Origin of the sequence: Pararhodobacter zhoushanensis, from assembly GCF_025949695.1 — a bacterium.
GTDB classification, from domain to species: domain Bacteria; phylum Pseudomonadota; class Alphaproteobacteria; order Rhodobacterales; family Rhodobacteraceae; genus Pararhodobacter; species Pararhodobacter zhoushanensis_A.
On record NZ_JAPDFL010000001.1, the window covers coordinates 336,040 to 390,000 of the forward strand.

Annotated in this window: 57 protein-coding genes, 1 tRNA gene, 2 rRNA genes and 1 pseudogene (2 of these 61 cut by a window edge); 29 read left to right on the forward strand and 32 right to left on the reverse strand. The window is 63.5% G+C overall.

Annotated elements, in window-relative coordinates; translation table 11 throughout:
- The 10 genes from OKW52_RS01640 to OKW52_RS01685 all read right to left on the reverse strand — a co-directional run.
- Positions 1 to 74, reverse strand: partial view of a branched-chain amino acid ABC transporter permease gene (locus tag OKW52_RS01640; protein WP_264504164.1) — the beginning only. Its footprint begins 850 nt before the window's first position; 74 of the gene's 924 nt are visible here — the first part of the coding sequence; the start codon lies at positions 72 to 74; the stop codon falls past the left edge of the window.
- Complete coding sequence (locus tag OKW52_RS01645; RefSeq protein WP_264504165.1) at positions 71 to 955, reverse strand: branched-chain amino acid ABC transporter permease; 885 nt, start codon at positions 953 to 955, stop codon at positions 71 to 73. Before OKW52_RS01645 ends, OKW52_RS01640 begins: the two co-directional genes overlap by 4 nt.
- Before the next feature lie 4 nt (positions 956 to 959).
- Entirely contained in the window at positions 960 to 1,667 is a 708-nt protein-coding gene (locus OKW52_RS01650; protein WP_264504166.1) for an ABC transporter ATP-binding protein, read from the reverse strand.
- Positions 1,657 to 2,421 carry an ABC transporter ATP-binding protein gene (locus OKW52_RS01655; RefSeq protein WP_264504167.1) on the reverse strand — a complete coding sequence of 255 codons (765 nt, stop codon included), beginning with the start codon at positions 2,419 to 2,421 and terminating at the stop codon, positions 1,657 to 1,659. Before OKW52_RS01655 ends, OKW52_RS01650 begins: the two co-directional genes overlap by 11 nt.
- A 7-nt stretch (positions 2,422 to 2,428) precedes the next feature.
- A complete protein-coding gene (locus tag OKW52_RS01660; protein WP_264504168.1) occupies positions 2,429 to 3,598 on the reverse strand; it encodes an acyl-CoA dehydrogenase family protein in 1,170 nt (389 codons plus the stop codon).
- Positions 3,598 to 4,377, reverse strand: a complete 780-nt coding sequence (locus tag OKW52_RS01665) for an enoyl-CoA hydratase/isomerase family protein (RefSeq protein ID WP_127107970.1) — start codon at positions 4,375 to 4,377, stop codon at positions 3,598 to 3,600. The genes OKW52_RS01660 and OKW52_RS01665 overlap by 1 nt, the downstream gene beginning before the upstream one ends.
- A gap of 12 nt (positions 4,378 to 4,389) precedes the next feature.
- Positions 4,390 to 5,493 (reverse strand): acyl-CoA dehydrogenase family protein, encoded by a 1,104-nt coding sequence (locus OKW52_RS01670; protein WP_264504169.1) that lies wholly within the window; start codon positions 5,491 to 5,493, stop codon positions 4,390 to 4,392.
- A 308-nt stretch (positions 5,494 to 5,801) separates the two neighbouring features.
- Positions 5,802 to 6,584 (reverse strand): ATP-binding cassette domain-containing protein, encoded by a 783-nt coding sequence (locus tag OKW52_RS01675; protein ID WP_264504170.1) that lies wholly within the window; start codon positions 6,582 to 6,584, stop codon positions 5,802 to 5,804.
- The gene (locus OKW52_RS01680; protein WP_264504171.1) at positions 6,584 to 7,660 is read right to left on the reverse strand and encodes an ABC transporter permease; all 1,077 of its coding nucleotides are present in this window, start codon (positions 7,658 to 7,660) and stop codon (positions 6,584 to 6,586) included. The genes OKW52_RS01675 and OKW52_RS01680 overlap by 1 nt, the downstream gene beginning before the upstream one ends.
- A gap of 111 nt (positions 7,661 to 7,771) precedes the next feature.
- Positions 7,772 to 8,782 carry a sugar ABC transporter substrate-binding protein gene (locus OKW52_RS01685; RefSeq protein WP_264504172.1) on the reverse strand — a complete coding sequence of 337 codons (1,011 nt, stop codon included), beginning with the start codon at positions 8,780 to 8,782 and terminating at the stop codon, positions 7,772 to 7,774.
- 186 nt (positions 8,783 to 8,968) lie between these two features.
- Here OKW52_RS01685 and OKW52_RS01690 point away from each other — a divergent pair, with 186 nt between their 5' ends.
- Positions 8,969 to 10,168 carry an ROK family transcriptional regulator gene (locus tag OKW52_RS01690; protein WP_264507631.1) on the forward strand — a complete coding sequence of 400 codons (1,200 nt, stop codon included), beginning with the start codon at positions 8,969 to 8,971 and terminating at the stop codon, positions 10,166 to 10,168.
- Between the two features lie 2 nt (positions 10,169 to 10,170).
- Here OKW52_RS01690 and OKW52_RS01695 read toward each other — a convergent pair whose 3' ends face one another.
- Both OKW52_RS01695 and OKW52_RS01700 read right to left on the reverse strand, forming a co-directional pair.
- A complete protein-coding gene (locus OKW52_RS01695; RefSeq protein WP_264504173.1) occupies positions 10,171 to 10,530 on the reverse strand; it encodes a hypothetical protein in 360 nt (119 codons plus the stop codon).
- Between the two features lie 8 nt (positions 10,531 to 10,538).
- Positions 10,539 to 10,961, reverse strand: coding sequence for a hypothetical protein (locus OKW52_RS01700; RefSeq protein ID WP_264504174.1), 423 nt, complete (start codon positions 10,959 to 10,961; stop codon positions 10,539 to 10,541).
- A 336-nt stretch (positions 10,962 to 11,297) separates the two neighbouring features.
- Between OKW52_RS01700 and OKW52_RS01705 the strand changes: the two genes are divergently transcribed.
- The 6 genes from OKW52_RS01705 to OKW52_RS01730 all read left to right on the forward strand — a co-directional run bounded on the left by OKW52_RS01705 (position 11,298) and on the right by OKW52_RS01730 (position 14,735).
- Positions 11,298 to 11,591, forward strand: a complete 294-nt coding sequence (locus OKW52_RS01705; protein WP_264504175.1) for a hypothetical protein — start codon at positions 11,298 to 11,300, stop codon at positions 11,589 to 11,591.
- On the forward strand, positions 11,588 to 11,941 hold the full coding sequence (locus tag OKW52_RS01710) for a hypothetical protein (RefSeq protein ID WP_264504176.1): 354 nt from the start codon (positions 11,588 to 11,590) through the stop codon (positions 11,939 to 11,941). Before OKW52_RS01705 ends, OKW52_RS01710 begins: the two co-directional genes overlap by 4 nt.
- 45 nt (positions 11,942 to 11,986) lie before the next feature.
- A complete protein-coding gene (locus tag OKW52_RS01715; RefSeq protein WP_264504177.1) occupies positions 11,987 to 12,805 on the forward strand; it encodes a transglutaminase-like domain-containing protein in 819 nt (272 codons plus the stop codon).
- A 253-nt stretch (positions 12,806 to 13,058) separates the two neighbouring features.
- A complete protein-coding gene (locus tag OKW52_RS01720; protein WP_264504178.1) occupies positions 13,059 to 13,532 on the forward strand; it encodes a hypothetical protein in 474 nt (157 codons plus the stop codon).
- Positions 13,533 to 13,620: 88 nt separating this feature from the next.
- Complete coding sequence (locus OKW52_RS01725; RefSeq protein ID WP_264504179.1) at positions 13,621 to 13,809, forward strand: hypothetical protein; 189 nt, start codon at positions 13,621 to 13,623, stop codon at positions 13,807 to 13,809.
- A gap of 50 nt (positions 13,810 to 13,859) precedes the next feature.
- The gene (locus OKW52_RS01730) at positions 13,860 to 14,735 is read left to right on the forward strand and encodes a transglutaminase family protein (RefSeq protein WP_264504180.1); all 876 of its coding nucleotides are present in this window, start codon (positions 13,860 to 13,862) and stop codon (positions 14,733 to 14,735) included.
- Positions 14,736 to 14,740: 5 nt separating this feature from the next.
- Here the strand turns inward: OKW52_RS01730 and OKW52_RS01735 are convergent, their stop codons facing one another.
- Positions 14,741 to 14,977 (reverse strand): hypothetical protein, encoded by a 237-nt coding sequence (locus OKW52_RS01735; RefSeq protein ID WP_264504181.1) that lies wholly within the window; start codon positions 14,975 to 14,977, stop codon positions 14,741 to 14,743.
- A 165-nt stretch (positions 14,978 to 15,142) separates the two neighbouring features.
- On the opposite strand from OKW52_RS01735, the gene OKW52_RS01740 reads away from it, so the two are divergent.
- Positions 15,143 to 15,859, forward strand: a complete 717-nt coding sequence (locus OKW52_RS01740) for a Crp/Fnr family transcriptional regulator (protein ID WP_264504182.1) — start codon at positions 15,143 to 15,145, stop codon at positions 15,857 to 15,859.
- A gap of 6 nt (positions 15,860 to 15,865) precedes the next feature.
- On the opposite strand, the gene OKW52_RS01745 is transcribed toward OKW52_RS01740, so the two are convergent.
- The 5 genes from OKW52_RS01745 to OKW52_RS01765 all read right to left on the reverse strand — a co-directional run bounded on the left by OKW52_RS01745 (position 15,866) and on the right by OKW52_RS01765 (position 19,951).
- Positions 15,866 to 16,030 (reverse strand): DUF3309 family protein, encoded by a 165-nt coding sequence (locus OKW52_RS01745; protein WP_264504183.1) that lies wholly within the window; start codon positions 16,028 to 16,030, stop codon positions 15,866 to 15,868.
- A 64-nt stretch (positions 16,031 to 16,094) separates the two neighbouring features.
- On the reverse strand, positions 16,095 to 16,235 hold the full coding sequence (locus tag OKW52_RS01750) for a hypothetical protein (RefSeq protein ID WP_264504184.1): 141 nt from the start codon (positions 16,233 to 16,235) through the stop codon (positions 16,095 to 16,097).
- A 270-nt stretch (positions 16,236 to 16,505) separates the two neighbouring features.
- Positions 16,506 to 17,402 carry an SDR family NAD(P)-dependent oxidoreductase gene (locus OKW52_RS01755; RefSeq protein ID WP_264504185.1) on the reverse strand — a complete coding sequence of 299 codons (897 nt, stop codon included), beginning with the start codon at positions 17,400 to 17,402 and terminating at the stop codon, positions 16,506 to 16,508.
- Positions 17,403 to 17,417: 15 nt separating this feature from the next.
- Positions 17,418 to 18,230, reverse strand: coding sequence for an enoyl-CoA hydratase/isomerase family protein (locus tag OKW52_RS01760; RefSeq protein ID WP_264504186.1), 813 nt, complete (start codon positions 18,228 to 18,230; stop codon positions 17,418 to 17,420).
- Entirely contained in the window at positions 18,227 to 19,951 is a 1,725-nt protein-coding gene (locus OKW52_RS01765; protein ID WP_264504187.1) for an AMP-binding protein, read from the reverse strand. The genes OKW52_RS01760 and OKW52_RS01765 overlap by 4 nt, the downstream gene beginning before the upstream one ends.
- A gap of 106 nt (positions 19,952 to 20,057) precedes the next feature.
- Here OKW52_RS01765 and OKW52_RS01770 point away from each other — a divergent pair, with 106 nt between their 5' ends.
- The 4 genes from OKW52_RS01770 (at position 20,058) to OKW52_RS01785 (ending at position 23,544) form a co-directional block, all read left to right on the forward strand.
- Positions 20,058 to 20,543 carry a MarR family winged helix-turn-helix transcriptional regulator gene (locus tag OKW52_RS01770; RefSeq protein ID WP_264504188.1) on the forward strand — a complete coding sequence of 162 codons (486 nt, stop codon included), beginning with the start codon at positions 20,058 to 20,060 and terminating at the stop codon, positions 20,541 to 20,543.
- Positions 20,544 to 20,629: 86 nt separating this feature from the next.
- Positions 20,630 to 21,658 carry a TRAP transporter substrate-binding protein gene (locus tag OKW52_RS01775; RefSeq protein WP_264504189.1) on the forward strand — a complete coding sequence of 343 codons (1,029 nt, stop codon included), beginning with the start codon at positions 20,630 to 20,632 and terminating at the stop codon, positions 21,656 to 21,658.
- 79 nt (positions 21,659 to 21,737) lie between these two features.
- Complete coding sequence (locus tag OKW52_RS01780) at positions 21,738 to 22,265, forward strand: TRAP transporter small permease (RefSeq protein ID WP_264504190.1); 528 nt, start codon at positions 21,738 to 21,740, stop codon at positions 22,263 to 22,265.
- Complete coding sequence (locus tag OKW52_RS01785; protein WP_264504191.1) at positions 22,252 to 23,544, forward strand: TRAP transporter large permease; 1,293 nt, start codon at positions 22,252 to 22,254, stop codon at positions 23,542 to 23,544. The genes OKW52_RS01780 and OKW52_RS01785 overlap by 14 nt, the downstream gene beginning before the upstream one ends.
- Before the next feature lie 54 nt (positions 23,545 to 23,598).
- On the opposite strand, the gene OKW52_RS01790 is transcribed toward OKW52_RS01785, so the two are convergent.
- Positions 23,599 to 25,338 (reverse strand): ATP-binding protein, encoded by a 1,740-nt coding sequence (locus tag OKW52_RS01790; protein ID WP_264504192.1) that lies wholly within the window; start codon positions 25,336 to 25,338, stop codon positions 23,599 to 23,601.
- A gap of 490 nt (positions 25,339 to 25,828) precedes the next feature.
- Positions 25,829 to 26,890 carry a YeiH family protein gene (locus tag OKW52_RS01795; protein ID WP_264504193.1) on the reverse strand — a complete coding sequence of 354 codons (1,062 nt, stop codon included), beginning with the start codon at positions 26,888 to 26,890 and terminating at the stop codon, positions 25,829 to 25,831.
- 131 nt (positions 26,891 to 27,021) lie between these two features.
- Here OKW52_RS01795 and OKW52_RS01800 point away from each other — a divergent pair, with 131 nt between their 5' ends.
- From OKW52_RS01800 to OKW52_RS01810, 3 genes are all read left to right on the forward strand, one after another.
- Positions 27,022 to 27,894 (forward strand): LysR substrate-binding domain-containing protein, encoded by an 873-nt coding sequence (locus OKW52_RS01800; RefSeq protein WP_264504194.1) that lies wholly within the window; start codon positions 27,022 to 27,024, stop codon positions 27,892 to 27,894.
- A gap of 277 nt (positions 27,895 to 28,171) precedes the next feature.
- Positions 28,172 to 28,941 (forward strand): IS5 family transposase gene (locus OKW52_RS01805; protein WP_264507632.1). Its coding sequence is split into 2 segments (ribosomal slippage): positions 28,172 to 28,508 and positions 28,508 to 28,941, totalling 771 coding nucleotides; the frame shifts between segments, so codons are not numbered across the junction.
- 321 nt (positions 28,942 to 29,262) lie between these two features.
- The gene (locus tag OKW52_RS01810) at positions 29,263 to 29,943 is read left to right on the forward strand and encodes a DUF6998 domain-containing protein (protein ID WP_264504195.1); all 681 of its coding nucleotides are present in this window, start codon (positions 29,263 to 29,265) and stop codon (positions 29,941 to 29,943) included.
- 66 nt (positions 29,944 to 30,009) lie between these two features.
- Here the strand turns inward: OKW52_RS01810 and istB are convergent.
- Positions 30,010 to 30,851: pseudogene (istB, locus tag OKW52_RS01815) on the reverse strand (IS21-like element helper ATPase IstB).
- Complete coding sequence (gene istA / locus OKW52_RS01820) at positions 30,841 to 32,373, reverse strand: IS21 family transposase (protein ID WP_264504196.1); 1,533 nt, start codon at positions 32,371 to 32,373, stop codon at positions 30,841 to 30,843. The pseudogene istB and the gene istA overlap by 11 nt, the downstream one beginning before the upstream one ends.
- Positions 32,374 to 32,472: 99 nt before the next feature.
- Between istA and OKW52_RS01825 the strand changes: the two genes are divergently transcribed.
- From OKW52_RS01825 to OKW52_RS01855, 6 genes are all read left to right on the forward strand, one after another.
- The gene (locus tag OKW52_RS01825) at positions 32,473 to 33,120 is read left to right on the forward strand and encodes a hypothetical protein (protein ID WP_264504197.1); all 648 of its coding nucleotides are present in this window, start codon (positions 32,473 to 32,475) and stop codon (positions 33,118 to 33,120) included.
- 61 nt (positions 33,121 to 33,181) lie between these two features.
- A complete protein-coding gene (locus OKW52_RS01830; protein ID WP_127110264.1) occupies positions 33,182 to 33,472 on the forward strand; it encodes a DUF6127 family protein in 291 nt (96 codons plus the stop codon).
- A gap of 76 nt (positions 33,473 to 33,548) precedes the next feature.
- Positions 33,549 to 34,223: a YcbK family protein gene (locus tag OKW52_RS01835; protein ID WP_264504198.1), complete on the forward strand. Its 675-nt coding sequence runs from the start codon at positions 33,549 to 33,551 to the stop codon at positions 34,221 to 34,223.
- A gap of 159 nt (positions 34,224 to 34,382) precedes the next feature.
- On the forward strand, positions 34,383 to 34,628 hold the full coding sequence (locus OKW52_RS01845; protein WP_264504199.1) for a hypothetical protein: 246 nt from the start codon (positions 34,383 to 34,385) through the stop codon (positions 34,626 to 34,628).
- 434 nt (positions 34,629 to 35,062) lie between these two features.
- Positions 35,063 to 36,085: a TRAP transporter substrate-binding protein gene (locus OKW52_RS01850; protein ID WP_264504200.1), complete on the forward strand. Its 1,023-nt coding sequence runs from the start codon at positions 35,063 to 35,065 to the stop codon at positions 36,083 to 36,085.
- An 81-nt stretch (positions 36,086 to 36,166) separates the two neighbouring features.
- Entirely contained in the window at positions 36,167 to 36,703 is a 537-nt protein-coding gene (locus tag OKW52_RS01855) for a MarR family winged helix-turn-helix transcriptional regulator (RefSeq protein ID WP_264504201.1), read from the forward strand.
- A 9-nt stretch (positions 36,704 to 36,712) separates the two neighbouring features.
- Here OKW52_RS01855 and rraA read toward each other — a convergent pair whose 3' ends face one another.
- The 3 genes from rraA to OKW52_RS01870 are packed head-to-tail and all read right to left on the reverse strand — an operon-like array spanning position 36,713 to position 39,951.
- Positions 36,713 to 37,240 carry a ribonuclease E activity regulator RraA gene (gene rraA / locus OKW52_RS01860; RefSeq protein WP_264504202.1) on the reverse strand — a complete coding sequence of 176 codons (528 nt, stop codon included), beginning with the start codon at positions 37,238 to 37,240 and terminating at the stop codon, positions 36,713 to 36,715.
- Positions 37,237 to 38,871, reverse strand: coding sequence for an FAD-dependent monooxygenase (locus OKW52_RS01865; protein WP_264504203.1), 1,635 nt, complete (start codon positions 38,869 to 38,871; stop codon positions 37,237 to 37,239). The genes rraA and OKW52_RS01865 overlap by 4 nt, the downstream gene beginning before the upstream one ends.
- Positions 38,872 to 38,874: 3 nt before the next feature.
- Positions 38,875 to 39,951: a cupin domain-containing protein gene (locus OKW52_RS01870; RefSeq protein WP_264504204.1), complete on the reverse strand. Its 1,077-nt coding sequence runs from the start codon at positions 39,949 to 39,951 to the stop codon at positions 38,875 to 38,877.
- A 196-nt stretch (positions 39,952 to 40,147) separates the two neighbouring features.
- Between OKW52_RS01870 and OKW52_RS01875 the strand changes: the two genes are divergently transcribed.
- The gene (locus OKW52_RS01875) at positions 40,148 to 41,020 is read left to right on the forward strand and encodes a BKACE family enzyme (protein WP_264504205.1); all 873 of its coding nucleotides are present in this window, start codon (positions 40,148 to 40,150) and stop codon (positions 41,018 to 41,020) included.
- Positions 41,021 to 41,069: 49 nt separating this feature from the next.
- Here OKW52_RS01875 and OKW52_RS01880 read toward each other — a convergent pair whose 3' ends face one another.
- The 3 genes from OKW52_RS01880 to OKW52_RS01890 all read right to left on the reverse strand — a co-directional run bounded on the left by OKW52_RS01880 (position 41,070) and on the right by OKW52_RS01890 (position 43,854).
- Positions 41,070 to 42,371, reverse strand: coding sequence for a TRAP transporter large permease (locus OKW52_RS01880; protein WP_264504206.1), 1,302 nt, complete (start codon positions 42,369 to 42,371; stop codon positions 41,070 to 41,072).
- Positions 42,368 to 42,904: a TRAP transporter small permease gene (locus tag OKW52_RS01885; protein WP_264504207.1), complete on the reverse strand. Its 537-nt coding sequence runs from the start codon at positions 42,902 to 42,904 to the stop codon at positions 42,368 to 42,370. Before OKW52_RS01885 ends, OKW52_RS01880 begins: the two co-directional genes overlap by 4 nt.
- A 116-nt stretch (positions 42,905 to 43,020) precedes the next feature.
- On the reverse strand, positions 43,021 to 43,854 hold the full coding sequence (locus OKW52_RS01890) for a helix-turn-helix domain-containing protein (RefSeq protein ID WP_319800493.1): 834 nt from the start codon (positions 43,852 to 43,854) through the stop codon (positions 43,021 to 43,023).
- 311 nt (positions 43,855 to 44,165) lie between these two features.
- Between OKW52_RS01890 and OKW52_RS01895 the strand changes: the two genes are divergently transcribed.
- From OKW52_RS01895 to OKW52_RS01920, 6 genes are read left to right on the forward strand one after another with little or no spacing between them, the layout of a single operon-like run.
- Positions 44,166 to 45,146: a VOC family protein gene (locus tag OKW52_RS01895; RefSeq protein WP_264504208.1), complete on the forward strand. Its 981-nt coding sequence runs from the start codon at positions 44,166 to 44,168 to the stop codon at positions 45,144 to 45,146.
- 45 nt (positions 45,147 to 45,191) lie between these two features.
- On the forward strand, positions 45,192 to 46,037 hold the full coding sequence (locus OKW52_RS01900) for a fumarylacetoacetate hydrolase family protein (protein WP_264504209.1): 846 nt from the start codon (positions 45,192 to 45,194) through the stop codon (positions 46,035 to 46,037).
- Positions 46,038 to 46,064: 27 nt separating this feature from the next.
- Entirely contained in the window at positions 46,065 to 47,795 is a 1,731-nt protein-coding gene (locus OKW52_RS01905) for an FAD-dependent monooxygenase (protein ID WP_264504210.1), read from the forward strand.
- Positions 47,782 to 48,627 carry a zinc-binding dehydrogenase gene (locus OKW52_RS01910; protein ID WP_264504211.1) on the forward strand — a complete coding sequence of 282 codons (846 nt, stop codon included), beginning with the start codon at positions 47,782 to 47,784 and terminating at the stop codon, positions 48,625 to 48,627. Before OKW52_RS01905 ends, OKW52_RS01910 begins: the two co-directional genes overlap by 14 nt.
- Positions 48,624 to 48,776 carry a zinc-binding dehydrogenase gene (locus OKW52_RS01915; RefSeq protein WP_264504212.1) on the forward strand — a complete coding sequence of 51 codons (153 nt, stop codon included), beginning with the start codon at positions 48,624 to 48,626 and terminating at the stop codon, positions 48,774 to 48,776. Before OKW52_RS01910 ends, OKW52_RS01915 begins: the two co-directional genes overlap by 4 nt.
- 18 nt (positions 48,777 to 48,794) lie before the next feature.
- On the forward strand, positions 48,795 to 49,415 hold the full coding sequence (locus OKW52_RS01920; protein ID WP_264504213.1) for a glutathione S-transferase family protein: 621 nt from the start codon (positions 48,795 to 48,797) through the stop codon (positions 49,413 to 49,415).
- A 31-nt stretch (positions 49,416 to 49,446) separates the two neighbouring features.
- On the opposite strand, the gene OKW52_RS01925 is transcribed toward OKW52_RS01920, so the two are convergent.
- Positions 49,447 to 49,911: an Lrp/AsnC family transcriptional regulator gene (locus tag OKW52_RS01925; protein ID WP_264504214.1), complete on the reverse strand. Its 465-nt coding sequence runs from the start codon at positions 49,909 to 49,911 to the stop codon at positions 49,447 to 49,449.
- A gap of 128 nt (positions 49,912 to 50,039) precedes the next feature.
- On the opposite strand from OKW52_RS01925, the gene OKW52_RS01930 reads away from it, so the two are divergent.
- Positions 50,040 to 52,415: a 1-deoxy-D-xylulose-5-phosphate synthase N-terminal domain-containing protein gene (locus tag OKW52_RS01930; RefSeq protein ID WP_264504215.1), complete on the forward strand. Its 2,376-nt coding sequence runs from the start codon at positions 50,040 to 50,042 to the stop codon at positions 52,413 to 52,415.
- A 191-nt stretch (positions 52,416 to 52,606) separates the two neighbouring features.
- Here OKW52_RS01930 and OKW52_RS01935 read toward each other — a convergent pair.
- From OKW52_RS01935 to OKW52_RS01945, 3 genes are all read right to left on the reverse strand, one after another.
- Positions 52,607 to 52,683, reverse strand: a tRNA-Met gene (locus OKW52_RS01935).
- Positions 52,684 to 52,750: 67 nt separating this feature from the next.
- A 5S ribosomal RNA gene (gene rrf, locus OKW52_RS01940) occupies positions 52,751 to 52,865 on the reverse strand.
- A gap of 84 nt (positions 52,866 to 52,949) precedes the next feature.
- Positions 52,950 to 53,961, reverse strand: a 23S ribosomal RNA gene (locus tag OKW52_RS01945) (it continues 1,819 nt past the right edge of the window).

Below are 53,961 nucleotides of genomic sequence, written 5' to 3' on the forward strand. Positions count from 1 at the left end.
AGGATCGGATAGATCTGGAACGGCGCGAGCACCGCCAGAACAGCGAACAGCGCGAAAAGGGCGTAGCGGGTCATCGGGATTTCTCCGGGGCGGAAAACAGGCCGTTGGGCCGCAGGATCAGGGCAAGGATCATGATGACGAAGATCGCAAGGTTCGAGCCTTCGGGGTAGAAGACCTTGGTCAGCCCCTCGACGATGCCGATCAGATAGCCGGTCAGGATCGCCCCAAGGATCGAGCCCATGCCGCCGATCACCACCACGGCGAAGATGACGATCATCAGGTTCGACCCCATCGAGGGCGACACCTGATAGATCGGCGCGGCCAGCACCCCACCCAGCCCCGCCAGACCGACGCCAAAGGCATAGGTCAGGCTCATCATCCGGGGCACGTTGATGCCAAAGGATTCCACGATCTCAGGCCGCTCGTTCGCCGCACGCAGATAGGCGCCCAGCTTGGTCTTTTCGATCAGCAGCCATGTCCCAAGGCAAACCGCCAGCGAGAACACCACGACCCAGCCGCGATACCAGGGCAGGAACATGAACCCCAGATTGACGCCGCCGGGAATCGGCGAGCGGTAGGGCAAGCCGCTGGACCCGAATTCGAGCCGCATCAGCCCCTCGATGATCAGCACCGAGGCAAAGGTGGCCAGCAGGCTGTAGAGCGGATCAAGCCCGCGCAGGGGGCGCAGGATCGTTCGCTCCATCAACAGCCCGAAAGCGCCCACAATCACCGGCGCGATGAACAGCGCACCCCAGTAGGGAATGCCCAGCGTGTTAAGCAGCAAGAGCGCCACAAAGGCCCCCAGCATGTACTGCGCGCCATGGGCAAAGTTCACCACATGGATCAGGCCAAAGATGATCGCCAGCCCGAGGCTGAGCATGGCATAGAACGACCCGTTGATCAGGCCGATCAGCAACTGGCCTGCCAGCAGCTGGATCGAGATATGGTCGAACATCGGCTCAGACCCCCAGGTAATGTTTGACGCGGTCCATGTCGGTCCGCAGGGTTTCGGCATCCAGCGTGTCCACCACCACGCCGTTCTCAACGACGACATGGCGATCGGCCACACGGCGGGCGAATTGCAGGTTCTGCTCGACCAGCAGGATGGTGAATCCCTGCGCCTTCAGCCGCAGGATCTGCTCGCCGATTTCCTTGACCACCACCGGGGCCAGCCCCTCGCTGGGTTCGTCCAGCAACAGGAACCGCGCGCCGGTGCGCAGGATGCGGGCGATGGCCAGCATCTGCTGCTCGCCGCCCGACAGCTTGGTGCCGGGGCTTTTCAGCCGGCGCTGCAGGTTGGGAAACTGCGCCAGCAGATCACTGTCCGAAATCCCGCCGGGTTTCAGCACCGGCGGCAGGGTCAGGTTTTCCGACACGTTCAGCGACGAGAAGATCGCGCGCTCTTCCGGGCAATAGGCGATCCCGGCGCGGGCGATCTGATAGGTCCGCTTGCCGATCAGTTCTTGCCCGTCAAAGCGGATCGCCCCGGTGCGCTTGCCCACGATGCCCATGATCGAGCGCAGCGTGGTGGATTTGCCCGCCCCGTTGCGACCGATCAGCGTGACCAGTTCGCCGGGGCGGACAGTGAAATTCATCCCGTGCAGCGCCTTGGACTCGCCGTACCAGGCGTGCAGGTTTTCGACCGAAAGCAGCGCGTCACTCGTCATCGACGCCTCCCATATAGGCGGTGATGACCTCGGGGTCGTTGGAGACCTCGTCATAGGTTCCCTCGGTCAGCACCTCGCCGTGTTGCAGCACGGTGATGCGCTCGCACAGGCTGGAAACGACCGAGAGGTTATGCTCGACGATCAGGATCGTGCGCCCGGCCGACACGGTGCGGATCAGGTCGGTGATCGGCGCGATGTCTTCGTGGCCCATGCCTGCCGTCGGCTCATCCAGCAGCATCACCTTGGGGTCCAGCGCCAGCGTCGTGGCAATCTCGAGCGCGCGTTTCTTTCCGTAGGACAGCTCGGTCGCCGGCGTATCTTCCTGCCCGGACAGGCCCACCTGTGCCAGCAGCGCGCGCGCCGGGTCGTTCAGCGCCTTGATCGAGTTCAGCGAGCGCCAGAACCGGAACGCCGTGCCCTGACTGGATTGCAGCGCGACGCGCACGTTTTCCAGACAGGTCAGATGCGGAAACGTCGCCGAAATCTGGAACGAGCGCACCAGCCCCAGCCGCGCCACCTGCGCCGAGCGCAGGCCGGTGATGTCCTGCCCGTCCAGCAGCACCTGTCCGCTGGTCGGCGTCAAGGTCTTGGTCAGCAGGTTGAAGCAGGTGGTCTTGCCCGCCCCGTTCGGCCCGATCAGCGCGTGGATCGACCCGCGCCTGACCTTCAGGGTCACATCCTTGACCGCGTGGAACCCGCCAAAGGATTTGGTCAGGCCGCGCGCTTCAAGGGCGTAGTCGGTCGGTGTGCTCATGGGGCCCTCACCGTGACGGCAGGCCAAGGACAGCCTTGGCCAGAATGTTACGCTGAATCTCGTTCGAGCCGCCGAAAATCGCCGGGGCCCGCGCGTCAAGGAACAGGTTCATCGCGTCGACATGGCCGTCTGCGATGTCCAGATCATCGTAGAACCGCGCCTCTTCGCCCGCGACGTCGAGGGTTTCTTCGGTGATGCGCTGATAGAGCTCGGTGCAGAACAGCTTGAGCACCGACACATCCGCGCCCAGCGTGCCGCCTTCGCGCAGCACCTTGGCGAAGCGCTCGAACGCCGAGCCGAGATCATACAGATCCAGCCGCAGTCTGGCATAGCGCGAGCGGAACGCCGCATCGTCAAACGCCCCGCGGTCGCGCGCCAGCAGCTCCAGCCGCTTGAGCGCGTATTCGGGCCGCGAGGGCGCGCCCAGAAAGATCCGCTCATGCCCCAGAACCGCCTTGGCCAGCGCCCAGCCGCCGTTGATCTCGCCCACGACGTTCTTGACGGGCACCCGCACGTCATCAAAGAACACTTCGCAGAAATCGGCCTCTTCGCGCAGGTTGGGGATCGGACGCACGACGACGCCGGGTGAGGTCAGATCGACCAGCAACACGGTGATGCCGCCCTGCGGTTTGGGCGTGTCCTTGTCGGTGCGCGCCAGCAGCAGGATCCAGTTCGCGCAATGCGCCAGCGTGGTCCAGATCTTCTGGCCGTTGATCACGAATTCATCGCCATCGCGCACCGCCGAGGTGCGCAAGGACGCCAGATCGGACCCGGCGCCCGGTTCGGAATAGCCCTGACACCAGACGTGTTCGCCGGTCAGGATCTTGGGCAGGAAGAACTCTTTCTGCGCCTCGGTGCCGAATTCGATCAGCAAGGGGCCGGTCAGGCCGATGCCGTGATCGGGGATGCGCGGACAGCCAAGCCGCGCCCATTCCTCTACGTAAACAATATGCTTGGCGGCATTCAGCCCCATGCCGCCATGTTCCTGCGGCCAGATCGGCGACAGCCAGCCCTTGGCCGACAGCGCCAGATACCAGTCGGCGACCTCGTCGAACACCGGGCGCTGCTTGCGCATGAAGCGCAGATGCGCCGGGCAATGGGCATCGACCCAGTCGCGGAAGATCGCGCGAAACGCCTCGTCGCTCAGCGCGTTCCAGTCTTGTTGCGCGGGCAGCATCACAGTTCATCCTTGAACACGGCCGGGCGTTTTTCGATGAAGGCGCGCATGGCTTCCTTGCTGTCGTCATGGCGCGTCATCTCGACCGTCAGGTTCTGCTCGAAGCGGTAGCCGTCCTTCAGGCCCATCGTCTCGACCGTGTTGAGCGCGCGCTTGGCCAGACGGATGCCCGCCGGGCTTTTCGAGGCGATCTGCCGCGCCAGACCCATCGCGGTTTCCATCAACTCCTCAGGCTCGACGCAGGCTTCGATCAGGCCGCGGCGATACAGCTCGCCCGCCGGAACGCGCCAGCCGGTCAGCACCATGCGGCGGGTCAGCGACAGCGGGAAGACCCGCATCGTGTGGCGCACACCGCCCATCAGGCCGATGTCGATCTCGGGCAGGCCGAACACCGCATTGGTCGAGGCGACGATCATGTCCGAACAGATTGCCAGACCCATGCCCGCGCCCAGCGCCGGGCCGTTCACAGCGGCGATGACGGGGATGTTCATTTCGGTGATGACAAAGCCCACCTCTCGCGCACGGCGCAGATGGCGATAGGTGTCGCCGGGCGCGCCGTCGGCGACCTTGGCGCGCGACTTGATGTCGGCCCCGGCGGAAAAGCATTTGCCCGCGCCGGTCAGCACGACACAGCGCACGCCGGGGGTCTCATTCAGTTCGTCGAACACCTCGATCAGCTCTTCCATGAATTCGCGCGATTGCGCGTTCACCGGCGGGGCATCCATGGTGACCACGGCAATGTGGTCGGCAATCTCGGTCTTGATCAAGTCGTTACGCATGGAGTGGTCCTTTCAGGCAGCGAGATCGGCATCGAGAAACGCAAGGCGCAGCGCCTCGGGTTGGCCCAGCGTCGCGTTCAGGCTGATCGCGCGTTTCAGGTACAGGCCGATGTCGCATTGGTCGGTGAAACCCATCGCGCCATGCAGCTGGATGGCTTTGCGGGTGATCGCGGTGGCGGCATCGCCGGCCCGCGCCTTGGCGGCCAGAACGGCCTGGGCGCGGTCTTCGGCGGTGGTGGTGGCGGCGTGGGCGACGGCGGCGCAGGCGAATTCGGCCTCGGCCCACATGTCGACCAAGCGGTGCTGGATGGCTTGAAAGCTGGCGATGGTCTTGCCGAACTGCACGCGGTTGCTGGTGTACTCGACGGTGATCTCCAGCGCGCGTGAGGCAAGGCCTGCCAGCTCGGCGGCCAGCGCAAGACGGCTGATTTCGATGGCGGCGGTGAGGGCGGCCTCGACGGCCTCGCCCCGGCCCAGAACCTGCGACGCGGTGACCGGCACCGCATGCAGCGTCACCCGCGCCAGTGTCGCACCATCAACACCGGGGCGCTGGTGGAGGCGCAGCCCTTCGGCCCCGGCGTCCAGATGGACCAGCGCCAACCCGTCGGCATCCTGCGCCAGCACCAGAAAGCCGGTGGCGGCGCTGGCCCCCGAAACCAGATGCGCCTCGCCGGTCAGCGTAGCGTCTGCGGTCAGGGACAGGGGCGCACGGCAACCGCGCGCGTCCTGCCACAGCACCGGCAGGATCTGTGCGCCCGCAATCAGCCCCTCGGCCATCGGCAGAATGGCGGCGCTGCGCGTCAACCCGGCCAGCAGCGCGCCGGGGAACACGGCCAGCGGCGTGTAGGCTTCGGTCAGCAGCGCGCGGCCCAGCGCCTCGGCCAGCACGACCAGTTCGGCACTGCCCAGCCCCATGCCGCCCAGATCCTCGGGCAGGGTCAGGCCCAGAAACCCGGCCTCGGCCATGGCGCTCCAGACACCGGCGTCCAGATCGGCGCCCTCGGCACGACGGCGGCGCATCGTGGCCGGGCCATCGGCGCGGGCGGCCAGCCCGGCCACACTGTCGCGCAGCATGGACAGGGTGGAGTCAGGGTCATCGAGTAGGATCAGGGGCATGTCGCCTCCGGCTGTTGCACATGGGGCGCGCGTCGCACCCGATCTGTCAGCGGAGCAGCCCGAAACACCCCGTCGCCGCAGGCTGTGCGGCCGGTTTTGTGGTGTTGTGAGAGCCTCCCTGACGGATCGAAATCCACGCCCTTCCGTGTTCTAGGAGCCGGGCTTTTGGCCAACTTGTCAAAACCTATCGCATGGAGAGCAAACAGTTTCACAAGTATGAAAACCGCGCGCGGCCAGACACACCGCACACAGCGAAAAGCGCCACCGGACGGCTTGTCCGATGGCGCCCGGTAGCGGTGCTGTCCGGTTCAGGCTGCGGTCAGCGCGGGGGCTTCTTTCGCGCCGGTCATGAAGGCGACGGCATCGGACATGGTATAGTCCTTGGGGTCGATCACACACAGCCGTTTGCCCAACCGGTGAATATGGATGCGGTCGGCGACCTCGAACACATGCGGCATGTTGTGGCTGATCAGCACAATCGGGATGCCCCTGTCGCGCACGTCCTTGATCAGCTCCAGCACTCGGCGGCTTTCCTTGACGCCCAGCGCGGCAGTCGGTTCGTCCATGATGATGAACTTGGTCGCGAAGGCCGCAGCGCGCGCCACGGCGACGCCCTGACGCTGCCCGCCCGAAAGCGTCTCGATGGTCTGGTTGATCGACTGGACGGTCATCAGCCCCAGCTCGGTCAGCTTTTCACGGGCGAATTTCTCCATCGCCTTCTTGTCCAGCAGGCCCAGATACTTGCCGAAGACGTCGTTGCGACGGATCTCACGCCCGGTGAACATGTTGTCGGCAATCGACAGGGCCGGCGACAGGGCGAGGGTCTGGTAGACGATCTCGATCCCCATGGCGCGGGAGTCGATGGGGGACGAGAAGTTGACCGGCTTGCCCTCGATCAGGATCTCGCCCGCATCGGGCTGGATCGCGCCGCAGATCGCCTTGACGATCGACGATTTCCCCGCCCCGTTGTCGCCAATGACGGCAAGGATCTCTCCGGGCATGAGGTCGAAATCGGCGTTGTCGATGGCCGTGACATGGCCGTAGCGTTTGACGATCCCGGTGGCTTTGACGACAGGGGTGATCCCAGACATTATGCCGATACCTTTCTGATCCACTGGTCGATGGCGACCGCGATGATGATAAGCCAGCCGGTGGCGAAGACCTGCCAGAGCACGTCGACCCCAGCCAGACGCAGCCCCGATTCAAAGACGCCGACGATCAGCGCCCCGAACAGCGCGCCCAGGATCGAGCCCCGTCCGCCGAACAGCGAGATCCCCCCGATCACCACAGCGGTGATGCTGGACAGGTTGCCCTCATAGAAGCTCTGCGGCGAGATCGCACCGACCCGGCCGATCGAGGCCCAGGCAGCAATCGCGCAGATGAACCCGGCAACCATATAGACCTGCACCAGCGTGCGGTTGGTGCGGATACCGGCCATTTCGGCGGCCTCCTTGTCGTCGCCGATCATATAGACATGGCGGCCCCAGGCGGTCTTGTTGAGCACATACCAGAGCACCACAAAGATCGCGACCATCAACAAGGAGCCATAGGTCAGCCGCGCCGATCCCAGAATGATGTTGGTGCCGAAGAACTTCAGGAAGCTGGCATTCGCATCGATATCCTGACTGCGGATCGACTGCGCGCCTGACAACCACAGGTTCAGCGCAAAGAAGATGTTCCAGGTGCCCAGCGTGACAATGAAGGGCGGAAGTTTGATCTTGGTGACCAACAGCCCGTTCAGCAACCCCGCCGCCGCCCCGGCAACAAAGCCAAGCAGCAGTGCCAGCACGGTGGGCACGCCCAGATTGACACCCAGATTGCCCATGATCACGCTGATCAGCACCATGATCGCGGCGACGGACAGGTCGATACCGGCGGTGATGATCACCAGACTCTGCGCGGCGGCCAGAATACCGATGATCGACACCTGCTGCATGATCAGGGTCAGGTTGAAGGGGGTGAAGAACCGCTCGCCCGCGATCAGACCAAAGGCCACAATGGCGACGGCCAGCACGATGATCGGCACCAACGTCGGGTTGGCATGCAATGTGTGCTGCACCCGCTGCAAGGGCGCGCGACGCTTGTTGGCGAAGTCAGCGACAGAGGTGTCACTTTGGTTCAGAGTCTGTTCGAACTCTTGCCCCGATGCGGTGGATCGCTCTGCCATCTTTTCCTCCAACAGAGAAGTTTCGGGCCGTTGTGTCACGCACCCCAAGAGCCGTGGCTCGCGTCACCTGCGGCCGGGCGCTGACCGCCCGGCCGTCGGTCGTTCAGGGGATCAGCCCCAGCAGAGCGACAGCGCTTCCTGCGAGGTGATCGAGTCGATGCCTTCCACCGGGTGATCGGTGACCAGCGTAACCCCGGTGTTGAAGAAATCCAGCCCGGGGGTGTTCTCGGGCCGCGTGCCATCTGCCGCAAAGGCGATGATCGCGTCGATACCCATGGCCGCCATGCGCAGCGGGAACTGCATCGAGGTCGCGCCGATGATGCCTTCCGAGACGTTCTGCACGCCCGGGCAACCGCCATCGACCGAAACGATGATCGCCTGTTCTTCCAGACCAAAGGCGCGCAGGGCTTCATAGGCACCGGCGGCGGCGGGCTCGTTGATCGTGTAGACCACGTTGACGCCCGGATCGAGCTGGAGAAGGTTCTCCATCGCCGTGCGGCCACCCTCTTCGTTGCCGTTGGTCACGTCGTTGCCGACGATGCGCTCATCGGTTTCGTCGCCGATGTCGGTCGGGTCCATGATGTCGACGCCAAAGCCCTGCAGGAACCCGTTGTTGCGCAGATAGTCGACCGAGATTTCCGAGGCGTTGAGGTCCAGCAACGCGATGCGCGCGCCCGAGGTGTCGCCCATGGTCGATGCGGCCCATTGGCCGATCAGTTGACCGGCAACGAAGTTGTCGGTGGCGAAGGTCGCGTCGGCGGTATCGGCAGGCTCGAACGGGGTATCCAGCGCGATGACCAGAATGCCGGCTTCACGGGCCTGCGTCACGACCGGTGCCAGCGCCCGGGAATCCGACGGCGTGATCAGGATGCCGGCCGCGCCCGCCGCGATGCAGGTTTCAACGGCGGCAACTTGCGCTTCGACATCACCGTCGATGGCACCGGCATAGGTCAGCAGGTTGATGCCTGCGGCGTTCGCGGCTTCGGTCGCGCCTTCGCGCATTTTCACAAAGAACGGGTTGGTGTCGGTCTTGGTGATCAGGCAGGCGGTGGCGTCCTGAGCCATCGCACCCGTGGTCATCGCGGCCAGAGCAAGCGCCGAGCTGGTGAGCAGTAGTTTCATGGTGTCCTCCCTTTGATCCCTTGGTGTCCGGTGCGGCTGCCCCGATACCCCCTGCCGCATCCTCAAGGGCAGGTGACGCTCAAATGACCTGATTCCCTTGAGTCTGTCAATTAATAAATCAAGTTGATTTACTAATTCATCCATGCGACCTTTCCTTGGGTCAGAGAGGCGACTATGGTCCGCAGCATGGATGGCGATCACGTCAGAGAACTGTCAGGGGGCGTCAGCCAAAGCGGGGTTCGTGATCACAACGAACGCCTGATCCTGTCTGTCATCCATCGCTATGGTGCCATGCCCGGCATCGACGTGGCCCGGCGCACGGGCCTGTCGACACAGACCGCCTCGATCATCACGCGCAAGCTGGAAGGCGACGGCATCCTGCGGCGCGGCGCACCCAATCGCGGCAAGGTCGGCAAGCCGTCGATCCCAATGGAGCTGAACCCCGACGGCGTGCTGGCCTTCGGTCTCAAGATCGGTCGGCGCAGCGCGGATCTGTTGCTGCTGGATTTCGCGGGCACCGTGCGCGCGCAGATCCACACCACCTATCCCTACCCGCTGCCCGAGAACGTCTTTCGCTTCCTCAAGGACGGGCTGGAAACGATGCTGGGGCACCTGCCGCCTGCCCTGCTGCCGCGCATCTGCGGCATCGGCATCGCAACGCCGTTCGAGCTGTGGAAATGGCACAACATCGTCGGCCTTGCCGCTGACAAGTTCCGCTCGTGGAAGGATGTGGATTTCGCCCATGAGGTCGCGCAGTTCAGCGACCTGCCCGCCTTTGTCGTCAACGACGGCACCGCCGCCTGCCACGCCGAACACCTCTACGGGCGTGGCAGACAGTTCCGCGACTACGCGTATTTCTTCATCGGCTCGTTCATCGGCGGCGGCGTGGCGCTCAATGGCACGGTGTTCGAGGGCAATCAGGGCAACGCGGGTGCGTTGGGGTCCATGCGCAGCACCGGGCCACTGGGCGAAAGCCAGCAGCTGATCGACGTGGCTTCCCTGCATCTGCTCGAGGCGCGTCTGATCGAAGCCGGGATCAACCCGCAGATCCTGTGGCAAACGCCGCAGGACTGGACCGGGCTGGCGCGCTATGTCGATCCGTGGATCGGCGAAACGGCGCAGGAACTGGCCAAGGCCTCGCTGTCGATCTGCTCGGTGATTGATTTCGAGGCCATCGTCATCGACGGGGCCTTCCCGCCCGATGTCCGCAGCGAACTGGTCGAGCGGGTGCGGCGCTATCTGGTCAATCAGGACAAGCGCGGGCTGATCGAACCCCGGATCGAGGCGGGCAGCGTGGGCGAGAACGCCCGCGCCGTGGGTGCCGCCAGCAGCCCGATCTTTTCGCAATATCTGCTCAACACCAACGCGGGTCTGTCAGCCTACTGACCTCAGGCGACCGGCGTTTCCTGATGCGACAGGCGCACCCATCGGCCGTCGTCGCGCAGATAGGTCGAGACGCAAAGCGCCTCGTAGATCGGTGCATCCTCTCGCTCGGCCGAGGCGCGGTAAGCCAGCACGGCGACGTCTTTCTGGCGGCTATAGGTCTTCTCGGTCATCGTGATCGAGCGCCAGAGCGGCTGGTCTTTCAGGTGCTGCCAGATGGTCTGACCCTGCAGGATTCCCGGCGCATAGGGCAGGATCATCACCGCACCCGTCGCCGAGGTGCCCCGTGCCGCATCCAGTCCGGCGGTCCAGAAATGCTCTTCCATCTCCCACAGATCGGGCTCGTGGTGGCGACTCAGGGTCACGGCGCGCATCATCCGCCCGCCCCCAACGGCGCAAAGAAGAAGAGCTGCGCCAGGATCAGCAGCACCACCGACACCGCGATGATCGCGCCGAGCGGCAGCGCCTGCGTCGCCGCGCCCAATGTGCCCGGCAGCTTGGGCGTCTGGCGCATGCGTTCGGGCAGCAAACGGGTCAGCCGGTCCGAGGTTGCCGCGTGTTCGCGCACCATGGCCGGAACATCGCGAAAACTGGCCAGCAAAGCGCCCAACCGGCTGCGCGCCGCCTCGCGCGGCAGCGCGCCCAGCTCGGACGCTTCTTTCCACGGATCGAGACCGAGACGGGCCAGCGCAGACAGAACGGTCACCACAAAGCCGTTCTGGTCATCGCCCACCGGCGCATACAGAAACGCATCGAATTGCGTGCCGTGCGGGTGTTCAATCGAGGGTCCGCTCATGGTGATCTCCTGCGTTCGCACAGCGCCGGGCGTGGCGCAACGGCGTCTTCTGTCCTGTGTCGTCCCCAGAAGCGATCAACACGCAGACAGGATCCGCCCATAGTACAGGCCATGCGTCGCCCCGTGCTGATCCAGATCAGCACGGATACGGGCTAAGCCCTCCGGTTCCGCCCATAGATCACGCGATGCGCCGACACGGCACTAACCTCGATCAGTCTGACCTTGCTGCGCGCGCGGTATCGTGCGTGTGTGTGGTGATGACGCCCCAGGCGCCGGACACGACGCCGTGCAGGGGCGCAGCCCGCCCGACGCAGCGACCTCAGCCAAGGAAACCGGATGAACACGCGGTCAACCCGTTCGACCCTGACGTTTGCCCGACCGTTCCGATTGAGGGGATACCCCGACAAGCTACCGGCGGGCGATTACGAGATCATCACCGAAACCGACGCGTCCCCGCCAGGCTCGGCGCGCTATTTGAGCGTACCCGGAACCGGCTTTCTCAACGGCGTGACCGAATTGCGCCAGACCACCGGACGCGATCTTGAGGCGGCCCTCTGCCGTGCTCAGGAGGGCCGCAATGGCCCAGGCTTAAGCGATGCGGCGCTATCTCCGCAGGAGGACTTGATTTGACCACTCCCGATTGGCTGAAACCCGGTATCTATGGCGCCGTTGGCGGCGCCGTTCTTGTTGCGATCATTGGCTTTAGCTGGGGTGGCTGGATGACCGGCAGCAGCGCAGACACGATGGCAAGCGAAAGGGCGCATAACGACGTGATCACGGCGATGATCCCGGTCTGTGTCGGCCTGTCGCGCGCTGATCCGGCGCGCGAAGCTCAACTGGCCAGCATCCGCGACGTTGCCGCCTATCGCCAGCGCGATGCGGTGATGGCGACCGGCTGGGCAACCATGCCGGGTGCCGATGCCCCGAGCCGCGATCTGGCCCAGGCCTGCATCGCCGAACTGGATCTGGAAGCCTCGTAAGAGGCTACTGTCCCCTCTTTTCAGCCTGACTTTGGAACCCTCTTCATGCGCATAACTCTGGGCTGTCGGCTCACCTATCAACTGCAACAGGCGACGCCGATGATCGTCATGCTCAACATGCACTATTCGCGCTTCGGCGATCTGGAACGGCCAGACTATCTGACCACCATCCCCGCCGTTCCGCTGGAGAGCTACCGCGACCGGTTTGAAAACTGGTGCGTGCGGCTGGTCGCGCCCGAGGGTCAGTTCACCCTGACCACGGACGGGATCTGCCGCGACGCGGGATTGCGCGATCCGGTCCCGCCGATGATGGACCAGCACGCGGTGCAGGACCTGCCGTCGGAAACGCTGGTTTACCTGCTGGGCAGCCGCTACTGCGACACCGACCTTCTGTCGGACGAGGCGTGGCGGCTGTTCCAGAACACCCCCTCGGGCACAGCACGGGTGCAGGCGATCTGCGACTATGTGCACAATCATATCCGCTTTGGCTATGAACACGCCCGCGCCACGCGCACCGCGTCGCAGGCACTGGCCGAGGGTCACGGCGTGTGCCGCGATTACACCCATCTGGCCATCACCCTTTGCCGCTGCATGAACATCCCGGCGCGCTATTGCACCGGCTATCTCAGCGACATCGGCGAGCCTCTGCCACATCCCCCCGGCGACTTTGCCGCGTGGATGGAGGTCTATCTGGGCGGGCAATGGTGGATGTTCGACCCGCGCAACAATGTGCCGCGCATGGGTCGGGTGCTGATGGCGCAAGGCCGTGACGCGGCGGATGTTCCGTTGGTGCAGACATTCGGCCCCAATACGCTGACGGGGTTCGAGGTCTGGACTGACGAAATCGTCGACGGCAGGGCCTGATCAGGCGGCGCTCCATGGTAATGGGGCGCGCCGACCCCCATCTGTGTAGGGCTGGCGCGCTGCTGCCAGCGATCAAGGAATGAAAACCATGTCCTTCAAGGACCTCACGACCCGCGCGGCCAATCCCGCCCCGGCTCCTGCTGCATCTGACAAAAAACCTGACACTGCCAAGACACCAGAGCCGAGCACAGCCAAGACCCCGGCTGACAAGACACCGTCCTGAAACAACAACCGGCAAGCGGAGTCCGCGCCCATGAAACGCCTGACACAGAACGGCACGGCGGTTTTCGAGCGCGCGTTCACCTTGCCCGGATTGCACGAAACGCTGCCGGCGGGTGCGTATCGGATCGAGACCGAAGTGACCGCGACCCCGTGGGGTGATGCGTCTGGTCCAGCACGGTCCATGGTACGCATTCTGCTGCATCCGCGCGCCTCGCATCCCGGGATGGTGCGACATTTGACGCTTTCCGTCACGGCGCTGAACGAGGCGCTGGCGCAGGACGCCGCCACGAAGCCAGCGCACGACCGGGCGTTTCTGGACGAGAGGATGGCCGACCCCATGGTCCGGCTGGTAATGCACGCCGATGGCCTGTCAGAGACCCCGCTGCGCCACGACCCCACCAACGGCAGCGCGACTGCGGACGCAACACCGCGCCGCACGATGACACAGCGCGCGATTCAGGTCGCAGAGAACGAAGGCATGCCGCTGCTGGCGATCAAACGCTGATCGGCCTGCTCTCGCCGTTTCCCGCCGAGACCGGGCACTGCCACCCCCGGCTGGCCGCTCTGGACCGGCTGAACGAGGACATCGCGATATGACCGAGAAACCGCTCCAGTCCGTTGAAGCGCCGGTGACACCGGCCCAGAACGACGTGACGAAAACCCGCAACTGCCTGCGCTGCGGCACCGCCTTTGTCAGCGAAGGCTTTGGCGAGCGCATCTGCAAGCGTTGCAAGGGTCAGAAAGCCTGGCGCAACGCGGCCCCATCGGGTTCGCGCCGCTAAACGCACCCCTATGGCAGGCCCCGCCCTGCCCTTCTTTAACAGGACTTGCTGTGACAACTCTCGAAACGGTCCATACGACCAGTTACCGCTACCAGAACCCCGTCTCGCTGGGGCCACACCGGCTGATGCTGCGCCCGCGCGAATCGCGCGATCTCAAACTGTTGTCGCATACCGTGACCATCACGCCCGAAGCGACGGTCACCTGGGCGCATGACGTGGCCGGGAACGCTGTTGCAACGGCCAGTTTCACTGCCCCCACCGATACGCTGGTGATCGAAAGCCGCGCCACGCTGGAACTGACCGCGCCCGCCTGGCCGGTGTTCTCGATCGCGGCCTCGGCCACGACCTATCCGTTTCAGTATTCGCACGACGACTGGGTCGATCTGGGCGCACTGCCCACACCGCAATTCCCCGACGATCGTGGACGCTTTGCGCGCTGGGTGGCCAGCTTCATCTTCAAGCAACCGACAGACACGCTGTCGCTGCTCAAGGACATCAGCAACGGGGTGTCCAACAAGATCGCGTACCAGAGCCGCGAGATGGAGGGCACGCAATCGCCCCTGGCCACGCTGGACCGGGGCTGGGGATCGTGCCGCGACTTCGCCGTGCTCTTTGCCGAAGCCGCACGCACGCTGGGCTTTGGCGCGCGCATCGTGTCGGGGTATCTTTATGACCCGACGGGCAGCCTGATCGGCTCGTCCGACTCTGGCTCGACCCATGCCTGGGCGGAAATCTTTGTGCCCGGTGCTGGCTGGATCGCGTTCGACCCGACCAACCGCAGCATGGGCTCGGGCAACCTGATCCCGGTCGCCGTGGTGCGCGATGTGCGTCAGGCGGTGCCGGTGTCCGGGCAATTCATCGGCAGCGCGGACACGACAGCGGCGCTCAGCGTTACGGTCACGGTGTCGCCCAGCGGGGTCTTCTGATCGCCTCAGGGCCTGCGCACCCAATTGCCGCCCGCGATGATCCGGGTGATCAGCGCCGCGACGGTGGCGTGCAGCGCCTGCTCAGCCTCGGTGCCAGCGGCATTTTCATGGGTGGCCGCCGCATCCTGCAGAATGCCCAAAATCTCGCGCTCTGGCAGGGTTTTCGCGTCGTTCAGCGCCAGAAGCAACGCCTCGCAGATTGAAAGCGCCGCCATACCTGCGGGTATGCTATCGTCGGTCATGTGGTGCTGCCTCTCGCTGTCTTCAGCCCGGCGCCGAGTGGCGGGGCTGTCGCCGCCACAGGATCGGTCAGAAACCACCTTCCCGGGCTGATCAACATCAGTCGCCCGTACGAATTTGAAAGCCGCTTGATGCACCCGGACGGAACAGCACAGACCCTTTCCCTCATGCCGCTGGCCCGAAAGCTGGGCGCGTTTGTCGCCCTGTCTGCGGTCGAGCTGGCCGTGCTCGACGCGCTGCACAAACGACGCCGAACCTTTGTCGCCGGGCGCGATCTGGTCCATCAGGGTCAGTCGGATCAGGCCGCCTATATTCTGGCGTCAGGCTGGGCGTGTTCCTACAAGATCCTGCGCGATGGCGAGCGGCAGATCGTCGACTTCCAGATCCCGGGCGACTTTCTCGGCCTGCGCAGCGTGCTGCTGCACACCGCCGATCACAGCATCGAGCCGATCACCGATATCGAGGTCTGCGAGGTACATGCCAGCGACCTGCTGGGTGCCTTCACCCGCACGCCCCGTCTGGCCACGGCGGTGCTGTGGGCGGCCTCACGCGATGAGGCGATGGTGGTCGAGCATCTGGTGGGTATCGGCCGCCGCCACGCCGCAGAACGCATGGCGCATTTCCTGCTCGAGCTGGGCTCGCGCCTGTCGCTGGTCGGGCTGGCGACCAAGGCGGGCTATGCCTGCCCGCTGACGCAATACCTGCTGGCCGACGCGCTGGGGCTGAGCGCCGTCCACGTCAACCGCGTCTTGCGGCAATTGCGCGAGACGGGGCTTTTGACCTTTCGCGACGGGTACGTCACGTATGACGACTACGACCGCCTGCTCGACTTTGCCGGGTTCGATCCGGTCTATCTGGATCACACGGGTCCGCTGCTGCGCTGAACGGCCTCAGATACGGCCCAGCAGCATCAGGACCACCACAACGATAAGAATCGTTCCCAGAATGCCGACGCTGGTGTGGCCATAGCCAAAACCATAGCCGCCAAAGCGACCACTGACCCCGCCGAAAAGAACGAGGACCAGAAGGATAACAAGGATCAAGCCAAGAGACATGGCGGGTGCTTTCTGTTGGGGCTGTCGGCCTGCCGGGTGGCCGTGATCGACCCGGCTGCGGTGGTTAGCGTCCGTCGATGGAAATGCCCTGACCGTCGATCTGGATGCTGATGCCGCTCTGGCGGTCCTGATAGACCATATAAGCCGCGACCAGCGCCACGACGGCCAGCGCGGCGATCACCACCAGAAGCGCGGTGCGCGTCATGATCGGGCCTTGGGGCAGGCAAGACAGACAAAGGCAATCGACGTCATCAGAGCGATCTTTCCAGAGACATGCGCAGGCGTCAGACACACAGGAGAACCGAAACGAAGGGCAACGGCCCTCCCGTGTGACGTTGGCGTAGCTGGACACGATATCGCTCACCCATCGGTGGTGAGCTTTGTCCAATATCGGCCAGCAGCCGTCAGACCACACTGATCCATGTTGGTGTCCGCGTGAAATCGGCAGCGCCTTTGCGCCGCCGCGGGCCTATGCTCAGTCGAAATCCAGTGGCACGCCAACGCGTTGCACCGCACCGTCTGAAAAGCTCTCCCACTGCGCCGCCAGAGCCTCGGGCGTCCAGCCCTGCGCGTGCAGGTCGGTGCGGATCTCGGCGGGGTGTGACCACAGGCTGAGCCGGTCGCCACCGATACCGATGCATTGCCCGCTGACGCCGCGCGCCGCGTCCGAGGCCAGAAACACCACCAGCGGCGCAATATCCGCCGCCGTGCCGATGCCATGTCTGGCGCGCAACTGCGCGGGCAGCGGCTCGCCGCGCTCCATCGCCGCGACATGCGGGGCCAGCGCCGGGATCGTCGCCGTCATCCGCGTCAGCGCGGTCGGCACGATGGCGTTGACCGTCACCCGGTCGCGCGCCAGCTCCAGCGTCCACGAGCGCATCATGCCGACGATGCCTGCCTTGGCCGCCGCATAGGCGCCCTGCCCGAAATTGCCCAACTGCCCGGCGGGCGAGGCCGCAAGGATCAGGCTGCCCCCACCGCCCTGCGCCTTGAACTGCCGCGCCGCAGCGCGTCCGCATTGGAATGTGCCGCGCAGATGGGTCGAGAGGACCAGATCGAACGCGTCGTCCTCGGTCTTCCACAGCACGGAATCGCGCAGCACACCGGCGTTGGAAAACAGCGCATCCAGCCGCCCGAACGCTTCAACCGCGCGCCCGACACAGGCCTCGGCCGCGCCATTCACGCCGATCGCCGTAACCTCGGCCACCGCGCGTCCCCCGGATTGGCGGATCTCATCGACCACGGACTGCGCGGCATCGGCGTCGATGTCGTTGACCACGACAGCCGCCCCGGCCTGCGCCGCCGCCAGCGCGGTGGCGCGGCCAATCCCTTGCCCCGCGCCGGTGATCAGCAGCACTTTTCCTGACAGCATCATCCCGTCTCCGCCTTAGCGCCCGCGATAGACCGGCGCGCGTTTTTCCATGAAGGCGCGCGGCCCTTCGCGCGCGTCTTCCGTCGCCATCACCCGCGCCTTCGAGATTTCCTCAAGCGCGTAGCCTTCGGCCAGCGTGCGGCCGGTCGCGGCGATCACCGTGCGCTTTGTTTCTTGCACCGCAACCGGCGCATTCGCCGCCACGCGCTGCGCGATCTGCATCGCGGTGGCCATCAGCGCGTCAGGCGCGACGATCCGGCTGATCAGACCCGCGCGCAGAGCGGTGTCGGCGTCAATCGGCTCGCCGGTCAGCAGCATCTCCATCGCCATCGCATAGGGGATCTGACGCGGCAGCCGCGCCAGCGCCCCGGCAAAGGGGATCACGCCGCGCATCACCTCGGGTAGCGCAAAGCGGGCCTGCGGCACGGCGATGCGGATGTCGGTGCCCAGAAGCATCTCCATCCCCGCCGCCATGCAGGCCCCGTTCACCGCCGCAATCACCGGCTTGTGCAGCTCGATATTGCGGTAAGCGATGCGGTCGTTGATGCCGTCGTCAGTCAGAAAGCGGCGGTCCCACTCGGTTTCCGGCTGACGCGCGCCCGACAGCAGCGGCAGCGACAGCGCCAGATCACCGCCCGAGCAAAACGCCTTGTCCCCCGCACCGGTGAGGATGACTGCGCGAACACTGTCATCGGCGTCGATCTCGGCCAGCGCATCGGCCAGACGGCAGGTCAGTTCAGGGCTGAGCGCATTGCGCGCCGTGGCGCGGTTCAAGGTCAGGACCGCAACGGACCCCTCACGGGTAAAAAGCAGGGGGAGTTCGGTCATCCGCGTACCGCCTTGATCCGCCCGCTCTGGATGGCCTCGGCGGCCTCGTTGCGCAGCGCAAATTTCTGAATCTTGCCGTTGGCCGTCATCGGCATCGAGGTCACGACAGCAATGTATTTCGGCATCTTGTGACGCGCCATCCGGTCGCGGCAGAAATCCTGCAAGGCGCGCGGTGTCACATCGCCGCCGGGCACCAGCACGACATAGGCAAAGTTCTCTTCGCCCAGTTCCGGGTCGGGCACGCCGACAACCTGCGCCTCGCTCACAGCGGGATGGTCGAGCAGACACTCCTCGATCTCGACCGGATAGACGTTCTCGCCACCCCGGATGATCATGTCCTTGATCCGGCCCACGATGCGCAAATGCCCGGTCTCGGCCAGCACCGCCAGATCGCCGGAATGCAGCCAGCCGTCCGGTTCAATCGTCTCGGCGGTCTTCTCGGGCATGTCGAAATACCCCGCCATGGTCAGATAGCCGCGAATGCACAGCTCGCCCGCCTCGCCCCAGCCCTTCACCGCACCGGTTTCGGGATCGACGATGCGGATTTCGGTATGCGGCAGCGGCACGCCTGCCGTGCTGACGCGGGTTTCAAGATCGTCGCTGTCCTGCGTCTGGGTGATGATCGGGCTGCACTCGGTCATGCCCATGATCACCAGCGGCTCGCCGCCGGTTTCATCGCGCATCCGGCGGATCAGACTGGGCGGCACACTGGTGCCGCCGGTGATGATCCGGCGCATGGTGCGGGTGTTGCGCTGCGGATAGGTCGGGTGCTCCAGCATCCGCACCATCATCGTCGGCACGGCGTTGAGCAGGCTGGGCTGATAGGTATCCCACAGATCGAGCATGCGCCCGGCGTCAAACGCATCCATCGTCACCAGCGCCCCGCCGCAGGCCAGCATCGCCATGACGTTGCACACACAGCCCGCCGTATGAAACAGCGGCATAGCCGAGAGCATCACGTCGCCGTCGGCATAGCTGCCCCGGTCGGCCATCAACCGCGCGTTGTTGACGGTGGAATGATGGGTCAGCATCGCGCCTTTCGGCTTGCCCGTGGTGCCGCTGGTGTACTGGATCTGCGCCACATCGCGCGGCTGCACCTGCGCTTGCCGGGCCTGTCGGGCGCTGTCATCGACGCCGTCGCCCCGTGCGAGCAGGGTGTCGAAAGGCACGGCAAACGGTGCCTCGCCCGGCCCGATCAGCGCCAGACGGCGCAGGGCTGGCATGGCGGAGCCTTGGCGCAGGCCGTCGGGGCCAGCGGCGAGATCCGGCAACAGCGCGCGCAGATCGCCGATGATGTCGCTGCCCCGGAAGCTGGCCGAGAAGAACAGCGCCGCGACCTGACCCTGCCCCAGCAGATAGTCCAGCTCGTTGCGTTTCAGCGCCGGGTTCACCGTCACCAGCACCGCACCGATCTTGGCCAGTGCGAACTCAAGCAGCACCCATTCCGCGCAATTGGGGGCCATGACCGCCACCCGGTCGCCCGCGCCAATGCCCCAGTCGATCATCCCGCGCGCCAGCCGGTCAGCCTCGGCGCGCAGCGCGGCGAAGGTCCATTCGGTCAACACATCGCGGCTGCGGTCGTCGACGACAATCGCCAGACGCGATCCGCGCGCATCGGCCTGCTGGTCCAGCAAATCGCCCAGCGTGATGTCCAGCAGAGCGGGCCCCTGAGCGCTGGGGTGCCACCAGGCAAGCCCGGCACGGTCGTTTGTCTCGGTCATGTCATTCCTCCCACGTGCCCACAGAGTATCTGGACAGCTCCTGACTGTCGTGATATCCAATTGTTCGACTTCGATCAATCCAGTATCCGACTATCTGAGAGAAATCATGCAAAGCGCCGCCCAACTGCTGGCCGATATCGACGCCGAAGCACCGCTGGAACTGCAGCCGTCGCTGGAACGCAGCGTCAACTTTCGCCTGCGGATGGCGCAGATTCTGGCCTACAAGAGCTTTGAGGCGAAAGTGCCCGATCACGGCGGCGCGGCACGGTATCTGGGCCTGCTGTCGATCATCTGCCAGAACCCCGGCCAATCGCAGATCAAACTGGCCGAGGCCGTGGGGCTGCAACGCTCAAGCCTGGTGCCGATTCTGGACAAGATGGAAGCCAACGGCATTCTCGAGCGCCGCGCGGTCGATGGCGACCGGCGCTCGAACGCGGTCTGGCCAACGGACCATGGGCAAGCGGTTGTCGCCGACCTGACGGCACAGGCGCTTGAGCTGGAAATGCGCACGCTGGACGGGTTGAGCGCCGAGGAAACCGATCAACTGCTCGGGCTTATGGACCGGGTCATCACCAATTTGCGGCGCGGCTGAGCCCGCCACAAAAGACTGACCCGCCGCCATGGTGGCGACGGGTTCCGGCGCGGCGGGGGGCTGCGCCATATTGAGGGAGGAAAACCATGAAAAAATCCGTATTCGCGGCGTCGACGGCGCTTGTGCTGGCGTTCGCGCCGGCCGTGCAGGCTCAGGAAGTGACGCTGACCTTGTCGCATTGGGTGCCGCCGGTGCACACCGTCGACACGCTGGGGATGGTGCCGTGGGCACAGTCCATCGCCGAGGAATCGAACGGCCGTATTCAGGTCGACATCTATCCCGCCCAGCAATTGGGCGCAGCGCCGGACCATTATGACATGGCCCGCGACGGCGTGGTCGATATCAGCTTCATCAACCCCGGTTATCAGGCGGGCCGCTTCCCGATCATCGCAGCGGCAGAGCTGCCATTCCTGGTGTCGAACGGCACCTCGGCAAGCCGTGCGCTGCACGAATGGTATACACAATACGCCGAGCAGGAAATGGGCGACGTGCATGTCTGCCTTGTCCACCTGCACGAGCCGGGCACCTTCCACGCCACCCGCGGCCCGATCGCCGGCCCCGAAGATTTCGCCGGCATGAACGTGCGTCCGCCGCAGGGGACCATCGCCCGCCTGATCGGCAACATGGGTGCCAGCCCGGTGCAGGTTCCCGTGCCTGAAATGCGCGAGATCCTGTCGAGCGGCGGTGCCGACGTCACCAGCGGACCCTGGAACAGCCTGCGTCTGTTCGGCGTTGAAGACATCGTGACGCACCATCTGGACTTGCCGCTCTATTCGGTGGCCTTCGTCTGGGCGATCAACCTTGACGTCTACAACAACCTTTCGGACGAAAACCGTGCCGTGATCGACAATCACTGCACGTCCGAATGGGCCGAGCGCGTCAGCACGCCCTGGGCAATGCAAGAGCGTGAGGCACGGCCCTACTTCGTCGAGACCGAAGGGCACACGATGTACACGCCGAACGCCGAGCAACTGGCGCAATGGCAAGAGCTGTCGCAAGAACTGCGCGCCGAATGGGCGACCAACGCCACCGCAGCGGGTCTGGCCGATCCGGCGGCAGCACTGGCCGATCTTGAGGCACGCCTCGTCGCCGCAGATGGTGCCTATCAGCCCTGAGGCCATCCTTGTCCCCGGCGTGCCCGCGCGCAGGCCGGGGACATCCCCTTCTTCAGCCCAATGCAGTGACGGAGCACCCATGTCCCGCCTGATCGAAGTCTTTTGTCGAACGGTTGAAACGATCGCAGCCATCCTTCTGGGTATCGTCATGCTTCTGGTCGTCGTGTCGACCTTTGGTCGCTATGCCCTTGCCATGCCTGTCCCCGACAGCTTTGACATCTCGCGCTACCTGCTGGGTGCCTGCGTGATGTGGGGCTTTGCCGTCATCGGCTTGCGGGGCGGGCACATTCAGGTCGACATCATCGCCGACATGGTCGGCCCGCGCGCCCGCCGCTGGATCGACACCTTCGCCTGGGCACTGCTCTTGCTGTTCATCGCCCTGATCGCCTGGAAGATGCTGGGCCGCGTGCAGAGCGCGATGCGCACGAACGAAAGCACGTTTGAACTGCGTCTGGCGGCCTGGCCGTTTCTGGCCGTCATCTGGCTTGGCGCCGCAGCAAGTGTCGTGACCGTCAGTGTCAAATTGCTGCGCATTATCACGGGACGCGAGTTGGTCGATTCGGCCGACGATCGCGAATTGGAAGAGGCCACTCATGGCAAACGCTGACCTGATCGCTATTCTTGGCTTTGTAAGCCTCTTTGCGCTGTTGCTGTTGCGGGTCCCGATTGGTGTGGCGCTGGGTCTGGTTGGCGTGGCCGGTTATGGTGCGATGCGCGGCCTGACCCCGGCGCTCAACGTCCTGGCAACCTCGCCCATCCGCGTGATCACCGATTTCAACCTGAGCGTGGTAAGCTTTTTCATCCTCATGGGGGTGCTGGCGACCAATTCAGGCATGAGCCGAGAGTTGTTTCGCGCGTCGAATTCATGGCTGGGACAATTCCGGGGCGGTGTCGCGCTGTCGACCATCGCCGCCTGTTCCGGCTTTGCCGCGATCTGTGGCAGCTCGGTCGCCACTGCCGCCACGATGACCAAGATCGCCCTGCCCGAAATGCGCCGCTTCGGTTATCGCGAGGATACGGCGACAGGCGTGATCGCAGCAGGCGGGACGCTGGGCATCATGATCCCGCCGTCGGTCGTGCTGGTCATTTATGCCTACATCACCGAAACCGACGTTGGCCAACTGTTCATTGCGGGGATCGTTCCGGGCATTCTGGCCGTCCTGCTCTACATGGTGACGATCCTCACCGCGCATCGTCGCGGCCTTCCCGCCGGCACCCCGTTTGACCTGCAAGAGGCATTGTCTGCGCTTTCCGGCGTCTGGGCGGTGATCGTGCTGTTCCTGGGGGTGATCGGTGTCATCTACATGGGCATCGCAACCCCGACGGAAGCCGCCGCCGTCGGCGCCTTGCTGACGCTGGTTCTTGGTGTGGTCCGTGGCCGTCTGGGCCCGCGAGAGATCCTCGACAGTCTGATCGAAGCACTGCGTACCTCGGTGTCGGTGTATTCGGTCCTGATCGGCGCGATGCTGTTCAGCTATTTCCTTGCGATCACCCGTTCGCCGCAAAAGCTGACGGCGTGGCTGGTGGATCTGGATTTCTCGGCGCACGGAACGCTGGCGCTGATCCTGATCGCCTTTATTATCGCCGGGTGCATTCTGGACACGATGGCGATGATCCTGCTGCTGGTGCCGATCGTGTATCCGGTGATCATTCAGCTGGGCTTTGATCCGATCTGGTTCGGCATCATCATCGTCATGGTCGCCGAACTGGGGCTGATCACGCCGCCGGTCGGGATCAATGTGTTTGTGATAAATACAATCGCCAAAGACGTGCCCTTGGGGACGATCTTTCGCGGCGTCCTGCCCTTCATCGCGACGGACATCCTGCGCCTGATCTTGCTGGTTGTCTTTCCGGGCCTTGTGCTGTTCCTGCCCAGCACAATGTAACCACCGCCCCCTCTTTCGCTGCCTGCGCGCCGCGAAAGAGGGGGACGGCAGGGCTCACGACTCGAGCAGATCGACGATGGTGCGCCGCAGCGTCTTGCGATCAATCGGCTTTTGCAGAAACTCGATCCGGCCAGCAAAGGTGAACTGTTCGCGCAGCCGGTTCGACTCGTAGCCGGACATCAGCAACACTCTGGCATCGGGCCACAGGGCGTGAACCCGGCCCGCAAGATGGTGCCCCTGCAAGTCGCCCGGCATGATCACGTCCGAAATGACCAGATCGAAGCGCGGCGACGATTCAAACAGATCCAGCGCTGCGCGGGCGTCCTTGGCTGTCTCGACCTCGTAGCCGTCCTGGGTCAGCTGGGTCGCCATCATCTCGGTGATCGCGTCCTCGTCATCGACAACAAGGATACGGGCCCGCCCCTTTGGCGTGTGCGGCTTGGGCCGAGCGATGGGCGTTGCCGCGCGGTCGACGGTGCCTGCGAGCGGGAAGTACAGCGTGACGGTGGTGCCCATGCCCACAGCACTGTCGACCCGAATATCCCCATTCGACTGACGGCAGAACCCCTGCGCCATCGGCAAGCCAAGCCCTGATCCCTCTCCCACACCCTTGGTGGTGAAATAGGGCTCGAAGATACGCTCCAGCACTCCGGGCGGCATCCCGCTGCCGGTATCGCGCACCTCGACGGTGACATACGATCCTTCGCGCAGTGGCCCCTCATCATGCGTTGCAACGCGGGGCGGCGGCACATCGGTGACAAGACCCGTGGTGACAAAGATGATCCCGCGCGTGGTCATCGCATCGCGCGCGTTGATCAGAATGTTCAGAAGCACCTGCTGAAAATTCGACGGATCGAGGAACACCTGATGACCCGGCACAGTGAATTGCTCGATGACCCGCACGCCCGGATCGACGATCCGGTGGAACATTTGCAAGGTCTCTGCAACCGACAGGTCCAGCACGAACGGCTCAGGCTCAAGCCGCGACTTTCGACCATAGGTCAGCAACTGACGCGTCAGTGCTGCCGCGTTTGACGCGGCCTTGAGAGCCTGATCTTTGTAATGATCGCGGTTTTCCGGGCTTTCATCATGCTCAAACAGCTCAAGATTGCCAATGATGACGGACAGCAGGTTGTTGAAATCATGCGACACACCACCGACCAGCCGCCCAAGCACGGCAACCTTCTGCGACCGGACCAGCTCCAGATCACGTTCCTTGAGTTCTTCTTCATAGGCGCGGGCAGAGCGTTCCAGCCGGTTGACCCGGTCAGCCACGGTCACCACGGCAAAGGTGCCCAGGGCAACGACCGCGAATGCCAGACAGGTCAGGCGGAAATCAGCGGTGACGAACCGTTGTTGCGTGGCGATCAGCGCAAGATAGCACATCACGATGGGGCCCAGGATCACCACCGGCAGGATCCGCCGCCCCATCTGACTGCCACGCTCTTGCGCATACAGAACACCGATCCAGGTCTCATCGGCGCGCATCATCAGCCGACCGGTGAACAGCAGGAAAAAGGCGATCCCCGTGTGCAACGCCAGTTTGGTGTAAACCACGTTGCCCCAAAGCGCCTCGGAGTTGAAAATGTATCCGAGCAGCGGCAGGCAGGCGACGGACAATCCGACCGAATCCAGTCGCGTGATCAGACGCCGCCAATCCGGCATCATCGCCTGCGCCAGCAGCGCGGCCGCCGCCAGCAACGCGGCCGTCTGCGAGGCCCATGACATCCCTTCACTGGCGTCGTGAAACAGCAGGCCAAGATCGTTGACGTCTTCAATCAGAACGCAGGTCACGATCAGCCCGACACACAAGAGGGCCGCAGTCTTCCCGTGCCCGGTCCGCATCATCAAAGACCCGACACCTGCCGCGATGATACTCAACGCTGTCGGCGGCACCATCGCTGGAAACAGCCGTTGGAGGCGTACGAACCACTCGTTTCCAAACCCCCAGCCGAATATCAACACCGCCAAGGGGATCAGTATCGCACCGCAGATCAACAAAACCGCCTGCCGGTGGAATCTGTTTGGAACGTCGAACAAAGTACTGGGGACCAACGCCTGGGACACGGTAAACCTGTACATCGGGAACTTCTGATATTGTGCATAATGTATCGACAATTGCACGCGATAAGAAAAATCGATCCCCCCAACTCCCGCAGAAGGCGATTTGCACAACACGAAAATCATAGTCCCGGCAACCACTTGCAGCGCATTTGCGCGGGTGCCGGGCCGCTGACGGGACAGCCGCTTTCGACGCCTCAGTTGCCGCGTCGGCCGCAGCACGTCACGGTTGCTGAGTCACCGGCATCGCCGCCACGACCGTGCGGGCGGTTGCGGAATCGCTGATCCACACCGCCGCCAGAAGACCCAGCGCCGAGATGACGGCGAACGTCACCGCGCCCTGCCAGAGCGGCGCATGGCCAAGCGCGCGCAGGCTGGCGAAGCGCGTGTTCATCCCCAGTCCCGCCATCGACGCCGCCAGTAACAACGGCGTCGCAACCACGGCAGCGCTGCGCAGTTCGTCCGGCAACAGCCCCAGCGAGTTCAGCCCGCAGAGCGCAAGGAACGCGATCAGGAACTCCGGCACCGCCCGCGGGCGCTCGCCCACGGTTCCCGGCGACTGCCGCCATGCGCGGGCAAGCGCGAAGATCACCACGGCCAGCATCAGCACGCGCCCCAGCTTCATCGCGACGGCAGCGTGACCGGACGCATCGCCGCCCGCGAAACCGGCACCGACGGCTTGCGCGACCTCGTGCAGCGACAGCCCCGCCCACAAACCCGCCTGCACGGCGCTCAGCCCCAGAATGTCGCTCAGCAGCGGCACGGCAAACAGACCCACAGTGCCCCACAGCGTGATGACCGCGACGGCGTAACTGACGGAATCCTCACGCGCACGGATGACGGTATTGACCCCGGCAATGGCCGAGGCCCCGCAAACCGCGCTGCCGGTCGCGATCAGCATCGACAAATCCCGCGCCACCCCCAGTTTCCGGCCCACGGCATAGGAAACGGGCAGCGTCACTGCCACGGCTGCGGCGATGGCCACAAGCCCTTGCCAGCCAAAGGACATCAGATCACCCACGGTTATCTGCGCACCCAGCAGCGCCACGGCCGTGCGCATGAGCCGACGCGCGCAAAAGTCGATGCCGGGCCCGCAAGCCTCGTTCACGCCAACAACATTCGCGTAGGTCATACCCAGAAGGATGGCCAAGATCACAGGGCTAAGGCCAACCAGACCGGGCAAGCTGTGGGCATGAAACGCGGCAGCCGTGACGACAGCGATAAGCAGCAACCCGGGGAAGAGACTGCGCAGTGTCTCGAGAAAATGGTTGGCGAGGGCTGTCATGGCGGCTCCTGTCGACGGCAAGGTCTTGGCAGGGATCTAACGGCGGCTCTTCCAACAATCCAATTTATTGTTATTGATGCTATGATCGATTCTTCCAATCATATGAAGCAGTTCAGCCCGAAAGATCCGCGATGACACTCGAACAACTGCGCATTTTCCTTGAGGTTGCGCGCCTGCAGCATGTGACCCGCGCCTCCGAGACGCTGCACCTGACCCAGTCGGCCGTCAGCGCCTCGCTGGCCGCCCTGGAAGCGCAGCATGGCGTGCCGTTTTTCGACCGGGTCGGGCGCGGAATCGTGCTGAATGAGGCCGGTCGGATGTTCATGCCGTTGGCAGCGGCTGTGCTCAGACGCGCAAGCGAAGCCGAAAATTGGTTGGCCGAACTGCGCGGCGGTGAGGTCGGAACGCTGCGCTTGCAGGCCAGCCAGACAGTGGCGACCTATTTCCTGCCCAGCCATCTGATCCGTTTCCAGAGCCTGCATCCGCGCGTAACGCTGCACTTCATTCAGGGCAACACCGCCACGGTAGCCGCCGCTGTCCGCTCGGGCGAGGCCGATCTGGGGATTGTCGAAGGCCGGGTTGACGGCCAAGGCCTGCGCCAGACGACCGTCGGCGGTGATCGCCTGGTGCTTCTGGTCGGCGCGAGCCACCTTTGGCGGCAACAGCCGCAGCTGACCGCCACGGCGCTGGCCGCCGCCGATTGGGTCCTGCGCGAGGCCGGATCAGGGACGCGCGCACTGTTCGATGAAGCGTTGCAGGGACATGGCATCAATGCGGTCACGCAGATGCTGGAACTCCCCTCAAACGAGGCCTGCATCGCTGCCGTCGAAACCGGGCATGGTGCCACCGTCCTGTCCGAGCACGCCGCCGCGCCGCATTGCGCTGCCGGGCGGGTGTTCGAGGTGCCTTTCAGCTTTCCAGAACGCGCCTTCACCGCCCTCAGCCACAGCGAGCGCAGCCTCAGCCGCGCCGCTGAAAACTTCCTGGCGTCGCTGCGTCCCTAGGGTCCGGACGCGATCGCGTTTCTCAGCCCGAACGTGTCGGTGGCCGCAGGGGTACTGGTTGGGCGGAGGACCGTCGGGCAACGCCCTTAACCGCGCGGCATCTGTCGCCCGGACCAACAGCGCATCACTGTCCCCTCTGACCCCGACATGCGTCCGAAGGCGCCATAGTGGTCGAAAATGCCGTCGGACATCCCAGGCTCCCAGGGTCAGGACCCATTGATCTGCTTGAGGCTGCCGTCGCTGCGTGATTCAAGGCCCTGAGCTGACGGGGGTGATGATGAGAAATTTATTTTGGCTGACGGACGAGCAGATGGAGCGGCTGAAACCGTTCTTTCCGAAGAGCCATGGCAAACCGCGCGTCGATGATCGGCGGGTTTTGAGCGGCATAATCTTCATCAATCGCAATGGCTTGAGGTGGTGCGATGCGCCTCGGGAGTATGGCCCCCCGAAGACGCTCTATAACCGATGGAAGCGGTGGGGTGACATGGGGGTCTTCGCCAGGATGATGGAGGGGCTGGCCTCGAAAGGCACCGAGCAGAAGACCATCATGATTGATGCGACCTACCTGAAGGCGCATCGCACGGCTTCGAGCCTGCGGGCGAAAAAGGGGGGCCTGACGACCAGCGCGGGCGCTTGATCGGGCGGACCAAGGGTGGGTTGAACACCAAGCTGCACGCTGTCACGGACGCCAAGGGTCGTCCGCTGAAATTCTTCATGACCGCAGGCCAAGTCAGCGACTACACCGGCGCAGCAGCTCTGCTGGGCAGTCTGCCCGCGGCCGAATGGATGCTCGCCGACCGGGGCTATGACGCCGACTGGTTCCGGGATGCGTTGAAAGACAAGGGGATACGCCCCTGCATCCCCGGTCGGAAGTCGCGCGGCAAGACAGTCCGCTACGACAAACGACGTTACCGGCGCCGCAACCGGATCGAGATCATGTTCGGCCGATTGAAAGACTGGCGCCGCATCGCAACCCGTTACGACCGATGCGCAAAGACCTTCCTCTCCGCCGTCGCCCTCGCCGCAACTGTCATCTTCTGGCTTTGACGATCAATGAGTCTGGACCCTAGCCGCATTGGATTTCGGGTTCAGACACGAAAACTATTTGGAACAGAATGACGTCGATTCTTTTTTGACCATAGTTATCCCAAAGAGAAAGAGCATACTTTCACGTATTTTGGGACGATAGATTGAACGGCAGGTTTGTCCGCTCAGCCGACGTCGGCCGTCGGAAAATGCTGCGCGACGCACGAACGACCGCTTCGGTGAAGCTGCGCCGAAGCGTGGTCACCCTGTATCAGGGTCGGCAATGGGCCGGGAGCGACGATAGCCGCTTCGGGCCAGATGTGGCGCCCCTCGGTGTCGAGCTTGACCCTCTGGGATGGATCGAACCAAAGTATGCAAGCGCTCTTTGCGCACAGCGGTCACATCGGGGAGACGCAAGGCATGGCGTTGTCGCAGATCCAGATCATCCAGTCCTTGGCTGAGGCACTCTCATGGTTCGAGAAGGAGCTGAACTGGGGAGTGCCGCAGGCTGAGCTGCGGCACCTTTCTGGTCGGATTGGTGAGCTATATGCGGCGATGATAACCCGAGGCCAAATGGCGTTGGCTGTCAATCAGCCGGGCTACGACGTCGTGAGCGCCGATGGCGAGCGGATCTCGGTTAAGACAATAACGACATCATCGAATGTCACTTTCAATCCTGGAACATTCAACCAGGTAGATCGAGTCATTGTGCTTCGCATTGTCGTTGAAGAGAATGACGTGTCTATCGAAGAATTGCTGGATTGCTCTGCCGACGACGCTCGTGCCCTGATGGGGGATGCGTCAGGGCGGCTATCCTTTTCCCCCACAAAACGTTCCCGCGGGCGCGATCTTTCTGAATTGCGCGTTACGGAGGAAGGCCTTTATCGAGACATGCTGGTCAAGCAGTACGAGAACGGCACCATCGTGGTAGAGCGCGATGACAAACCAGAGAGTCCTGCAAAACCCGCCCTTCGCCAGATCGCCAGCGAGATTGGCGTCGACATTCTGAACTCCAACTGTTGATTTGCACTCAGAACTGAGCCGGTTTTTTCACCGAGAATTGAGCCACCTCTGATTATGGTTTTTGGTTCATGCTGGGGTCAAGATCTGTGTTGTCTCCTTCTTTCTCTTTGCTGCGGATGCCGCAGCTGAACTTGCCTTGAATCGGAAGCTGTCGTTTCCGGTCTCCAGGATGTGACAGCGGTGGGTAAGACGGTCGAGCAAAGCCGTGGTCATCTTGGCATCACCAAAGACCGTAGCCCATTCGCTGAAGCTGAGGTTGGTGGTGATCACCACGCTGGTGCGTTCGTAAAGCTTGCTAAGCAGATGGAACAGCAAGGCCCCACCAGACGCGCTGAACGGGAGGTAGCCCAATTCGTCAAGGATCACGAGATCGAGCTTAGTCAAGGCTTCCGCGATCTGGCCTGCTTTGCCTTTGGCCTTTTCCTGTTCGAGGGCGTTGACCAGTTCTATCGTGGAGAAGAAGCGGACCTTGCGGCGGTGGTGTTCGATCGCCTGTATGCCGAGGGCGGTGGCAACATGGGTCTTGCCGGTGCCCGGCCCGCCAATCAGGACGACATTCTGGGCGCCATCCATGAACTCGCAGCGGTGCAGCGTTCTGACGGTCGCCTCGTTGATCTCGCTGGCGGCGAAGTCAAAGCCCGAGAGGTCCTTGTAGGCCGGGGTGAGGAGGATCAGCAAACAGTCCGGGGGACTGTTTGCCCGACGAACGCTGACTTCATGTGATAGGCGATGGTGCGCACCTCGCGCTCGGCCAATTCGGCCTTCAGCAGTTGCGACAGCATCGGGATTGCAGCTTCAAAGGCCGGTGCGCCCTGCTCGATCAGGTCCGTGACGGCTTGGGCCATGCCATACATTTTGAGGCTGCGCAGCATGATGACGATGGCGCCGGCGGCTGGATCATGACGCATGGTGGCCTCCGGCGTTCTGGCTGCGCAGGCCGTCGTAACGTGCGACATTGGCCTTGGGTTCGCGGTGCAGAGCCAGCGCTTGCGGCGTGTCCAGCGGTGGCCCACCGATCACCTTGCCGTCGACCAGCCGGTGCAGCAGGTTCAGGACATGGGTCTTGGTCGGCACGCCCTCGGTCAGTGCCAGCTCCACCGCGGTCAGCACAGCCTGTTCGTCATGCTGCAGAACGAGGGCGAGGATATCGACCATTTCCCGATCGCCACCGGGTTTGCGCAGCATGTGATCCTGCAACTGTCTGAAGGCGTGAGGCAATTCGAGGAACGGCGCACCATTCCGAAGGGCTCCGGGCTTGCGTTGAACGACCGCAAGATAATGCCGCCAGTCATAAATCGTCCGCGGCGGCAGGTGGTGACTGCGCTGGATCACACGGGCATGTTGGCACAAGACATTACCCTCGGCCGCCACCACCAACCGGTCCGGATAGATCCGCAAGCTGACAGGACGGTTCGCAAATGACGCCGGAACGCTATAGCGATTGCGCTCGAAGCTGATCAGGCACGTGGGCGAGACACGCTTGCTCAGCTCAATGAAGCCGTCAAAGGCAACCGGCAGCGGCATCAGCGCGGCCTGCTCTTCAGCCCAGACATCGGCGATCGTGCCAGGCTGTTTGCCATGCGGGGTCTGCTGCCACAGCTCGAGGCAACGCTGTTCCAGCCAGGCATTCAGCGCGGTGAGGTCAGGGAAGTCCGGCATCGCTTGCAGCATCTGATGTCGGGAATCCCGAACGTTCTTCTCGACCTGGCCCTTCTCCCAGCCCGCTGCCGGATTGCAGAACTCCGGCTCATAGACATAGTGGTTCGTCATGGCAAGGAAGCGCATGTTGATCTGCCGCTCCTTGCCGCGACCGACACGATCCACCGCCGTCTTCATGTTATCGTAGATGCCTCGGCCAGGGATGCCCCCAAAAACGCGGAAGCCGTGCCAATGGGCATCGAACAGCATCTCGTGGGTTTGCAACTGATAGGCGCGCAGCAAAAAGGCACGGCTGTGCGCCAGCTTGATATGCGCCATCTGCAGCTTTGTGCGCTCGCCGCCCAGGACAGCGAAGTCCTCGCTCCAGTCGAACTGGAAGGCATCGCCGGGGTCAAAATGCAGCGGCACAAAGGTCCCGCGCCCCGTCGCCTGCTGTTCGCGCTGCCTATCTGCCCGCCACCGTCGCGCAAACGCTGCGACCCGGGCATAAGAGCCGGTGAAGCCAAGCGCCACGAGATCGGCATGCAGTTGCTTCACTGTGCGCCGCTGCTTGCGTGACTTCCCGGCCTCGGTCTTCAGCCAACCCGCCAGCTTCTCGGCGAAGGGGTCAAGCTTACTTTGCCGCTCCGGTGTCGCAAATTTTGGCTCAATGGTGTTCGCCGCCAGATGCTTGGTCACGGTATTCCGCGACGCGCCTGTCAGGCGCGCGATCTCGCGGATCGACAACTTCTGCCGCAAATGCATCCGTCGGATGATGTTCAATAGTCCCATGTGGATCACTCCGTTGCCCCCGCCGCTCAACGCTTTGGGGAAAGGTTCACATGGCTCAGTTCTCAGTGAAAATTATCCGCCTAACCGGCTCAGTTCTGAGTGCAAATCAACACCAATCCCTTCAACAACCAGACCGGCCTGTGTTTTTGTCGCACCCCCGCAACCTGGACCTCAACCCCGAACGGCAGCATCTTTGTCGCGCCCCAATCCTCAACCGTGGTGGTTCGCCGCAGGAACACCAGTGGCAGCGAAGGCGATCTTGGGATGATCGATCTGGCCGCGCTGGGCCGCAATCGGTGGCCCATCACTCTGCGCCTGCGGGTCGAAGGCACCGGGACCGTCAGCGTCTTCGCCAAGGCCTGGCCCATTGGCGAGCCCGAGCCCGTCGCCTGGGATGTCACCACGACCTATACCAGCACCAACGACGCAGGCTTCTCGGTAATCGGTCGCACAGGCACCGGCTTCCCCGCTTACTTGTCGCATTTCTCGACGGGGACCGAGGGCGATAGCGCGCCGCCCCTTTATGGCGCGCTGTCGGGCATCGTGCGCGCCGACGACGCGCCGGTCTCGCGACCCGTGGTCGCTGTCGCCCGTGGGGAGCAGAAGTACCTGTTCCACGGCCAGAGCGATGGCAGCGGGGAGTTCTCGCTGCCGGCCCTCATTGGTTTTGACTACACGGTCTTCGCCCTCGATCCCCTCGCGGGGCCCTACAACGCCGCGGTGGTGGATAAGGTCGCCTTAGCGTGAACGCAGTTCAGATTGCTCGTTTGGCCAGAAGCGACGAAACACCACTGAGGATTTTGCCACCATGACCCCAAGCCGCTCTGGCGAGCACCACGTTCGCATGCCCGATTCCGAGTTCGAGGACCTGCTGGCGCGCGCCGCCGAGGCCGGTGCCCAGCGCGCGCTGGCCAATGTCGGCCTCGATGGCGAGGAAGCCGCCCTCGACATCCGCGATCTGCGCTCCTTGCTCGACTGCATCCGGCTCGTACGTCGCACCGCGATGCAGACGGCCGTGCGGATGATCACCACCGGCGTCATGCTCGGCCTGCTCGCCGGGATCGCCCTCAAGCTCAAGATCTTTGGTTCAAGCCCCTAGCGCTACGCATAGCCCCCTTTCCCAATGCCCACCCCAACCCGCCCCAGAGGCGGGTTTTGTCTAATTGGAGGACACCATGACGACCCTGACCTATGCCCACTGGCGCGACGTCCCCGAAGCCGTCTGGCATTGGCCCAGCTTCTCTCCGGCCGAGATCGCCTGCAGGGGCACCGGCACCCTCAAGATCAATACCGAGGCGATGGACGCGCTGCAGCGCCTGCGCAACCGGCTCGCCAAGCCGCTGATCGTGCTCTCTGCCTATCGCAGCCCGGAGCACAACCGCGCCGTCGGCGGCGCGCCGGCGTCCAGGCACATGCAGGGGACCGCCTTCGACATCGCCATGTCGAACCACGACCCAGTGGCGTTTGAGCAAGCGGCGCGCTCAGTGGGGTTTCTCGGCTTTGGGTACTACCCGCGCTCCGGCTTCATGCACATCGATCTGGGCCCAGCGCGGTCCTGGGGCGAGCCGTTTGCGGTCCGCGCGACAGCGTTTGCCACGGAGACCCCGCCAGCGCGTGAGGTGCTCGCCGACAGCCGGACACTGCGTGGGGGTGGAGCGGCGGGCGTGGCCACTGTTGGCGCCGCCGGGGTGGAGGTGGTGCAGGAGGTTATGGCTGAGGCGCAATCGTCGATCCAACCGCTGGTGCCCTATCTCGACACCCTGCGGTGGCTGTTCATCGCCGTGGCGCTGGGCGGGATTGCCATAGCGATCCACGCGCGCATCGATGACTGGAAACGGGGGCGGCGGTGATCGGGTGGGTAACCGCTATCCTCACAAGCGGCCCGGCGCGCAAGGCGCTGGGCCTGATCCTCGCAGCTGCGACGGTCGCGCTGTTCATCGTCAACCTTCGCCGCGCCGGGGAACGGGCCGGTCGAGCCACGGAACGTCTCAACGCAAGGGAGAGAAACGATGCCATTCACAGACAAATGCTTGAAGCTGCCAGCCGCCGTCCCGCTGATCGCAATGCTTTGGTTGGTCGGTTGCGCGACGGTCGGTTCTGAAGTGCTGGCGCCCTGCCCGCCTGTGGTCGAGTACAGCCAAGGAGAGCAGGTGCGGGCAGCCGGAGAGATCGAAGCGCTGCGAGAGGCTACGATGACGGTTCGAATGCTCAGTGACTATGCCGTGCTGCGCGATCAGACGCGGGCGTGCAGGTAAACCGAAGAAAACGGAACCGGGCGTATCGTGTTATCACCAACCGAATGAGCACGGAGCTTGCCTTGAAGTATTTGAAGGGGGATCATTTTATCATCCCTCAACGCTCAGCGACCAACCTGCCCCATCCAAACAAAGTTCTTCCGACAGCGCCGGCGGCGGTTCAAATGCGCGGCCTGCGGTTCGCTATTGTGTCAGTGCCTCCCTGAAACACACCATGGACCCGCCGATACCGGCAGGCAAATCGCGGCGGGAAAAAGCACTCCGCATGGCAATGCCTTGGCGCCCCGTGATTATCGACAGATGGACAAGTTCAAGTTCCCGGTTGTGAGCTTGACGGGCGCCCCTACCATTTCCGCTGACCAGATTTGCATACGATGGCCCGATGGCCGCTGCACGTCAGGCCACAAGACAAAAAAGGGAGGACGACCTACATCATGAAACATACATTCGGAAAAGCTCTGCTGAGCCTTGGCGCAGCAGCCGTTATTGCGGCCGGGTCGCCAACCGTCGCGACGGCACAACAAGAGCTGCGCTTTACCACCAGCGTGCCGGCGAACTCGTTCATCTATGCCAATATTCTCGAAGTCTGGGCGCAACGCGTGACCGACGATTCCGAGGGTACGATCACCGTTCGGATGTTCCCCGCCGGGACGCTGGGGCGCGATGCCTCAGGGCATCTAGACATGTTGCGTAACGGGATCGTGGATCTGGCCTATTTCATCCCCGGCTATACGCCGGGCGCGATGACCGAAGCCACCATCGTGGAACTGCCCAACGTCGTGCCCAGCGCCACCGTCGGATCGCTCGCCGCCACGCAAATGGTGGACAACGGGTCGTGGACCGGACAGGGCATGGAGGGGGTGAAAATCCTTGGCATGTTCTCGACCGCGCCGACGCTCCTGACCACGAGTGAGCCGGTCACCTCGCTTGAGGATGTCGCCAACATGAACCTGCGCGGCGCTGGCCCGACCTTGCTGGCCTCGATCGAGGCCCTCGGCGCTACGCCGGTCGGAGGGCTGACCGCACCGCAAATTGCAGAGGCGCTGTCGCGCGGGTTGCTGGATGGCACGATCAACGAATGGGTCGCGCTGACTATCTTTGGCATCTCCCAGACGGCCCACAACCATCTCAACGTGAACATGGGCGCCTCGGCGATCATGGTGGGGATGAACCGGCAGACCTATGACAGCCTTCCGGCTGCTGCTCAGGCGGCCATCGACCGCAACTCGGGCGAAGCTTTTGCGCGTCTGTGGGGCGAAGAGTTCGACGCGCGGATCGACGCCTTCCGCAGCGCCGCCGAGCAGGACGCTGACCGGACCTTTACCACCCTGTCCGATGAGGAACAGGCACGTTGGGCCGAGCGCTTGCAAACGGTCACCGACCATTGGATCGAAAGCACGCCCAACGGACAAGCGCTGTACGACGCGTATGTGGCGGCCATCGCCGCGGCGGAGTAACCCTTTGCCGGTTGGCCGCCTCAGTGGCCAACCGGCCTTGCGCGCTTGCCGTTTCCCGGTGTCGCACAAGGAGTGGGCTGGTTGCGCTCGCCCCGCCTTGTACAGCATACTCACAAATGCCTGTGTTGCACGCAGGCCGATCGCGTTGGCGTAAAGGGCGAGACGGTGAGAGCGAAGGAAATTTACAGCCAGCCGGGCTATCTGTTCCGGCGGATGCACCAGGTTTCGACGGCAGCCTTCAGCGCGGTCGAGACGGAAAAGCCGCTCACCCCGGTCCAGTTTGCTGCTTTACTGACGATCCGCGACAATCCCGGCATCGACGCCACGCGGCTGGCCAGCGCGATCCGCTTTGACCGAACGACCATCGGCCATGTGATCGGGCGGCTCGAAATCAAAGGCCTGATCATCCGCAATGAAGGCAGCCTCGACAAGCGTACCAAGCTTTTGCGCATCACCGCTGAGGGCTCGATGCTGCTGGATTCAGTCGGCCCGCGCGTGGGCGAGATCGCCGAAATCATTCTCGCGCCTCTGAAGGAAAGCGAGCGCGTGGAGCTGATGCGGATGCTGACGCTGCTCGACGCCGCAGCAAACCAGGACGTCGTTGACGGCGAAGCGTGAGGACGGCGCCTATTCCAGCCCCTGCGGCGCGATACCCACGGGGTCCAGGAAGCGATCGCTCACCATCACCGCGTCTTCATCGCAATAGACCCATTCAGCGGGCGTTATGCTCACCTCGCCCAGTGTCAGCGTCTCGCCAAGTGTGCCCTGCGTCGGGGCCCAGCCGCGCCGCGCAGTTGTGCCCATGGCCTTGACCCCGATGTCGAGCGCATTGATCCCCCGGCTGTCGCGGATCGCACCATGGATCACCACGCCCGCCCAGCCGTTTTGCTGCGCAATCGCGGCCAGGCGGTCGCCCATCACGCCAACGCGCAGCGAGCCGCCTGCGTCAACGACCAGCACCCGGCCTGCTCCCGGTTGCGAGACGGCGTTGAGCACGGGCGTGTGGTCTTCGAAGGTACGCAGCGTTTCGGCCCGCCCCCAGAAGCTGCCGCGCTGGCCAAAGCTGCGGAACTGCAGCGCGCAGACCCGCAGCGATGCGGCGTGAACGTCGTAAAGATCGGCGGCGCAGAAGCGTTGTGGGTCGGCGTCGGTCATAGGGGGAACTCTTTGTCAGTCGATAGATCCTGCCCGCTCACAGCACGCCAGATTGCGGTTGCGTCGGCAGGGGCCGCATCGCCACGCCAGCAGACATGGCCATCCGGGCGGACAAGAACCAACGCCGTTTCATAGGCGGCGCGGACGCTGCCGGCGTCAAGCCGCACTTCCCTGACCGGCAGGTTCAGGGCGCGCGCTGCCTGCAAAAACCCCTCGGTTCTGGCGGTCTTGTCCGTGACGACAAGGGTAAAGCCTTGTCCGAACTCATCAAGGATCGACTGCCCGTCGGCCAGTGCGACATGCGGAGCCCGCGCGCCGGGGCGCGTGGTGGGGATATAGACCATGTGGTCGTCGGGCCCCTCAAGGCTGCCATCGGGCACGATGATCGGCGAGGCGCGATAGCGATAGCCCAGCTGAATACCCGGCGTCACAAACTCGCGCAGGCGCAGCGCGAAGAGGCGGTCGTGCATGGCGCTGCGGGCTGCATCACCCGCTGGCCCGTCGGCATCGAGCACCGGGTCGGGCTGTAGCATGTGATCTAGCACGCGGTTGTTCGCGGCCTCGTTGGTGTTTCGGATGGCGATGGGGCGGCGCTCGGTCTCATAGGAGTCGAGCAGCGCCTCGGGGGCCCATCCCGCCTCGACGGCGGCAATCTTCCACCCCAAATCGACCGCATCGCCGATCCCGGTGTTTGCGCCGAAGCCGCCCTTGGGCCAGCGCAGATGCGCCGCGTCACCGACCAGAAACGCCCGGCCCTCACGGTAGTGATCCGCCACCACGCGGTGCCCGGACCACGGCTGCGCCTGCAAGACCTCGAACGGCAGCGCATCGCCGATCACGGCGCGCACTACATCCTCAGGCACTTTATCCTCGACCGTGTCGGCATAGATCGACAGCCGCCACTCATCACGCCCGTCAACCGAGGTGAGATAGGCCCGCGTTGCGTCAAAAAGCGTGTGAACCTGCGCCATCGGCCGCCCGAACATGCCCGAGAGCACGTCGCCAAGGCCCGCGCTGCGGAAATAGACGGCGAAATTATAGCCCTCGCCAAAGGTGCCGACAAAGCGCAGCCCCAGCGCCTTTCGCACCCCGCTACGGCCCCCGTCGCAGGCGGCAAGCCAGCGGCTGCGCAGGGTATGCCGGGTGCCATCGGCGGTCTCGACCAGACACTCTACATGGTCTGCGTTTTGCGTGAAGGATACCAGACGCGTCTGATAGCGCAGGTCGCCGCCCTTGGCCTCGACCGCATGGCGCAACACCGGATCGAACGCCTTTTTGGGATAGAAGAACCCGCCTTCGGGCGACTGCGGGTCACGTTTGGGCGCATCGGCGTTCGACACGCCCTCAAACAGCGCCAGCGCCTTGCCGCCGATCCTGGTGCAAAATCCCATGTCGCGCGGCGCGTTCGAGGGGAACGCGTCACCATAGCGCAGGGTGTCGGCGATGCCCCAGCGGCGCAGATGCTCCATGGTGCGCGAGAAGAAATTCTCACCGGCCGGGAAATAGACCTTACCGTCGCCCTGCTCGACCAGAATGAAGTCGACGCCGCGATAGCTCAGCTCATTGGCCAGCGACAGGCCAACCGGCCCTGCGCCGACAATCACGACACTGGTCTGATGTCTTTGCGTCATCGCTCAGCCCTCCTGACCCGCGAAGGCTTCGCGGAACAAGCCGAAGGCCTTCAGGATGGGCCGATCGCTGTAGGAAAACAACACCGCCTCGCCGCCGGTGCTCCAGTGTTCATGCGCGACCCAGGACGGAATGACAAAGGTGTCGCCTTCCTCCCACAGATATTCCTGCCCCCCGATCAGCGAGCCGCCTGCGCCCTCGGCCACATGGTAGATGGTCGAGGACGTATGGCGGTGCGCCCTGGTGTGCTCGCCCTTGCGCAGCAATTGCAGATAGGCCGAGATCGTCGGCAGGGGTGAACGCCCGGTCAGCGGGTTGGTGTATTCCATGATGATGCCGTCAAAGGGGCTGCCCACCTCATCGCGCAGGGCGTGCAGATTGGCGCGGCAGGTTTCCCAGCGGTAGTTGAGCAGGGGCGACAGGTCGGTCCGGGCAGGTTCTTTCCATGTTGGCCGCATCCCCCGACCCCAGCGGTGCAGGCTGTCCTCGGCCTGCCGATAGATCGGCTGCTGCGGGCTGTCGCCTTCGGCGCGGTCCTCAAAGAAATTCGCGTCGAGCAGGTTCACAAACGGCAGATCCAGACCGTCCAGCCACGCCATTGGCTGCCCTGAGTCATTGCCGTGGTCGTGCCACTTCCACGCGGGCGTGGTGACGTAATCGCCCTTGCGCATGATCGTGCGCTCGCCTTCGACCGCCGTATAGGCCCCCTCGCCTTCGATAATGAAGCGGTGGGCATTGGGGCTGTGGCGGTGGCTGTCGGCGGTTTCGCCGGGCATCAGGAACTGGATGCCGCCAAAGATCATCCCGACGGTGCGCGCGCTCTTGCGGTCGAATGAGGGGTTGATCAGCATCAGGACCCTGCGTTCGGCCTCTTGCGGCGAGATCAGCGCGCCGCCGCGCAGCATCATCGGCTTGATGTCCCGCCAGCGCCAGATATGTGGCACGCCCTCGACGCGCGGTTCGGTTTGCGCGGCGGCGCCCAGGTTGAGCCAAAGCGGGATGATGCTCATGTCCTGCAGCTCGGCGTGGAACGCGTCGCGCTGTGCCTGCAGGTCGTTGGGCAGAGGGGTGGTGTTGGTCATGTATGGGCCTCCCGAGGCGCAGCGCGGCGTGTCGCTCTGACAGTATGCTGTCAAATCGGCGATCAACAGAGAAGGGAAGACTTGGACCTGTTCGACCGGTGGACATCGCCCACCCGTCCGCACGGCGGACATCGCCGCCAGCCCCCTTGTCGCAAGGGGGGCGCGGTGGGACGGTCCGCCCAGATGAGGAGGACATATGAAATACAAACGCCTGCTGACCTGCGCCGTGCTGGGGAATTTCACGACGCGCGCGCTCAACCCCGCGCTGCCGATTACCCCGAGTGAGATCGCCAATGACTGCCTTGCGGCGGCCGAGGAAGGCGCGTCCATCGTGCATATACATGTGCGCGATCCGCAAACGCAGCTGCCCTCGATGGAAACCGCGCTTTATGCCGAGGTGGTGGCGCGCATCCGCGATGTCAGGCAGGATCTGATCCTCAACCTGACCACCGGCAACGGCGGGCGCTATCATCCCAGCGACGACGATCCTGCCAAGGCAGGCCCCCGCACCAACCTGCTGCCCGCCGAAGAGCGCGTGCGCCATATTCAGGCAATCCAGCCAGACATCGCCACACTGGACCTCAACACGATGGTGTTTGGCGGCGAGGTGGTGATCAACGCACCGGAATCGATCCGCCGAATGGGGCGAATGATCCTGGCGGCGGGGGTGCGGCCGGAAATCGAGCTGTTCGATTCCGGCGATATCGCGCTGTTGAAAGCGCTGCAAAAGGAACGTGTCCTGCCCGAAGCGCCGCTGTGTTCGGTGGTCATGGGAGTGCAATTCGGGTTTCAGCCCAGCCCGGAAACCGTGCTCTATGCCCGCAGCCAATTGCCCGCCGGGGCGCAATGGACCGCGTTTGGCACCGGGCGATCGGCCTTCCCGATGGTGGCACAATCGGTTCTGGCCGGGGGACACGCGCGCATCGGGCTGGAAGATGCGGTCAAGATCGACGCAGACACGCTGGCACCGTCGAATGCCGCGATGGTGGCCAAGGCGCGCCGGATGATGGAGGATCTGGGTCACCCCCCGATGACGCCAATGGAAGCCCGCGCCTTGCTGGGTCTTTGAAAACGCAAAAAGACGCCGGCCATAGGCCGGCGTCTTTCGTTTCAGGGCGTCAGAGGATGCTGGGCAGCCAGAGCGTCACCTGAGGAAACACCGCCAGAATGAAGATCCGCACGCAATCGGCCAGGAAGAAGGCAAAAACCCCCCGGTAGATCGCGTAGAGCGAGATATCCGAACGCATCGCGTTCAGTAGCATCACGTTGATGCCGATGGGCGGCGTCAACATCCCCACCCCGATCAGCGCCACGTTCAGGATGCCCCACCAGATCGGATCATAGCCCATCGCCAGAATGATCGGCAGCACGAACGGTAGCGTGACGACAACCGCCGCGACCTCGTCAAAGAAGGCGCCGAGGAACAAATAGATCAGGATCAGCAGGAAGATGACGCCCGCGTTCGGCAGGCCCAGCGCCTGAATGCCGCCGATGATCTCCTCACTCACGCCGCTCAGACTGACGAAATAGGAGAAAATCATCGCACCAAAGACGATGATATAGATCATCACCGTCGCCGAGGCGGCGTCGGACAGAACCTCGACAAAAGTTTGACGGTTCAGCTTGCCGCGCCCCAAAGCGAAGAAGAACGCGAAAACGACGCCGATTGCGGCGGCCTCGTTCACCGTGAACACGCCGGAATAGATCCCGCCCAGCACGATGATCGCCAGCAGGATGGCCCCCCAGGACCCCCCGATGGCCATGATCCGCGTTGCGACGGGCAGCTTCTCGGACCCAGGCATCGACGCGGGATTGCGGCGCGCGACGAGCCAGATCGCCGCCAGATACAGCGCGACCGACAGCAGCGCGGGGATGATGGCGGCGGAAAACATGGTGAGCACGGATTGCTCGGTCAGGACAGCATAAAGCACCATGATGCTGGACGGCGGCACGATAATCCCCAAGGTGCCGCCCGCTGCCACCACGCCCGCCGAGTTGCCGCCCGAATAACCGCGCGACAGCATCTCAGGCAGCGCGACGCGGCCAAAGGTCGCCGTCGCCGCCACCGCCGAGCCGCAGACCGCGCCGAACCCGGCGCTGGCAACGATGGTCGTTGCAGCCAACCCGCCGGGGCGGTGGCCGACCAGCGCCTCGGCGGTCGTGAAGATGTCCTTGGCCAGACCTCCGGCGGCAGCCAGACTGCCCATCAGCATGAAGAGCGGGATCACCGCCAGATCGAGGCTGGCCATGGTCGAAGCGGGCTCGGTCGCCAGAAGCGTCAGCGCACCGTTCCAGCCAGCCATCGACGCGAAGCCGACGACGCCGACCACCGTCATGGCGATGCCGATGGGCACGTGCAGCGCGATGAGGCCGAACATGGCGACAAAACCGATCAGGGCTACAGTCGAGGGATCCATCATTTCAGGCCTCTCTCGGACGAAAGGGCATCGGCAGGACGGGTGCGCAGCATTCTGATCAGCGCCATGACATCGGCAAAGACGTTCAGTGCCTGCACGAACGCAGCGAAGATCAGGAAAAGCGTTGCCGCAGCCCACCACGGCCAGACCGGCCAGGCCAGCACCCAGGTCTGGCGCCCGCTCAGATACATGCCTTCGGTGTAGGGGATGAACTTCCACGCCATCAGCCCGATCACCACCAGCACCACAACCCCGGCAAACAGTGTCAGAACCTGGTTCACCGTCTTCCCCAACAGCGATCCCAGCACTTCGACCGTAATGTTACGGCGTTGCGCGAGGTTGGCAGGGATGCACGCCGAGATCACCACCGCCATCACTACGGCGCTGACGTCGTTGACTCCATGGATCGGCGCGGAAAAGGCAGAGCGAAGCAGCGCATCCAGACTGGTCATGAGCGCCAGCAAGAGCAGCCCCGCGAATCCCAGCAGCGCGAGCCATTGCGTCGCGCGACGGGACAGTCGATCGAGTGCTTCCAAAGAGCATCTCCTCCCTGATTGATGCTATTTTGAGTGCCAGTCTTAGGAGCGGCGCTCAGTGGCGCTTACCGAAACCTGCCATCCGTCCACCCAGCGGACAGCGTTTCGGCGCGCGCTCAAACGGCGGCGCGGAGCCGGGCAATTTCGCCATTGCTCAGGTTCCCGACCAGATCGTGAGAAATTCTTGCCGCGGTTTCGAGCAGGTCTTTGCGGTACAGCTCAACAGCACGCGGGAATTTCAGAGACGTCGTGGACCAGATCAGCGTGACGCAGGCAAACACCCGGTCCTCGTACCAGATCGGGGCTGAAATACTGCCGGTCTCGGGCGTGAAATCGGCCATACGAAACCCAACGCCCATCTCACGCACCCGTTTGAGGATCATGTCCAGACTGCCGTCGGCCATCATGAAAGGCTCTTGTACGCCCGTCACTTCGCCCAGATATGTGAGCAATGATCGCCGCTCATCCTCTGGCATAAACGCCAGCATGACCCTGCCCGACGACGTCTCGAGCACCGGCAACTTCTTGCCGACCATGCCGTGATTGATCGAATACGGGCTGAGCTGATGCGTCGATTCCCGCACTTCCATGTGGTGATTGCGGAACGTCACCAGATCGAGCGGCCAGAGCACGCGCCGCCCCATCTCGATCATATGCGGCACGGCGATGTCGCACACCCAGTCTTCATCCCGGAACCCCGAGCTGAGCGATTTCACATGGAGCGTCGGCCGCCATTTGTTCGAGAAATGGTCGCGGGTAACCAGTCCCATCTCGGCAAGCGTCTCAAGCAACCTATACACCGAGGGTCGCGGGATGCCTGTTTCCTCGGCGATCTCGGACGGCTTGGTGCCGTTCAGGTGGTTCACCGCCTGCAGGATCGCGATCCCGCGCTGCAGCGATCTGATGGTCGATAAAGAAGAAATGGTGTGCCTCCCCCGTGCCGGATCAATGTCGGTTCAGGTCATTTTAGTATGGCGACAGCCTTCGTGCGGGTAAAGGAAATTTATACAGTAAGCTGTCTATTTTCCACCGGCGGGGTACCGGATCACGTGCCTTTGTCCCGATAACATTATGTTTAACCTGCGAATATACGTACCTGACACCGGTCACTTCCTGTGAGGCAAATAGCAACACTGTCCGCATAGCGAACATCTTCGAGATAGTACCTGCACCCTTGAGTTTGCGGTCCTAAACCTTGTCCGTGCAGCTTGGGCATTTAGCCGTGTGACCGGGGCTGCACCGCACCGGAAGGAGACCACGCATGTCCATCACGTCACTTGGCTATATCGGGATCAATTCCAGGCAGTTGTCTGACTGGGACGGCTTTGCGACCGACCTCTTGGGGATGCAAAAAGTCGATGGCGGCGGCTCGATGGGCCTGTACCGCATGGATGACCGCAAGCAACGCTTGATCGTGACGGGTGAAGGCGAAGAGAACCTTGCCTTCATGGGGTGGGAAGTGGACTCGCCCGCCCATCTTGATTCGCTGGCATCACGCCTGGAAAACGCAGGCGTTGCGGTCACGCAGCACGGAGTTTCGCTGGCCGATCAACGCCATGTGGCGCGACTGATCTCGTTCGAAGACCCCGACGGAAACCGGCTCGAGGCGTTCTGCGGGCCCGAAATTGCCAAAGACCCTTTCCTGTCCGGGCGGCCGATCTCTGGCTTCAAGACCGGCTCGTTGGGGATGGGGCATGTGGTCCTGCATGTCGCCAATGTGCAGGGAATCCTGCAGTTCTACCGCGACCTTCTGGGCTTCAAGGTCACCGATTATGGCCTGACCCCCTACCCGCTCTATTTCTTCCACGTGAACGGGCGACACCACAGCTTCGCCATGGTCGGATCGGGCCGCAAGGGTGTGCATCACTTCATGGTTGAACTGCTGCAACTGGACGATGTCGGCCAGGGCTATGACATCGCCAAACAGCGCGACGAGGGCATCGCCTATTCGCTGGGTCGGCACTCGAACGACCACATGATGAGCTTTTACACCAACACGCCGTCCAATTTCTTCGTCGAATACGGCTGGGGCGCGCAGGTTGTCGATCCGGCCACCTGGGAGCCGTTCGAAACAACCGAAGGCCCCTCGACCTGGGGCCATGAGCGTCTGCATCTGCCCGAGGACAACGCGGTCCGCATCAAGATGCGCGACATGCGCCACCAGACGGCCCGCGACGGCTTTCGCGCGCCGGACCCGCAGCCGAATTGTGCCTGGCTCGACAGCGTCGTGCGCGCTGAATAGCGCCACGCAATTCCTCAATCCTGACATCAAACAAGGAACGAACCCTTGCGACTTACCTCTCATGTCCTGCCGGATGGCACCCCCTCGTATGGTCGCGTCGATGGCGACCGGATCATCGACGCCGGCGCGGCACTGCGCGCAAAATATCCTGATCTCAAAGCAGTGCTGGCCGCCGATGCGATCGCAGCGCTGGAAAAAGCCGATGGCCCGGCTATCGCCGTGCGTGATGCCACCTTTCTTCCGACCGTACCCAATCCGGAGAAGATCATCTGCATCGGCCTCAACTACATGGGCCATATCAAGGAAACCGGGCGCGACAAGCCGACACATCCCTCGATCTTCACCCGCTATCCCCGCTCGCTGGTGGGGCACGGGCAGCCGATGGTGCGGCCCAAGGTCTCGGATAAGTTCGATTTTGAAGGCGAGATTGCGATCGTAATCGGCAAGGGCGGGCGGGCAATTCCGGCCGTGTCCGCGCTCGATCACGTCGCGGGCTACACGATCTTCAACGACGGCTCGATCCGCGATTTCCAGCGCCACACCACACAGTTTTGGGGCGGCAAGAACTTTGACCGCACAGGCTCAATGGGGCCGTGGATGGTGACTGCCGACGAGCTGGGCGATCCGACCGCGCCGCAGATGGAAACCCGGCTGAACGGCGCCGTGATGCAAAGCACCTCGGTCGGGGATCTGGCGTTTTCGATCGCCGATCTGATCGCCTATCTGTCGACCATCACCGAACTTGCGCCGGGCGACATCATTCCCACGGGCACCCCCAGCGGCGTCGGTCTGTTCCGCGATCCCCCGCTGTTCATGAAAGCTGGCGACCAGATCGAGGTCGAGATTTCCGGCATCGGCGTGCTGTCGAACCCGATCATCGACGAGGCCTAAGGCCCCCTCAAACTGACAGGAGGGCGTATGCCCAAAGCGATCACGGATGTCGCGATCATTGGCGGTGGGCCGGTCGGACTGACAGCCGCCAACCTTCTTGGCCACCTCGGCATCGACTGCACACTGTTCGAGCGCAACGAGACGACGTCGTTCCACCCGCGCGGCCATGTCGTCAACACCCGAACGATGGAGATTCTGCGCTCGGTCGGACTAGAAGAGGCAGTCAACGCTGCGGCGCTGCCACCCGAACGCCACGCAGGGATCGGCTTTGTCACCAGCCTCGCGGGGCATCTGATCGGCGTGATCGAGACGCGCGTTGATCCCGAGTGGAGCCGGATCGAGCAAAGCCAAAGCCCTGCGCTGAAGCGATCGTGCCCGCAGGACCGGTTCGAGCCGGTGCTGCGCGAGCATGCGAACCGCTACAACAGCGCCTCGGTGAACTTCGGCTACGCCATCACGCAAATGTCGCCGGACGATGAAGGCGTTGACCTGCACTGGCAGACCGCTGACGGCGCGACGGGCAAGACACGCGCCCGCTATGTCCTCGCTGCCGACGGTCCGCGCAGCGATGCGCGGCACGCGGTTGGTATCGGGATGCAGGGGCGCTCGATCGGGCAGCAAATCGGCATCTACTTTCACGCCGATCTGTGGGAGCTGGTCAAGGACCGACCGTATCTGCTCAATTGGATCTACAACGCAACCACGTCGGGTGTGCTGATCTCGCTCGATGGCCGCTATCGATGGACCTATAATTTCGGCTACCGCGAAGATCAGAGCCGAGAGGACTTTACCGAAGAACGCTGTCTTGAGCTGCTCAGGGCGGTGATCGGCACGCCTGAAATCGACATTGAGATCAAGAACATCATGCCCTGGCGCATGCAGGCACGCATTGCGGATCAGATGTCATCGGGCCGTGTCTTCCTGGCCGGCGACGCCGCGCATCCCCTGCCGCCGACCGGCGGGCAAGGCATGAACACAGGCATCGCGGATGTGCAAAATCTGGCGTGGAAGCTGAAGCTTGTCCTGTCGGGTAACGCACCTGAAAGCCTGCTCGGCAGCTATTCGACCGAACGCCGCCCCGTCGCGGATTTCAACGTCGAACAGAGCGCGCGCAATGCGCAAGCGATGGCGCGCAAGGGGCTGTCGGGGATGCTGGCCAATGACAGCGACCTGCTGGCCAATATCGAGGGTCCGGCAGGGGCCGAGAACCGTGCCAAGCTGGCCGAGGGTATCCCCGAGCAGCGCGCGCATTTTGACTATGCCGGGCAGACCTTCGGGTATTTCTACGACTCGGACTTGATCACCACCGATGGCACCCCGGCGCCCGAGATAGAGGTGGTGACCTATACTCCCACCGGCCGCCCCGGCCACCGCGCGCCGCATCTGCCGATACGCTATCAGGGCCGCGATCTATCACTGCTCGACCTGTTCACACTGGACAGCTTCACCGTGTTGCTGGGGCCGGACGCGGACGCGTGGCGCGGGGCTGCCGACGGGCTGGGCGACGATGCCCTGCCCCGGGTCCGGGTGTTTTCGGTCGGCTCCGGACAGGAAATCGACACGGACACCGCTGCTTGGTGCGCGCTCTATGGCGTGTCACCCAAGGGCGCTGTGCTTGTGCGCCCCGACGGGCATGTCGCGTGGCGCTCGGTTGGGCAGGGCGCGGAGGCGGACCTCAAGGCCGCGTTCAGCCGCGCCTCGGGCCAGATCGCGGCATTAACGACTGACACGAAGGCCAGAACTCATGCTGTATCCTGACATGCAAACCGCCGTCTGCATCACCGAAGCGGGCGGACCCGAGGTACTGGTACCGGCCACCGTCCCGGTGCCCGCCCCCGGCGCTGGGCAAGTGCTGATCCGGGTCACCGCAGCCGGGGTAAACCGCCACGACGTCCACCAGCGTGAGGCCGGGCGGCACAGTGACGGGCTGGCGATACCGGGGCTTGAGGTTTGCGGCACGGTGGTCGCACTTGGCGCCGATGTGACCGGTATCGACATGGGCGCGCGGGTGATGGCGCTTGTGCAGGGTGGGGGGTATGGACAATTTGTCGTGGCAAATGCCGCGCTGACCTTGCCCGTGCCCGACAGCCTGAGCGATGTCGAGGCCGCGGCGATCCCCGAGGCGGCTTTCACCACCTGGTGGAATTTCTTCGGCATGACGGGGCTGGAAAAGGGCCAGTTCGCGCTGATCCACGGCGGCACCAGCGGCGTCGGGCATATCGCACTGCAGTCCCTCTCGGCTTTGGGATACGCGATCCTCGCCACCTGCGGCAGCGCGCGCAAATGCGCCGCCGCGCGCGACTTCGGCGCGCTGGCCGCCCTGCCCTACTCTGCGCCGGATCTCGCCGCGCAGGTCATGGCGGCGACGGGGGGTCATGGCATCTCGGCGCTGGTCGATGTGTCAGCCGGTGCGCATCTGGATCAAGACCTTGCCATGATGGCCGCAGACGGCACCATCGCGCATCTGTCGGGCGGCGGCGGAGCGGCGATCAGCCTGCCCTTGCGCGACATAATGGCCAAGCGCATCCGCATCACCGGCTCGCTGCTGCGCCCCTCCCGCTGGCGCGCAAAGCGGAACTGGCCGCGATGATCCGCCGCGATCTGTGGCCGCTATTGGGCACCAAAGTCCGCCCGACCATTGCGGCGACCTTCGATTTCCGTGACGCCGCAGCCGCCCATAGCGAGATGGAGCGCAACAACCATATCGGGAAAATCATGCTCACCGTCGAGCGTCCATAACCTTCAGGAGACCGCGCCATGAAGCTCTACTACGCCCCCGGGGCCTGCTCGCTAGGCATCCATTTCCTGCTCGAAGAGATCGGCGTCGCGTATGACGCCGCGCGCATCATCATCAAGGACGGCGACCAGTTCAAACCCGATTACACCCGCATCAACCCCAAGTCCAAAGTTCCGTTGTTGCAACGCGATGACGGCAGCTACCTGACGGAATTCGGCGCCATCGCCCACTGGCTGGCGCATACTATAGGGACCGAAACGCTGAAAAGCGTCAGTTTTGAAGACGAGCTGCGCACGATTGAAACGCTCGATTTCGTGGTGGGCACGATCCACATGCAAGGCTTCTCTCGGCTGCTGCGGCCGCAGAAGTTCACGCCCAATGAGGCCGATCTGGACTGGGTTCGGCAGGCCGGGCGCGACATCGTCACAAACGGGTTTGTGCATCTGTCGGCGCAACTGGGCACGTCATCCTTTATCATGGGCGAGCGGCTCACGGTCGCGGATGCCGCGATGCTCTACACGCTGTTTTGGGGAATCGACCGTCTGGCGTTGCCCTTGCCGCAGAACCTGCAAGCCTATTACGCCCGGCTGTCCACCCGACCTGCAGCGGTCAAGGTCTTCATGGACGAAGGTCTCAAGTAGCTCAAAGCGCCCGCATCACTGCGGGCGCTTCTCAATCCAGCCGGGCGGGCAGATATTTGACCCGCCGGATCGGGATTGAGGATTCCAGCGACGCAACCCCGGGCAGCTTGGTCAACCGCCGGGTGAGGAAATGTTCGAACTCATTGAGATCGCGTACTGCAACGCGCAAGAGATAGTCGAAGCTGCCGGTCATCAGCCAGCAATCGACCACTTCCGGGCACAGGCGGACCTCGCGTTCAAAGGCCACCAGACGGTCATCGATCTGCCGGTCCAGCCGGACCGAGATGAACACGTTGAACGGAAATCCCAGCTTGCTCTCATCGATCCGCGCGCTGTAGCCGGTGATGAAACCGTCGGATTCCAGCCTGCGAATGCGCCGCGCGCAGGGGGATGGCGACAGGCCGATCCGCTCGCTCAGCTCTTGGTGGGTCAACCGCGCATCGCGCTGAAGTTCGCGCAGAATCCGCCGGTCAATGTCGTCGATGTCACCTGCCATCTGCGCTGGATTCCCCCAAGAAACTGTAAACAGGCGCTTACTATCAGCGCAATTGACCCGAAATCGCAAGCAAGAAGACCGAAATTCGCCGGTGCCATGCTATATCAAGGCACGAAAGGGAGACCGCCATGCGCACCGATCGCCACCACCTGAAAACCATTGAACAGCGCCTGCTCTGGCTGTCGCACTGGATGATCCACAACGCCAACCACCTGCGGCCCAAGGCCGACGGGATCAAGGTCGGCGGGCATCAGGCCTCGTCGGCGTCGATGGTGTCGATCATGACCGCGCTCTATGTCGCGACCCTGCGGCCCGAGGACCGGGTGGCGGTCAAACCCCATGCCTCGCCGATCTTTCACGCGCTGCAGTACCTGATGGGCCACCAGACGCGCGAGCGGATGGAAAAATTCCGCGGCTATGGCGGGGTGCAAAGCTATCCCAGCCGTACCAAGGATGTTGACGACGTGGATTTCTCGACCGGCTCGGTCGGGTTGGGCGTCGCGATCACCGCCTTTGCCGCGCTGGTGCAGGACTACATCCGCGCCAAGTCCTGGGGGGCCGACGCGCCGCAGGGGCGCATGGTGGCGCTGGTCGGTGATGCCGAGCTGGACGAGGGCAACCTCTATGAGGCCCTGCAAGAGGGCTGGAAAAACGATCTGCGCAATTGCTGGTGGATCATCGACTATAACCGGCAGTCGCTGGACGGGATCGTGCGCGAGGGGCTCTTCGGGCGGGTCGAAAAGGTCTTTGACGCCTTCGGTTGGGACGTCGTGCGGATCAAATACGGCGCGCTGCAACGCGCGGCCTTTGCCGAGCCGGGCGGTGACCGGTTGCGCGACTGGATCGACGCCTGCCCCAACGCCCAATACGCGGCGCTGACCTATCAGGGCGGTGCGGTCTGGCGCAAACGGTTGATGGACGATCTGGGCGATCAGGGCGACGTGACGGCGCTGATCGAAAATCGCTCGGACGACGCGCTGGCCGATCTGATGGAGAACCTCGGCGGCAACTGCGTCGAGACGATGGCCGACACGTTCGACAGCATCACCCACGACCGGCCAACCTGCTTTCTGGCCTATACCATCAAGGGCTGGGGCACGCCGATCGCGGGCCACAAGGACAACCACGGCGGGCTGATGACCAAGACCCAGATGGGCGAATGGCAACAGCATATGGGCGTGCCCGAAGGACAGGAATGGGAGCCATTCGCGGCAGTCGAGGACGCGGGCGCCCTGCGCGACTTTCTGGGCAAGGTGCCGTTCTTCGCCAGATCCCCGCGCCGCTATTCGGACGCGCGGCTTGCCGTGCCGGCGATTGAGCTTTCCACCGAGCGCGAGATTTCGACGCAAACCGCGTTCGGCAAGATCCTCGATGACCTCGCCAAGGGCGACAGCGCGCTGGCCGAGCGGATCGTCACCACCTCACCGGATGTCACGGGCACCACCAGCCTTGGACCTTGGGTCAACCGGCGCAAGCTGTTCGCGCGCAGCGAGCAGTCGGATGCCTTTATCGAGCACCGCATCCCCTCGACGGCGAAATGGGAGTTCACCCCCAAGGGCCAGCATATCGAGCTGGGCATCGCCGAGATGAACCTGTTCCTGCTACTGGGCGCGGCCGGTCTGTCGCACGAATTGTGGGGCAAGCGGCTGATCCCCATCGGCACGGTCTATGACCCTTTCGTGCACCGCGGCCTCGATGCCCTGAACTACGCCTGCTATCAGGACGCGCGGTTCATAATCGTCGGCACGCCCTCGGGTGTCACCCTGGCCCCCGAAGGCGGCGCGCACCAGTCGATCGGCACTCCCTTGACGGGGATGGCGCAGGATGGGCTGGCATCGTTCGAGCCGGCCTTTGCGGATGAGTTGGCGGTGATCATGGCCTGGGCCTTCGATTACCTGCAACGCGACGGGGACGGTGTTGCGGACGAGCGCACCTGGCTGCGCGATGAAACGGGCGGCTCGGTCTATCTCCGGCTGACCACCAAGCCCTTGGAACAGCCGGGAAAACGGGGGAATGACGCGTTCCGGCAGGGCGCGGTGGACGGGGCCTATTGGCTGCGCAAACCGGGTCCCAATTGCAGCGTCGTCATCGCCTACCAGGGGGCCGTGGCCGATGAAGCCATCGCGGCAGCGGGCATGGCCGGCGAGCATCGGCGTGACATCGGTGTCCTCGCCGTGACCTCGGCCGACCGGTTGAATGCCGGGTGGACCGCCGCGCAGCGCGAACGCGCGCGCGGCAATGCCGGGGCGCTCAGCCATATCGAGCGTCTGATGGGCGACCTCGCGCCCGACTGCAGTCTGGTCACGGTACTGGACGGGCATCCGGCGACGCTGGCATGGCTGGGATCGGTCGCCGGGCACCGCACGATCCCGCATGGCGTCGAGCATTTCGGGCAAACCGGCTCGATCCAGGATCTGTACCGCCATTTCCGCATCGACCGCACAGCGTTGGTCGAGTCCATCGCGCAGCTGACCGCAGGGCGCCGGTTCCGATCAGGCGCATAGCGCCTCAACTGGACGACAGACCATCAACCTGAAGTTCTTGGCGACGACCCGCATCAGCAACCGCAAGGCAATCAGGGCACCGACGTCGAAGGGGGCCTTGTCGAACGTTGACCAGGCGTTGACAAGAACTGGGAGCGCAAAAGCCCGACTGTTTAGGTCGGGTTCCAAGCATTTGATATGTCGGGAAGTTTTGGTTGCGGGGGTAGGATTTGAACCTACGACCTTCAGGTTATGAGCCTGACGAGCTACCGGGCTGCTCCACCCCGCGCCGGGGAAGTCTGTTCGTGGTTTTATTGTATCGTTGATGAGAGTTTTGTTTTTCTGTTTCTTTTCAGGTTTGGCGGTGACCTACTCTCCCACGTCTTAAGACGCAGTACCATCGGCGTGACGACCCTTAACTGCCGAGTTCGGGATGGGATCGGGTGTTTAGCCATCGCTATTGCCACCAAACCAGAGAAGAAACAGAACCATCGGCTGCTTACGCAACTGTCTTTTGTCTATTTAGCTTTTGATCCAGTCTTGCTTTTACTGGATCAGATCAAGCCAATCGAGCCATTAGTACCGGTCAACTGAATGCATTGCTGCACTTACATCTCCGGCCTATCGACGTGGTGGTCTACCACGGCTCTCAAGGGAGACCTTGTTTTGAAGGGGGCTTCCCGCTTAGATGCCTTCAGCGGTTATCCTGTCCGAACATAGCTACCCAGCACTACCGTTGGCACGATAACTGGTCCACCAGTGGTCCGTTCACCCCGGTCCTCTCGTACTAGGGGCAACTCTTCTCAAGTCTCCTACACCCACGGCAGATAGGGACCGAACTGTCTCACGACGTTCTAAACCCAGCTCACGTACCTCTTTAAATGGCGAACAGCCATACCCTTGGGACCGACTTCAGCCCCAGGATGAGATGAGCCGACATCGAGGTGCCAAACGATGCCGTCGATATGGACTCTTGGGCATCATCAGCCTGTTATCCCCAGCGTACCTTTTATCCGTTGAGCGATGGCCCACCCACGTGGGACCACCGGATCACTATGGCCGACTTTCGTCTCTGCTCGTCGTGTCAGACTTGCAGTCAGGCTGGCTTATGCCATTGCACTCAACGACCGATTTCCGACCGGTCTGAGCCAACCTTCGCGCGCCTCCGTTACTGTTTGGGAGGCGACCGCCCCAGTCAAACTCCCCACCATGCATGGTCCCGGACCCGGATGACGGGCCGCGGTTAGACATCAAGAGTGCGAAGGGTGGTATCTCAAGGGAGGCTCCACCGGAACTGGCGTCCCGGTATCGATGCCTACCACCTATCCTGCACATCACAATCCTGATGCCAGTGCAAAGCTGGAGTAAAGGTGCATGGGGTCTTTCCGTCTAACCGCGGGTAGTGTGCATCTTGACACACAATTCAATTTCGCTGAGTCCATGTTTGAGACAGCGGGGAAGTCGTTACGCCATTCGTGCAGGTCGGAACTTACCCGACAAGGAATTTCGCTACCTTAGGACCGTTATAGTTACGGCCGCCGTTTACTGGGGCTTCAATTCAAAGCTT

What these genes read in the sequence shown, in the direction of transcription:
- OKW52_RS01645 (WP_264504165.1), bottom strand. Translation starts at nt 955, where the DNA reads ATGTTCGACCATATCTCGATCCAGCTGCTGGCAGGCCAGTTGCTGATC.
- OKW52_RS01650 (WP_264504166.1), bottom strand. Translation starts at nt 1,667, where the DNA reads ATGACGAGTGACGCGCTGCTTTCGGTCGAAAACCTGCACGCCTGGTAC.
- OKW52_RS01655 (WP_264504167.1), bottom strand. Translation starts at nt 2,421, where the DNA reads ATGAGCACACCGACCGACTACGCCCTTGAAGCGCGCGGCCTGACCAAA.
- OKW52_RS01660 (WP_264504168.1), bottom strand. Translation starts at nt 3,598, where the DNA reads ATGCTGCCCGCGCAACAAGACTGGAACGCGCTGAGCGACGAGGCGTTT.
- OKW52_RS01665 (WP_127107970.1), bottom strand. Translation starts at nt 4,377, where the DNA reads ATGCGTAACGACTTGATCAAGACCGAGATTGCCGACCACATTGCCGTG.
- OKW52_RS01670 (WP_264504169.1), bottom strand. Translation starts at nt 5,493, where the DNA reads ATGCCCCTGATCCTACTCGATGACCCTGACTCCACCCTGTCCATGCTG.
- OKW52_RS01675 (WP_264504170.1), bottom strand. Translation starts at nt 6,584, where the DNA reads ATGTCTGGGATCACCCCTGTCGTCAAAGCCACCGGGATCGTCAAACGC.
- OKW52_RS01680 (WP_264504171.1), bottom strand. Translation starts at nt 7,660, where the DNA reads ATGGCAGAGCGATCCACCGCATCGGGGCAAGAGTTCGAACAGACTCTG.
- OKW52_RS01685 (WP_264504172.1), bottom strand. Translation starts at nt 8,782, where the DNA reads ATGAAACTACTGCTCACCAGCTCGGCGCTTGCTCTGGCCGCGATGACC.
- OKW52_RS01690 (WP_264507631.1), top strand. Translation starts at nt 8,969, where the DNA reads ATGGATGGCGATCACGTCAGAGAACTGTCAGGGGGCGTCAGCCAAAGC.
- OKW52_RS01700 (WP_264504174.1), bottom strand. Translation starts at nt 10,961, where the DNA reads ATGAGCGGACCCTCGATTGAACACCCGCACGGCACGCAATTCGATGCG.
- OKW52_RS01705 (WP_264504175.1), top strand. Translation starts at nt 11,298, where the DNA reads ATGAACACGCGGTCAACCCGTTCGACCCTGACGTTTGCCCGACCGTTC.
- OKW52_RS01715 (WP_264504177.1), top strand. Translation starts at nt 11,987, where the DNA reads ATGCGCATAACTCTGGGCTGTCGGCTCACCTATCAACTGCAACAGGCG.
- OKW52_RS01720 (WP_264504178.1), top strand. Translation starts at nt 13,059, where the DNA reads ATGAAACGCCTGACACAGAACGGCACGGCGGTTTTCGAGCGCGCGTTC.
- OKW52_RS01725 (WP_264504179.1), top strand. Translation starts at nt 13,621, where the DNA reads ATGACCGAGAAACCGCTCCAGTCCGTTGAAGCGCCGGTGACACCGGCC.
- OKW52_RS01735 (WP_264504181.1), bottom strand. Translation starts at nt 14,977, where the DNA reads ATGACCGACGATAGCATACCCGCAGGTATGGCGGCGCTTTCAATCTGC.
- OKW52_RS01740 (WP_264504182.1), top strand. Translation starts at nt 15,143, where the DNA reads ATGCCGCTGGCCCGAAAGCTGGGCGCGTTTGTCGCCCTGTCTGCGGTC.
- OKW52_RS01745 (WP_264504183.1), bottom strand. Translation starts at nt 16,030, where the DNA reads ATGTCTCTTGGCTTGATCCTTGTTATCCTTCTGGTCCTCGTTCTTTTC.
- OKW52_RS01750 (WP_264504184.1), bottom strand. Translation starts at nt 16,235, where the DNA reads ATGACGCGCACCGCGCTTCTGGTGGTGATCGCCGCGCTGGCCGTCGTG.
- OKW52_RS01755 (WP_264504185.1), bottom strand. Translation starts at nt 17,402, where the DNA reads ATGCTGTCAGGAAAAGTGCTGCTGATCACCGGCGCGGGGCAAGGGATT.
- OKW52_RS01760 (WP_264504186.1), bottom strand. Translation starts at nt 18,230, where the DNA reads ATGACCGAACTCCCCCTGCTTTTTACCCGTGAGGGGTCCGTTGCGGTC.
- OKW52_RS01765 (WP_264504187.1), bottom strand. Translation starts at nt 19,951, where the DNA reads ATGACCGAGACAAACGACCGTGCCGGGCTTGCCTGGTGGCACCCCAGC.
- OKW52_RS01770 (WP_264504188.1), top strand. Translation starts at nt 20,058, where the DNA reads ATGCAAAGCGCCGCCCAACTGCTGGCCGATATCGACGCCGAAGCACCG.
- OKW52_RS01775 (WP_264504189.1), top strand. Translation starts at nt 20,630, where the DNA reads ATGAAAAAATCCGTATTCGCGGCGTCGACGGCGCTTGTGCTGGCGTTC.
- OKW52_RS01780 (WP_264504190.1), top strand. Translation starts at nt 21,738, where the DNA reads ATGTCCCGCCTGATCGAAGTCTTTTGTCGAACGGTTGAAACGATCGCA.
- OKW52_RS01785 (WP_264504191.1), top strand. Translation starts at nt 22,252, where the DNA reads ATGGCAAACGCTGACCTGATCGCTATTCTTGGCTTTGTAAGCCTCTTT.
- OKW52_RS01795 (WP_264504193.1), bottom strand. Translation starts at nt 26,890, where the DNA reads ATGACAGCCCTCGCCAACCATTTTCTCGAGACACTGCGCAGTCTCTTC.
- OKW52_RS01800 (WP_264504194.1), top strand. Translation starts at nt 27,022, where the DNA reads ATGACACTCGAACAACTGCGCATTTTCCTTGAGGTTGCGCGCCTGCAG.
- istA (WP_264504196.1), bottom strand. Translation starts at nt 32,373, where the DNA reads ATGGGACTATTGAACATCATCCGACGGATGCATTTGCGGCAGAAGTTG.
- OKW52_RS01830 (WP_127110264.1), top strand. Translation starts at nt 33,182, where the DNA reads ATGACCCCAAGCCGCTCTGGCGAGCACCACGTTCGCATGCCCGATTCC.
- OKW52_RS01835 (WP_264504198.1), top strand. Translation starts at nt 33,549, where the DNA reads ATGACGACCCTGACCTATGCCCACTGGCGCGACGTCCCCGAAGCCGTC.
- OKW52_RS01845 (WP_264504199.1), top strand. Translation starts at nt 34,383, where the DNA reads ATGCCATTCACAGACAAATGCTTGAAGCTGCCAGCCGCCGTCCCGCTG.
- OKW52_RS01850 (WP_264504200.1), top strand. Translation starts at nt 35,063, where the DNA reads ATGAAACATACATTCGGAAAAGCTCTGCTGAGCCTTGGCGCAGCAGCC.
- rraA (WP_264504202.1), bottom strand. Translation starts at nt 37,240, where the DNA reads ATGACCGACGCCGACCCACAACGCTTCTGCGCCGCCGATCTTTACGAC.
- OKW52_RS01865 (WP_264504203.1), bottom strand. Translation starts at nt 38,871, where the DNA reads ATGACGCAAAGACATCAGACCAGTGTCGTGATTGTCGGCGCAGGGCCG.
- OKW52_RS01870 (WP_264504204.1), bottom strand. Translation starts at nt 39,951, where the DNA reads ATGACCAACACCACCCCTCTGCCCAACGACCTGCAGGCACAGCGCGAC.
- OKW52_RS01875 (WP_264504205.1), top strand. Translation starts at nt 40,148, where the DNA reads ATGAAATACAAACGCCTGCTGACCTGCGCCGTGCTGGGGAATTTCACG.
- OKW52_RS01880 (WP_264504206.1), bottom strand. Translation starts at nt 42,371, where the DNA reads ATGATGGATCCCTCGACTGTAGCCCTGATCGGTTTTGTCGCCATGTTC.
- OKW52_RS01895 (WP_264504208.1), top strand. Translation starts at nt 44,166, where the DNA reads ATGTCCATCACGTCACTTGGCTATATCGGGATCAATTCCAGGCAGTTG.
- OKW52_RS01905 (WP_264504210.1), top strand. Translation starts at nt 46,065, where the DNA reads ATGCCCAAAGCGATCACGGATGTCGCGATCATTGGCGGTGGGCCGGTC.
- OKW52_RS01910 (WP_264504211.1), top strand. Translation starts at nt 47,782, where the DNA reads ATGCTGTATCCTGACATGCAAACCGCCGTCTGCATCACCGAAGCGGGC.
- OKW52_RS01915 (WP_264504212.1), top strand. Translation starts at nt 48,624, where the DNA reads ATGATCCGCCGCGATCTGTGGCCGCTATTGGGCACCAAAGTCCGCCCG.
- OKW52_RS01920 (WP_264504213.1), top strand. Translation starts at nt 48,795, where the DNA reads ATGAAGCTCTACTACGCCCCCGGGGCCTGCTCGCTAGGCATCCATTTC.
- OKW52_RS01925 (WP_264504214.1), bottom strand. Translation starts at nt 49,911, where the DNA reads ATGGCAGGTGACATCGACGACATTGACCGGCGGATTCTGCGCGAACTT.
- OKW52_RS01930 (WP_264504215.1), top strand. Translation starts at nt 50,040, where the DNA reads ATGCGCACCGATCGCCACCACCTGAAAACCATTGAACAGCGCCTGCTC.